Below are 56343 nucleotides of genomic sequence, written 5' to 3' on the forward strand. Positions count from 1 at the left end.
GTTCTCGAGGGCGGCCAGGGTGACCACGGCGGTGCCGTGCTGGTCGTCGTGGAACACGGGGATGTCGAGCAGCTCCTTGAGGGCCTCCTCGACCTCGAAGCACACCGGGGCGGCGATGTCCTCGAGGTTGATGCCACCGAATGCCGGGGCGATGGCCTCGCACACCCGGATGATCTCCTTGGGGTCCTTACTGTCCACGCAGATGGCGTAGGAGTCCACGTCAGCGAACTCCTTGAAGAGCAGTGACTTGCCCTCCATCACCGGCATCCCGGCGGCAGCCCCGATGTCGCCGAGGCCGAGCACCGCGGTGCCATTGGTGATGACGCCGACGAGGTTGGCGCGCGAGGTGTATTCGGCGGCCAGCGACGGGTCTTTCTCGATCGCCAGGCAGGGATAGGCCACGCCGGGCGAGTAGGCCAGCGACAGGTCGCGCTGGTTCATCAGCGGCTTGAGCGGGGTGACCGCGATCTTTCCCCGGACCGGTGCGCGGTGGTATTCCAGCGCGGCTTCACGCAAAGCCAGTTCGGCGGGGGACAAGGGCTGGGTCATCGGGGCGCTCCTGGGGGTGTCCGCGGGACACCGGTGTTTCAAAAGGGAGCGCAGATTACTGCGGCCCGCCGCGGGGCGCATGCGTGTTTACCGCGCAGAAGGCGGGAAACGGGGGTTCATGCCGGCAAGAGTGTGGGTTATGCACAAGATGCATGACAGGCGGGCGGTACCGCCGTCAGTGCAGCCGAACCGCCGCGTCGAAGTACCAGGTGCGGCGGATCTCGATCACGTCGAACTCGCGGGCCAGCGCGGGCGGAAACGCCGGGTAGGGCCGCTGGGTTTCGACGAGGCGCCGGATGGCGTCGTCGATCTCCGCCACGCCGCTGGAGACGACGAAGGTCATCGACTCCACCGAGCCGTCGCTGCGCATGGCCACGGTCACCGTGGGCGGGGTATGGGGGCGCTTCGTGATTTCGCGGACCTTGTCGGGCAAGGTGTTGAACTGGATCTTCAGTGCCCAGGCCTGGGCGTAGGCGACGAGGTCGGCGTTGGGGTCGGTCTGGCCCCAGAGCCGGGCGCGGCGGGCGCTGCTCAGGGACAGGGGAAGCGCGCTGGATGGGCGTGGCGCGTTGGCGGCGGCGTCGCGGCGGGCGTTTTCCTCGTCAAGCTGGCGCCCGATGGCGCGCAGCACAGCCTCGCGCTTCGCTGCGGCCTCCTGCGCGGCCTGGACGCGGGCGGCTTCCTGCTGCGCGGCGGCCTTCCGGGCGGCGTCCGCGCGCTCGGCCTCCAGCCGGGCCGCCTCGGCGCGGGCGGCGGCTTGGCGGGCGGCTTCCTGCCGCTGGGCTTCCAGCTGGGCGGCGGCCTGACGCGCGGTTTCCTGGCGCACCGCCTCCAGTCGGGCCGCTTCGGCGCGGGCGGCGGCCTGGCGGGCGGCTTCCTGCCGCTGCTGTGCTTCCAGCTGGGCGGCGGCGGCTTGCCGTGCAGCCTCCTGCCGCTCGGCCTCCTGTCGGGCGGCCTCGGCGCGGGCGGTGGCCTGACGGGCCGCTTCCTGCCGCTGGGCTTCCAGGGTTGCGGCGGCCTGACGCGCCGCTTCCTGGCGTTCAGCTTCCAGCCGGGTGGCCTCGGCGCGGGCGGCTGCTTGACGGGCGGTTTCCTGGCGCTGGGTTTCCAGTTGGGCCGCGGCCTGTCGTGCAGCCGCCTGCCGTTCAGTCTCCAGCCGCACGGTTTCGGCGCGGACCGCTTCCTGCCGCTGGGCCTCCAGCGCGGCCTCGCGCGCGGCCAAGGCCGCCGGATCAGGGCTCGACGCGCTGGGTTCGACCGCGTTGGCCAGAGTCGGTGTCTCGGGCGCCACCGGCACGACCGGCGCGGGCACCTCGGACGGCGCGGCGGTGAGGACGGCCGGCGCCGGGCTTGGCGGTGGAGGCGGCGGCGCGCGATCGGGGACAGCGGGACGCGGGGGCGCCGCGTTCACCGGGGTGGCATCGGCCACGGCCTGGGGGGCGACTTCTGCCGGCGCCTTCGGGGGCGCGACAGGCGCAGGCTTGGGCGCCTCGGCCACCGCAGGCGCCTGCGGGCGTGGCGCGGGCGGCGCAGCTCGGGGTGTCGGCGCTGGCAAGCGCACCGGCGCGGACCGGATCGACGCCTGCTGCACCGGCACGGCGCTCGCCGGGTCTGCGGGCGCGACGAGCGGAGTCGCCGGCAACGGCGTCAGCACCACCTGCACATCGGGCACCGCGATCCGCCGTTCCTGCCAGGGCAGCACGAAGCCCGGCAGCCCCTGCCCATCGCCGCCGACCAGCTGGCTCAGCAGCAGCACATGGAGCAGCCCGGAGACCACCAGCGCGCCATTGAAGGACTTGCGCTCACGCGGCGTGCGCTGGATCTGCGGTGGGGGCCGACGCCTAGGCGAGCGCGGCGAACGCTCGGGCGCCTGGTCGAAGTCGTGCACGGTCCACTTGTCTTTCATTGCGCCCGATTCTCAGGGATGCGGGCGCAGGGGCGGGCTGAGAGATCGCTGAACAAACGGGGGCTTCTGCGAAGCCTTTTGATCAATCAGTCTGATCGCGTCGGCTCGCTGGGTGTGTCCAACGCAGCTTGCAAGGTGGACATCAGTGGCGCCAGCTCCACCTGGACCGTCCGCCAGACGACGTCATGGTCGATGTCGAAATACGCATGCACCATCCGGTTGCGCATGCTGACGATGGCAGGCCAAGGCACCCCCGGTACGGCGGCGCGCCCGGGCGGGGAGACGCGCGATGCAGCCTCTCCGATGATCTCGACCGCCCGGACGACCGCGAACCGCAGCATCTCGTCCGTATCCAGATCGGTGCGTTGCCGACCAGCCAGAAACCCACGGGCCGTGCGGGCCGCGTCAATCATGTGACGAAGGCGATTGCGGTCCTCAGGCGACATAGGCCACCTGTGCCTGTCGAAGGACTTCTTCGCGGAAGTAGGGACTCAGCTCCTGCGCGGTGCGCAGATCGACCTTGACGCCCAGCGCCTCGGTCAGCTCGATCTCGATCCCGCTCAGGCCGATCAGGCCGGGCACCCTCCCCGGCTCGAACTCGACCAACAGATCCAGATCGCTGTCGGGGCGGGCCGTGCCCTTCATCCGCGAGCCGAACACGGACAGCCGGTGGATGCCATGGCGCTGGCAGATCGGCGCCAGATCACCGCTCGAAAAATGGGTCAGCGCGGGAACGGTCATCGCAAGCTCCTGGACAGTTCAGACATCGTCGGCAAGTTTGCCTGACTCAGGACCGCAACACGCGTCCCGAAATCTGGATGGACTGAATTGACCCTACATCAGCAGGTCGTCATCCTCGCGAATGCGAGGACCCACGCCAGTCAAACACCGCCATCCTTGTGCATGGCTACCCGCGTTCATGGACATGACGGGACGGAGACGCCCCATTCAATCGCTCGAAACCAGGAGTCCCTCGTGATCAAGGTGCTGACCCTCGAACATTCAGAAGAAGACTTCCAACTGGTCCTGACCTTCTCGAACGGTGCGCGAGGACGTTTCGACTGGGCCGCCTATCTGTCCACGCGCCAAGGTCCGCTGCTTGACCCCCTGCGCCAAGCCGACTATTTCCGGCGCTGCTTCGTCGAAGCGGGCGCTGCCTGCTGGCCGAACGGGCTGGAACTGAGCGGTGCGCGGGTCTTCGAGTTGAGCTATCCGCTGAGCTTGGCAGCCTGATCCTTCTGGCATAGGCGGCCGGTCAGACTTCGCCCCCATCCGCCTTGGGCCGCAGTCGCACGGTCCAGTGCCCACCGGGCTCCTGCTGGAGCGTGAGCAGGTCATAGGTGCGCAGCATGTCGAGCAGGCCGGAATGGCCGTAGATCTTCGGTGAGAAGGACGGATCGGTGCGCTTCAGGTACTGGCCCAGACCGCCCGGATGCACCTTGCCATCAGAGGTATTCGCAGCCAGCAACTCGACGGCCTCGACAACGAACCTCGGCCTCCGTTTGGGCAAGGGCTTCGGCGGATCGGCCTTCAGTGCATCCAACTTGTTGTCCACCAGCACCCGTGCTGCGGCACCCTCACCGGCGCCGTTAGACGGGCTCACCACAACGGGCCGAACCCACTCGAAGAACTGGTCACTGGCATTGCGCAAGGCCGCCGGCGTCTTGTCCTCGCCAACGATCACCACTTGCGCGCCACGCTCGCGCAGCTTGCGGCACAGATACGCAAAGTCCGAATCGCTGGTGACCAGACAGAAGGTGTCCGCCCGATCGTCAAACATCGCCTCCAGCGCATCCAGCGCCAAGGCGATGTCCGAAGTGTTCTTGCCAGCGGCGTACTGAAATTGCAGGCAAGGTGTGAACGCCAGACGCACCAGCGCTTCCTGCCACTTGTTGGCCAATGTGCTGTGATTGCCATATCCACGGCGCAACACGACACGACCGAACTGGGCGACCACGCGCAACGCGTGCTCCAGCACCTCCGGGGCGGTGTTGTCACAATCGACCAATACCGCGACACGGCTCTCTTGAGGCCCAGCGAGCGACATCCTTTCTTCCCTCCCAGAAAACGCGCTTTCATGCGCGTATTTTTCAAATAGAGGCGAATTGTCAGGCAAGCTCACGCAGCCGCAGTATCAATAAAAAGGCCGCCCGAAGGCGGCCTGGATAGATCGAGTCCGGGACGTGATCAGCCCGCCGCCCGCTTCGCCAGAATCTCGAACGCCGGCAACGTCTTCCCCTCCAGCACTTCGAGGAACGCCCCGCCGCCGGTGGAGATATAGCCCACGTCACCCTCGATCCCGTACTTGGCAATCGCCGCCAGCGTGTCGCCACCGCCCGCGATCGAGAACGCCGCGCTCTCGGCCACCGCGCGGGCGACCGTTTCCGTGCCATGCGAGAAGGCTTCGAACTCGAACACGCCGACCGGGCCGTTCCACACAATGGTGCCGGCGGCCTTGAGCTGCGCGGCCAGGATGGCGGCGGTCTGCGGGCCGATGTCGAGGATCAGGTCGTCGTCGGCGACGTCGGTGGCGGCCTTGACGGTCGCTTCCGCGGTCGGCGAGAAGGTCTTGGCGCAGACCACGTCCACGGGGATCGGCACCGCCGCGCCGCGGGCCTTCATCGCCTCGATCACGGCCACCGCTTCGGCGACCAGATCCGGCTCGGCCAGCGACTTGCCGATCTTCAGACCGGCCGCCAGCATGAAGGTGTTGGCGATGCCGCCACCGACGATCAGGCCGTCCACGTTGGCCGACAGCGCCTTGAGGATGGTCAGCTTGGTCGAGACCTTCGAGCCGGCGACGATCGCCACCAGCGGGCGCTTCGGGTTGGCCAGGGCCTTGCTGATCGCGTCGATCTCGGCCGCCAGCAGCGGGCCGGCGCAGGCGATCTTGGCGTACTGGGCGATGCCGTAGGTCGAGGCTTCGGCGCGGTGGGCGGTGCCGAAGGCGTCGTGCACGAACACGTCGCACAGCGCGGCCATCTTCTGCGCCAGCTCGGCGTTGTTCTTCTTCTCGCCCTTGTTCAGGCGGCAGTTTTCCAGCATCACGAGCTGGCCCGGCGCCACGTCCACGCCGTCCACCCAGTTGGCGACGACCGGGATCTCGCGGCCCATCAGCTCGCCCATGCGCTTGGCGACCGGCGCCAGCGAGTCGGCGGGCTTGAACTCGCCCTCGGTCGGGCGGCCCAGGTGGCTGGTGACCATCACGGCCGCACCCGCGTTCAGCGCCATCTCGATGCAGGGGATCGAGGCGCGGATGCGGGTGTCTTCGGTGATGTGGCCGGCGTCATCCTGCGGCACGTTCAGGTCGGCGCGGATGAACACGCGCTGGCCGGCGATCTTGCCGGCGGCGATCAGGTCTTGGAGGCGGAGGACATTCATGTGGATAACTCCTTGATGTGAAAGAAAAAAGAGAACGGGAAACGAAGGGAAATCAGAACGCGTCGGCGCTACCAGCCCAGGCCGATGCGCAGCGGCAGGAAGACGGCCATGCCGACGACGATGGTGCCGAGGATGCCGCGCTTCCAGAAGTAATAGGCCAGCCCGACCGCCGCGCCGATCAGCCGCGCATCCGCCAGCGTGGCGATCAGCGCGCCACGCGTCAGCAGCACCTCGGGCACGATGATGGCGACCAGCGCGGCCAGCGGCGCGTACTTCAGCGCCCGCTTGGCCCAGGCGGGAATCGGCACCTCCTCGCGCGGCAGCATCAGCAGGCTGCGCGTCAGCACGGTGACCACCGCCAGCCCGACGATGGTGAGCGCGGCTTCCCAGGTGTTCATGGCGCGGGCCTCCGCAGCACCGCGGCCAGCCGCCCGCCGCCACCGCCGGGCCGCTCCATCAGCAAGCCTGCCGCCACGGCTGCGGCCACCGCGACGACGATGTGCAGCTTGTACGGCAAGGCATACGCCGCCACCGCCGCGAGGGCCGCCACGGCAGCGCAGATCCAGGTCGCCCGGTCCACCAGCAGCGAGCAGGTCAGCCCGATCAGCGCCAGCGTGCCCGCGAAGCCGAGGCCCCATGCGGGCGGGATCACGTCCGCGAGCACGATGCCCACGATCGACGGGATCTGCCAGCCGATCCAGACCACCACGGCGCCGCTGACGAAGTATTCGACCTGGCCGGGGCGCGGCTCCGGCTCGGGCCAGGCCTTGATGAAGAGGGCGTAGTTGATGTCGGCGGCGAGGTAGCTCAGGGCCACGCGCTGGCCACGCGGCAGGTGGCCGAAGTACCAGCGCCACTGCGCGCTGTAGATGATGAAGCGCAGGTTGACGATGCAGGCGGTCAGCAGCACGACCCAGATGGGAGCACCAGCGGCGATCAGCGGCAGCGAGGCCAGTTGCGAGGAGCCGGCGAACACCGTCAGCGACATCAGCAGTGCGAGCCAGGGGTCGAGCCCGCTCTTGACCATCGCCACGCCGGTGACGAGGCCCCAGGCGGCCATGCCGGGCACCATCGGCAGCATGTCGCGCACGCCGCGCGCGGCCTCGGGATGCTGGCGCAGCGCCTGCCAGCGCTGGCGCAGGGTCACAGGGGCTGGTGGATCGCCTGGGGGGTGCATCCCCGCATTTTCACACTGGCGGCGACCGGATCGGCCGCGGGGTCGTCAGTGCGTCGGCTTGGCGGCGTGGCTGGCGCCGGCTTTCTGCGGTTTCTTGCCGTCGTCGATGATCTCTTCGTCCGGCGCATCGTCCTTGGCCGCCTTGGGTTTGGCGCCAGGAGCGGCCGGCCGCGGCTCGCTGGGCGCGACGCCTTCGAGCTTGTTCTCGCGCATGTACTCGTCCATCTCGCGCCAGCCGGTGTAGACCGCCGCCTTTTCCGCCTTGGGATTGAGGGTGTAGCAATCCTCGATGGCGCGCATGGCGTGGCGGCAGGCACTGCCCACGGCCTTGGCGTCGGCCTCGGTGCGGGCCAGGGTGGCGCTGGCGGATTCGATGCCGAGCTGGTCGCAACCCGCCAGCAAGCCGGCGGCGATCAGGGCGAAGGCGATGGCAGGGACGGGATGGCGCATGGCTGAACTCGGGGTGTGGTCCCCAGCGCTATCGTCGTCCCGCCGCGCGACTTGAGCCGCGCAGTCCCTCAGCCGAGCTGCTCGCCGGGGCCGATGGCACAGCCCCGCAGGAATTCACGCACCGGCTGGCGCCGTCCGCCGGGCCGCTGCAGGCTGGTCAGCGCGAGTGCGCCCGCGCCACAGGCCACGACGATGCCGGCGCCCTCCCCGTCCACCGCCAGCACGCTGCCCGGCGCGCCCTGCCCGTCCACGGCACGCGCCTGCCAGACCTTCACCACCTCGCCGCCGCGGCTGAAACTCGCGCCGGGAAAGGGATCGAAGGCCCGGATGCGCCGCGCCAGTACCTCGGCGGGCAGCGTCCAGTCGAGCGCCGCTTCGCGCTTGTCGATCTTGTGGGCGTAGGTGACGCCTTCGGCGGGCTGCGGCGTGGCGTGCAGGCTCCCGCGGGCGGCCAGAGCCAGCGCCTCGACGATCAGCCGGCCGCCCAGCGTGGCGAGCCGGTCGTGCAGCGCGGCGGTGGTGTCGTCCGGGCGGATCGGCTCGGGCGCGACCAGCAGCATGTCGCCGGTGTCCAAGCCGGCGTCCATCTGCATGATGGTGATGCCGGTCTCGGCATCGCCGGCCTCGATGGCGCGGTGGATCGGCGCCGCGCCGCGCCAGCGCGGCAGCAGCGAGCCGTGGATGTTCAGACAGCCCAGCCGCGGCAGGTCGAGCACCCACTGCGGCAGGATCAGCCCGTAGGCGGCGACCACCAGCACGTCGAGCTGGGCGGCCTGCAGCGCTTCACGGGCGGCGGCGGCCTCGTCCGGGGTACGGCCGTCGAGCTTCAGGCTGGTCGGCTGCGCGACCGGCAGGCCGTGCTGCAGCGCGCACTGCTTCACCGCCGAGGGCTGCAGCTTCATGCCGCGGCCGGCGGGGCGGTCGGGCTGCGTCAGCACCAGCGGCACGACGTGGCCGGCCGCCAGGATCGCCGCCAGCGCCTCGGCGGCGAACTCGGGCGTGCCCGCAAAACCGACGCGCAGCGCCGCGCCCGTCATGCCTCGTCCTCGTCTTCGCGCAGGCGCTTGACCATCTTGCTGCGGATGCGGTTGCGCTTCAGCGGCGAGAGGTATTCGACGAAGACCTTGCCCACGAGGTGGTCCATCTCGTGCTGCACGCAGATGGCCAGCAGCCCTTCGGCCTCGAATTCGTAGGTTTGGCCGTCCCGGTTCGTGGCCCGCACCGCCACGGTGGCGTAGCGCTCGACCTTGTCATAGATGGTCGGAACCGACAGACAGCCCTCGTCGCTGACCACACGTTCCTCACTGTGCGCGATGATGACGGGATTGATCAATACGAGCTGGTCGGACTTGTCCTCCGAGGCGTCGATCACAATGAGCCGCTCATGCACATCGACCTGCGTGGCGGCCAGACCGATGCCGCGGGACTTGTACATCGTCTCGAACATGTCGTCGATCAGCCGGCGCAGGCGGTCATCGACGGTCGCGACAGGCTTGGCGACCTTGTTCAGGCGGGGGTCGGGATAGCGAAGTATGGTCAGCAGGCTCATGGCGAGGGTCGGCACAGGGCGGTGCCACTGCGTGAAAGTTGTGATTCGGGAACAAGGTCATCGGCCGGCGGGCGCACCATCCGTGTCAGGCGCCACGGCCGATTTCATTGCAGCATCAAGGGTTTAGGGGCAGAATTTATGAGATTGATTGAAGAGTTTCGCGCGGGCCTGACCGGTCGGCGCACGGAGACGCGCTCCATGATCCTGTCCCACGGCAAGCTTGCTACCGTCCAGCGCGCAAGCGCCAGGGCGGCAAGCCTCCTGACCCTCGCCATGCTCGGCCTGTCCATCTCGTCGGCCCATGCATTCCCCGATTATCCAATCACCGGCGCCCAGCGTGGCACGGCGCAGAAAGTCGCCGAAATCGGTGTGCCCTTGTCGGAGCTGGCACCGAACGCGCCCGACAGCTACACCGTCAAGCGCGGCGACACCCTGTGGGACATCTCGAAGCTGTTCCTGCGCAGCCCGTGGCGCTGGCCCGAGCTGTGGGGCATGAACCTGCAGGACATCCGCAATCCCCACCTGATCTACCCCGGCCAGCTGCTGACGCTGGTCAAGAGCGGCGGGCGGGCACGGCTGGTGTTCGGCGGCGGCAGCGGCGGCACGGTCAAGCTCTCGCCGCGCGTGCGGGCGGGGGACGGGGACCTGGGGCCGATCGCCTCGATCCCGCTGCACCTGATCGAGCCGTTCCTGAACGACGCCGTGGTGCTCGACAGCGACACGCTGGCCCGTGCGCCGCGCATCGTCGCCGGCCGCGAAGGCCGCGTGCTGCTCAGCCGCGGCGACACCGCCTACGTGCGCGGCGAGATGCCCGCCATCCGCGACTGGCGCGTCTTCCGCGAGGCACGCCCGCTGCGCGACCCATCGGGCGGCGAGATCCTGGGCTACGAGGCCGCGTTCGTCGGCAATGCCGAATACGTGCGCGCCGGCGAAACCCGGACCGACGCCCAGGGCGCCACCGAGGTCGTGCCGGCCACCTTCACGCTGAGTTCCCTGCGCCAGGAGGCCAGCATCGGCGACCGCATCGCGCAGGCCCCCGTCCGTGATTACCGCAATTACGTGCCGCACGCGCCGGCCAAGCCGATCGCAGGCCAGATCATCTCGATCTACGGCGACGGCCTCTCCGCCGGCCAGAACCAGATCGTGGCCATCAACCGCGGCGAGCGCGACGGCGTGGAGCGCGGCCATGTGCTGGCCGTGCTGCGCACCGGCGAGCGGGTCGCGGACAAGTCCGACCCCCTGAAGGCCACCCTGAAACTGCCCGACGAGGCCCATGGCCAGCTCTTTGTCTTCCGGGTCTTCGACCGGGTGTCGTACGCGCTGATCCTCAGCGCCGAAACCGCCGTGCGTCCCGGCGACCGCTTCACGCCCCCGTGACGGTGGCGGACGACGAACTCGCCGCCTGGCTGCGCCTGCTCGAAACCCCGGGCATCGGCCGCCAGCGCGCACGCCGGCTGCTGCTGGCGTTTGGCGGGCCGCGGGAGATCTTCGAGGCCTCGCCGGCGGCGTGGCGCGAGGTGCTCGACGGCCACAAGGTCAGCGAGGCGCTGGCCCAGACACCCGAAGGCCACGACGCCCTGGTGGCGCGCACGGCACAGTGGCTGCAGCAACCCGGCTGCCACCTACTGTTGCTCGGGGATCCACAGTACCCCGCCGCCTGGATGGAACTGGCCGATCCGCCGCTGCTGCTGCACGCCCGGGGTCGGCTGGAGCTGCTGGGCATCGGCGCGCTGGCCGTCGTGGGCAGCCGCCATCCGACGCCGCAAGGGGCCGACAACGCCTACCAATTCGCCGCCGCACTGAGCCAGGCCGGCATGGTGATCGTGTCGGGGCTGGCGCAGGGCATCGACGGCGCGGCGCACGAGGGGGCGCTGAGCGGACCGTCCGGCACGATCGCCATCGTCGGCACCGGGCTGGACCGGGTCTATCCGCGCCAGCACCACGCGCTGGCCGGGCGCATCGCCACGGAAGGGCTGATCGTGTCCGAACACGTGCTCGGCACACCGCCACTGGCACCCCATTTTCCGCAGCGCAACCGCCTGATCGCCGGGCTGGGACGCGGCACGCTGGTCGTCGAGGCGGCGCTGCAGTCCGGCTCGCTCATCACCGCGCGGCTGGCGATGGAGTCGAACCGCGAGGTGTTCGCCATCCCCGGCTCGATCCACAGTCCGCAGGTCAAGGGCTGCCACCAGCTCATCAAGAGCGGCGCGAAGCTGGTCGAGACGACGCAGGACATCCTGGACGAACTGCACTGGGGTACCAGCGCACCCGTCATCGCAAGCAAGACCCCGGTGGCCTCCCCCATGGCCGCCGTTCAACGGCCTCTGGACACCACGCCGGAAGATCCGCTGCTGGAGGCGATGGGCTGGACACCGGTCACGCTGGATGCCCTGCAGGCCCGCACCGGCCTGCCCACGTCAGCGCTGAACCACCGCCTGCTGGAACTGGAGCTGGACGGCCATGTGGTGCGTCTCCCGGGCCCGCTGTTTCGGCGTCAGGCCTGCGCGTGACTCCATGCACGCCGGCCACCGGCAGCAGCCCGGTGGGCGCCAGCCATTCAGGATCCGCTCAGGTATAGTGGATTCATGTTCGACGTGCTCGTTTATCTTTACGAAAACTATTGGCGACCCGATGCCTGTCCGGAGCACGCCCAGCTTTCGCGCAAGCTCACCTCGGTGGGCTTCGAGAGCGACGAGATCGAGGACGCGCTGAGCTGGCTCGACGGGCTGACCACCGTGGCCGAATCCGAGGCCAAGGCCCAGAGCCCGCTGTCCCTGCGCGTCTACACCCCGGCCGAGCAGGACCACCTCGGCACCGCGTCGATCGCCTTCCTGAGTTTTCTCGAATCCGCGGGCGTGCTGCCGGCGCCGATGCGGGAAATCGCCGTCGACCGCGCCATGGCCACGACCGGCGAACTCGCGCTGGAAGACCTGAAGATCATCGTGCTGATGGTGTTCTGGAGCATCGGCGAAGAGCCCGATGCGCTGATCCTCGACGAACTGTTCGTCGACGCCGAGGACCGGCTGATCCACTGAGCCCTTGGGCCACTGATCCAGCCAAGGATCAGTGCAGCAGGCGCCCCGGATCGGCGTCGAGCTTGGCCAGCGCGTCGCGCGTGGCGCGCACGGTCAGCGATTCCTCTTCCACCGGCACCAGCAGTCCCGCTTGCAGGAAGGCCGCCAGGCGGTGTTTCTGGAACAGGATGCCGCGCCCCTGCGGGGACACGAACAGGTTGAACTGCTTGCGCGAGCCTTGCCAGGCGAGCTGGACGTTGGCAACCGTGTCGCGGTAGTCCAGACGGAACCAGCTGCCCACGCTCAGGTTGCCGCACCAGGCGACCATCGCCGGCGTGGGCATGGAGCCACCCTCGGCGACCACTTCCAGATCCTTGGTCTCGTGGCCGGAGAGATCCCGCACCATCGACTCGTCGATCTCGATGTGGTCCACGTCCGGCAGCATGTCCTCCAGCGTCTCCAGCTGCATCATCAGCTCGTTGAGGCGCTCGGTCGGGATGGCGGCGGTGCGGGCCGAGAACGCCGCCTGCAGGGCATTGTTCAGCGCCTGGATGTACTCGTCCTGCCGCGGCACCGGCACGCCGGCCGACACCATGCCCTCGCGCAGCTTCTTCAGCAGCGGCGAGAGCCGGCGGATCGCCTCGGAGCGTTCCTCGCGCGACACCTTGGCGCTCGCCAGCCAGATCAGGTCGGCGGCGGCCTTGCGCATCGCCTTGGTCGGCTCGCTGGCCTGCCCCGCCTTGACGGCGGTCGTCGCCAGCACGTCGGCCCAGACGTGGAACAGGAACTCGCGCACCCCGTCGTGGACCGGCACCTCGTTGAGCATCTTGCGCAGCTCGATCGTGTACTGGATCGCCAGCGTCTCGCGCTGCTCGATCTGCTGGGCCAGCGACACGCCCTTGCTCGCCGCCAGGTGCGCGGACTTGAAGTAGTCCTCCAGGAAGCGCTCGAACTCGGTCAGCACGGTCTGGAACACGCGCCGGCCGGTGTCGGGATAGGCCTCGACCACCTGCACGACCCGCTTGATCTCGCGCTCCATCGGCTCGCTCACACCCGCGCTGCCCGCTTCGAAGCCCATCACGCAGGCGCCCATGCGGTCGATCAGCTTGCGCGCCGGGTGATCGATGGTGGCAAAGAAGTCCGGCTCGGCGATGGCCACGCGCAGCACCGGCATCTGCAGCCGCGCGAACCACACCCGCACGGCGGCCGGGATGCGCTCTTCGGTCAGCAGGCTCTGGAACATCAGGGCGACCACCTCGATGGTGGCGCGTTCGACCGGCGTGGTGGCCGCCTGCTTGAGGGCGGCCTTGCGCGCCTGCAGTTCCTGCAGCAGCCCCGGCGTGCTGACCGCCGCCGACTGCGACAGCACCGGCACATGGCCATGGGCATCCGGCCTCGGATCGAAGCGGTGCTGCACGGCGGCCTGCACCTCGTTGATCGCCGCGCGCAGTCCCGGCGAGGCGGGCGGGTGCGGCTGGGCGATGGTCGAGCTGTAGAAGTCGGGCACCTGCCGCGACACCAGCCGGTTCAGGCGCCCGAGCACGGCTTCGGCCTGCTCGATGCTGCGCAGCAGTCCGGGCGAGCGCGTCATCATGCGGGTCTCTTCCTGCACGTCGCCGCGGCCGGTCGGGCCGGCGTCCCCGCCACCGGCGGCGTCAGAGGCGCCTCGTCCCGAGCGCCAGGCACCCGAGTTGTCCGCGGCGGATTTGCCCAGTCCGGCCATCACGGTGGGGGCGTACTGGTGCGCGTTCTCGGGCGTCATGCCCTGGTAGCCGCCGGCGCCGGAGGCTGCCCCGGTGCGGCCCTGCAGGCTCGGCGGCGACGGGAAGCGCTCGCCGGACGCTGCGGCCGGCGAGCCCGCGGCGGAAGGCGTACTACCACTGCCGCCACTGCCACTGCCACTGCCACTGCCACCACTTCCACCGGTGGGCGCGCGCGTGCCCGCCGCCGTGGCCGAACTGCCGCTCGCACCGGAGCCGCCACCGCCACCCGCGACCGGCGCAGCAGGCGGAGGTCCGGCGTCCCGGCTGCGGCGGATGAACTGGCGCAGGTTGACCTCCGGACACACCCCCTGGCCGATCAGCCAGCGGTTGGTCTCGTGGTAGGCCTCATGGACGAGCCCGGCAAACTCCTCGTGCAGCAGCGGCTGCACCAGACGCCAATGCTCGACGGACAGCCCGGCGGTGCGCCAGCTGTCCACGGCGGCGCGGGCCAGCGCGTGCGGACGGAGGATGTCCTGCGGGTCCATCTCGTCGCGGCGGTCCAGCGCCGACATGCGGTAGCGCAGGTCGGAGAACTCCCAGCTCGCCTTGTCCATCATGGCCAGGGCCATGCGCGACACCAGGATCTCCAGATCGATCGTCGAATCATCGACCAGCGCCAGATCGCCCGCCTTGGTGGCCGTCGGCTGGGAACCGTGCGCGGGACTCGGGCGACCGGCCAGCACGGTGGCCAGCTGCGCGATGAAGAGCTGCTGCCAGCTGCCGGCCTGACGCGGCAGATCGACCAGCAGATCACGCCGCTTGAGCATGAGGTCGGGCGGTCCGACCTGGGTGCACTGCTCGCGCAGCCGGTCGATGACCGCACGCATCGCACGGGTCAGGCTGCGGGACACCTGGTCGCAGTAGAGGCGGCGAGCCTGCGCAGCAAGTACCGAAGACGGAGCAGCAGCGGAGGCCATGGGTGTCGAGCCGGAGTCCGTGCGAACGGATCAGAAGATGAAAGAACCGCCTACTCTACACGAGCCGAACGTGGACGGTCGTCAGACCACCGCGCCGGAATTCGGATCGTTCGGATCCTGGTCCTTGCGGGCGCTGCTGACCAGATCTTCCCGCTTGACGCCCAGCCACATCGCGATCGCCGCCGCCACGAACACCGACGAATAGATGCCGAACAGGATGCCGATCGTCAGCGCGAGCGCGAAGTAGTGCAGCGTCGGGCCACCGAACAGCAGCATCGACAGCACCATCATCTGCGTCGAGCCGTGCGTGATGATCGTGCGGCTCATGGTCGACGTGATCGCGTGGTCGATGACCTCGGGCGTCGTCATCTTGCGGAACTTGCGGAAGGCCTCGCGGATCCGGTCGAAGATCACCACCGACTCGTTCACCGAGTAGCCCAGTACCGCCAGCACCGCCGCCAGCACCGAGAGCGAGAACTCCCACTGGAAGAAGGCGAAGAAGCCCAGGATGATGATGACGTCGTGCAGGTTGGCGATGATCGCGGCGACCGCGAACTTCCATTCGAAGCGGATCGCCAGATAGATCATGATGCCGGCGACCACGAAGGCCAGCGCCTTCAGGCCGTCCTCGGCGAGTTCCTTGCCGACCTGCGGGCCGACAAATTCGCTGCGCGAGAGCTTGAGCGGCTCGGTCGCGGTGGCGCCGGAGCCGGCCTCGCAGGCCTGGCGGCTGATCGTCTCGCCCTTGGGGGTCGTCGTCTGCACCGGCTTGAGCAGGCCGCCTTCGGCCGCGCAGAGCTGCGCGTAGACGCGGCCCACCACCTCGGACTGCTTCACGTCACCGCGCAGCGGCAGGCGGATCAGCACGTCGCGCGAGGTGCCGAATTTCTGCACCTGCACTTCGCCGAAGTTCATGGCTTCGACGGTCGCGCGCACCTTGGCGATGTCGGCGCTCTGGGCGTATTCGGTCTCGATGACCGTGCCGCCCGTGAACTCGATCGACAGGTGCAGCCCGCGGGTGAACAGGAAGAACACCGCCAGCGCGAAGGTCAGGAAGGAAATGGCATTGAAGACCAGCGCATGCCGCATGAACGGGATGTCGCGCCGGATACGGAAGAATTCCATGGCGGGCTCCTGTCAGGCCTTGGGGGTGGTGACGGTGGTCGAGGTCGGCGCGGACCCCGGCTGGGCGGCCGGTTTCCAGATCTGCCCGATCGAGACCCCCTGCAGCTTCTTCTTGCTGCCGTACCAGAAGTTCACCAGCCCGCGCGAGAAGAACACGGCCGAGAACATCGAGGTCATGATGCCCAGGCAGTGCACCACCGCGAAGCCGCGCACCGGGCCGGAGCCGAAGGCCAGCAGCGCCATGCCCGCGATCAGCGTGGTCACGTTCGAGTCCAGGATCGTCGCGAACGCACGCTCGTAGCCGAGGTTGATCGCCATCTGCGGCGAAGCGCCGTTGCGCAGTTCATCGCGCACACGCTCGTTGATCAGCACGTTGGCGTCGATCGCCATGCCCAGCACCAGCGCGATGGCGGCGATGCCCGGCAGCGTCAGGGTGGCCTGCATCATCGACAGGATCGCCACCAGCAGCAGCAGGTTCACGGCCAGCGACAGCGTCGAGAACACGCCGAAGAGCATGTAGTAGGCGCACATGAAGATGGCGATGGCGACGAAGCCGTACAGCACGCTGTCGAAGCCCTTGGCAATGTTCTCGGCGCCCAGGCTGGGGCCGATCAGGCGCTCCTCGATGATCTCCATCGGCGCGGCCAGCGAGCCGGCGCGCAGCAGCAGCGCGGTGTCGGCCGACTCCATCGGCGTCATCGAACCCGAGATCTGCACGCGGCCACCGCCGATTTCCGAGCGGATCACCGGCGCGGTCACGACCTCGCCCTTGCCCTTCTCGAACAGCAGGATGGCCATGCGCTTGCCGATGCTCTCGCGCGTGACGTCGCGGAAGATGCGCGAGCCGCGGGCGTCGAGCGTCAGGTGGACGGCAGGCTGCTGGGTGTCGTCGAAGCCGGCCTGCGCGTCGGTCAGGTTCTCGCCCGTCAGCACCACCTGGCGCTTGACGATGATGGGCACGCCGCCACGCTCCAGGAACTTCTCGGTGCCGAAGGGCACGGGGCCGCCACCGGTCAGCGCGGCCTGCGCCTCGGCGCTGTCGTCGACCATGCGCACTTCGAGCGTCGCCGTGCGGCCGATGATGTCCTTGGCCTTGGCCACGTCCTGCACGCCGGGCAGCTGCACGACCACGCGGTCGGTGCCCTGCTGCTGGATCACCGGCTCGGACACGCCGAGTTCGTTGATCCGGTTGTGCAGGGTGTTGATGTTCTGCGTCAGCGCCTGCTGGCCGACGTTGCGCACCGCCTCGGGCTTGATGCGGCCGGTCAGCTTGAGTTCGGCCGGGTCGGCGCCTTCGGTCCAGACCACGTCGGCCTGGGCGTCGGTCAGCGCCAGGCGCGCCTTGTCGAGCGTCTCGCGGTCGCGCAGGCGGACCTCGATGCTGTCACCGGCGCGGTTGATGCCGCTGTGGCGGATCGACTTGTCGCGCAGCAGCGTGCGCACGTCGCCGGTCAGCGACTCGGTTTTCTTGGTCAGCGCCGCGGCCATGTCGACCTGCATCAGGAAGTGCACGCCGCCGCGCAGGTCCAGACCCAGGTACATCGGCAGCGCGTGCAGGCTGGTCAGCCACTGCGGCGAGCGCGACACCAGGTTCAGCGCGACGATGTACGACGGGTCGGCCGGATCGGGATTGAGCGCCTTGACGATCGCATCACGCGCCTTGAGCTGCGCGTCGGTGTCGGTCAGACGGGCCCGCACCGACAGGCCTTCGAGCTGGACGAAGTCCGGCTGGAGTCCGGCGGTCTTGACGGCCTGTTCCACACGCGCAACCATGCCCGCGTCGATCTTGACCGTGGCCCGGGCGCTGGAGACCTGCACGGCCGGCGCCTCGCCGAAGAAGTTGGGCAGGGTATACAGCAGGCCCACCACCACGGCGATGCCGAGGATCAGGTACTTCCACCAGGGATAGCGATTCATCGTGCTGACCGGCCTTGGACAGGCGCGCTCTCTATAGGGTGATGCGAGTTACTTGATCGTGCCCTTGGGCAGGACCTGGACCACCGCGCTGCGCTGGAGCTGCACGACGACGTTGCCGGCGATCTCGACCGACACGTACTGCTCGTCCACCTTGGTGATGCGGCCCAGCAGACCACCGCCGGTGACGACTTCGTCGCCCTTGCCGAGCGCGTCGATCATGGCCTTGTGCTCCTTCTGCTTCTTCATCTGGGGGCGGATCATGATGAAGTACAGCACCACGAACATCAGCACCAGCGGCAGCATCTGCGTCAGGGACGACATGCCACCGGCTGCGGCGCCTGCGGTCTGTGCGTAGGCATTGGAAATGAACACGTTCGAACTCCTCGACGGGGAAGGACAGGGTTGTCAGATGAGACAAAGCGTTGGATTGTAGGGCCCTCGGCCTGCGGCCCGTCGTCGGGAAGCCCCGGGGGGATCAAGCCCGCACGCGCCACTCCGATAAGGTGGCATGGTTTCCATCCCCCAGCCCTCCGCGAGCGGACCGACGGCGTACCGCGCCACGCCGCCCGTCCTGGATGCCGTGCACGGCCGTGCGTGCCCGCCGACGCGGGTGCTGCTGCAGGTCAGCCGCCCCTGGCGGGCGATGCTGGCGGGCGCCCTGCTGGACCGCGGACTGCAGCCCGTCCTGCCGGGGGAACATGGCCAGGCTCCGGCCGATGTCGTGGTCCGGGAGTTCGGCCCGCCGCGCAGCGCGAACAGCCAGCGCCCCCCCGATCCGAGCGCCGACGCGGGCACCGGCCCCCCCATGGTCGCCTGGCTGTCGCCCCGGCCCGGCGACGACACCACGCTGCTGCGCCACCAGGCGCTCGATGCCGGCGCCGTGTCGCTGGTCCGCGCCAGCGCCCATCCGGACGAGCTGGTCCGCGTCGTCGGCCACCTGGGCCGGCTGCGCGCCGGTCCGGCCGCCACCGAGGACATCGCCTCGACGCTGCACGCCCCGCTGAGCCGCGTGCTGCAGCAGGCCAGCGCCAGCGCGCAGGTCGGCGCCCTGGTGTTGCTGGGGTTGGAGCGTTTCGACGAGGTCGTGCTGACCCTCGGCGCCGGCCTGCGTGCGCCGCTCCAGCAGGCGATCGAACACCGGCTGCAGGTGGCGCTGGTGGCCATCGAGGCCCGCCACGCCGGTCGTCTGCGGGCCCAGCTGACCCGCTGCGACGACGGGCTGGCCGTGATCATCGTGCCGCTGGCGCGGTCCGCCGACGCCGAGGCCCTGGCCTGCGAACTCCTGCAGCGGCTCGACGACCCGGTCGATCTGGGCGACCACCGCATCGTCGTCGGCGGCTACGCGGGGCTGGCCGTGTTTCCGCACGATGGCCACCAGACCGAGGTGCTGATCCGGCACGCCACACTCGCCCGGCATGAAGCACGGCGCCAGGGCCGCAACGGCTGTGTCGTCTACGGCTCGGCGCTGGGCCGCGGCGCGATGCGCCGGCTGCAGCTCGAAGGGGCGCTGCGCCGGGCGCTGGCGCAATCGGGCTTCGAGCTGCATTTCCAGCCGCAGGCCGATCTGCACACCGGCGCACTCACTGGCGCCGAGGCGCTGCTGCGCTGGCGCGACCGCGACCTTGGCCGGATCGAGCCGGTCGAGTTCATCGCGCTGGCCGAGGACACCGGGCTCATCACGCGGCTCGGCACCTGGGTGCTGCAGAACACCTGCCACCAGATCCGGCGCTGGCGTGACCAGGGGCTGGACGTGCCGCGCATCGCGGTCAACGTCTCGCGGCTGGAGATCGCCCAGCCCGACTTCGTCTCCGGCGTGCTCAGGACGCTGGTCGAGCACGGCCTGCCCGGCGGCACGCTCACGCTGGAGCTGACCGAGCCGGCCCTGATGCACGACGTCGAGCGGCTCGGCCAGCGCCTGCAGGCGCTGCGGGCGGCGGGGGTGCGCATCGCGGTGGACGACTTCGGCAGCGGCTACTCCTCGCTGGCTCGGCTGAGCCGGCTGCCGCTGGACGAGCTGAAGATCGACCGGGTCTTCCTCGCCACGCTGCAGGGCAATGGTGCCAAGGTGGCCGCTGCCGTCATCGGTCTGGGGCACACGCTCGGGCTGCGGGTCGTGGCGGAAGGGGTCGAGCGCGAGGACCAGCTCGACTTCCTGCGTCGCCACGGCTGCGACGAGTTCCAGGGCCACCTGCTGTCGCACCCGCTCGATGCCGCCACGATGGGGCGGCTGCTGGGCCATGCGCGCATCCAGCACCGGCTGGTCATGGACACCGGGTCCACGCCCTCGGCACGGATGACCCCCTTCCCCGAAATCCCCGACATCCGCAGCCTGCCCAGCCTGCCCCCGGTCCTGGCCTGACCGGGACACCCACGCTCAGACCGGCGGCTTGCCCGCCTGCGCCGCACGCGCCGCGAACGCCGCCCGCTGCGCCGCGATCCGGTCCCGCGGGTTCTCCTTGACCACCCGCTCGTCCAGCTTCATCTCGCCGATGAAGCGGCTCGGGAAGGCGCGCCGGATCTCGCGTCCGCGCTTCTGCCGCAGCAGCGTGCTGACCAGCAGCGTGCGCCGGGCGCGGGTGATGCCGACGTACATCAACCGGCGCTCTTCCTCCAGGCGCTCGGCGGTCATGTCTTCCTCGTCGCGCTTGAAGGGCAAGGTGCCTTCGTTGACGCCGACCAGCACGACGTGCGGCCACTCCAGCCCCTTGCTGGCGTGCAGCGTGGACAGGGTGACCATGTTCTGGTCCTGGTCGCCACGCTCGGCCAGGCTCAGGATCACGCTGATCGACTGCGCCACCTCCAGCACGCTCTTTTTCTGCGTCTCCACGGTCATGCCGCCATCGTTGTCGATCTCGCCGCCGCAGCGCTTGGCCACCCAGTCGATGAAGTCGATCACGTTGGACCAGCGAGCGGCTGCGACCTTGGGGTTCTCCTCGTTGTCCAGCAGGTGCTGCTCGTAGCCGATGTCGGTGAGCCACTCCATCAGCATCGGCCGGGCCGCCTCGGCGCCGACGGTGTGGCGGGCGCGGTATTCGAGGTCGTTCACGTAGCGGCCGAACTCGTGGAGTGACCCGATCGCCTTGCCGCTCAGCGCCGTGCCGAGCGACTCCTGGAACAGCGCCTCGAACAGGCTCACGCGCCATTTGCCGGAAAAGTCGCTCAAGGCCGCCAGCGTCGTGTGGCCGATGCCGCGCTTCGGGGTCGTCACGGCGCGCAGGAAGGCGGGATCGTCGTCCTGGTTCACCAGCAGCCGGAGCCAGCCGCAGAGGTCCTTGATCTCGGCACGGTCGAAAAAGCTCTGCCCGCCCGAGACCTTGTAGGGAATCTGGGCCTTGCGCAGCGCCTCTTCGAGCTTGCGGCTCTGGTGGTTGGCGCGGTAGAGGATGGCGAAGTCCTTCCACTCGGTGATGCCGGTGTATTCGCCCGTGGTGTTGGCGCGGATGGCCATGATCCGGGTCACGGCGCGCTCGGCCTCGTGTTCTTCCTGGTCGGATTCGACCACCTTGACCGGCTCGCCCTCGCCCAGGTCGCTCCACAGCTTTTTCTGGAAGATCTTGGGATTCAGCGCGATGACGTTGTTCGCGGCGGTCAGGATGGCGCTGGTGGAGCGGTAGTTCTGCTCCAGCGGGATCACCTTGAGGTTCGGATAGTCCAGCGGCAGGCGCTTGAGGTTCTCGATCGTCGCGCCGCGCCAGCCGTAGATGCTCTGGTCGTCGTCGCCCACGGCGGTGAAGATGCCGTCCTGGCCGACCAGCGCCTTGAGCAGGTCGTACTGGGTCGCGTTGGTGTCCTGGTATTCGTCGACGAGGACATGGCGCAGCTTGCGCTGCCACTTCAGGCGGGTCTCCTCGTCGGTCTGCAGCAGCTTGAGCGGCAGGCTGATCAGGTCGTCGAAATCCACCGCCGAATACGCCAGCAGCCGCTCCTCGTAGAGCTTCATCACCCGGGCAGCGATGCGTTCGTCGTCGTCCTTGGCGGCGGCCTCGGCCTGCTCGGGCGTGAGGCCGTTGTTCTTCCACAGGCTGATGGTCCACTGCCAGCTGCGGGCGAGCTTGGCGTCGGTGGTGCTGCCTGCATCGCGCAGCACGCCCAGCACGTCGTCCGCGTCCAGGATCGAGAACTTCGGTTTCAGCCCGAGCCGCTCGCCGTCCTCGCGCAGCAGGCGCACGCCGAGACTGTGGAACGTGGCGATCAGCAGATCCTTCGACGCCCGCGCCCCCACCAGCGCCCGCGCCCGCTCGCGCATTTCCTGCGCCGCCTTGTTGGTGAAGGTGATGGCGCCGATCTGCGACGGCGCGATGCCCTCCTGCAGCAGCCGCGCGATCTTGTGCGTGATCACCCGCGTCTTGCCGGAGCCGGCGCCCGCCAGCACGAGGCAAGGGCTGTGCAGGTGGTAGACGGCCTGGAGCTGGGCGGGGTTGAGGGTGGAAGGGGCTTCGGCCATGGGGGTCGCGCGGGGAGCGCGGAATGGAGCAAGCGGGGGCGGATGATAGCGAGGCGCTCATTCCCCCCGAAGACGCGCCAGCTAGCGCCACTCTTTCAGCGCAGACGAGCGGAATCGCAGCTCATAGGTCACCGAGGGATCCAGGAACCGGATCCTCTCGCACACGCGATTTGACGAGGTCAGCTAGATCAACATCGCCGAGCGCTGCCATCAGCGCCTCGTAGGCGGCAGCGGGAACACAGTAGAACACCGGCTCGTTGCGGTTGAGGATGGCGATGGCCCGACCGTCGCCGCTGGCCACCACCTTCATGGGATTGGCCTTCAGCTCGGAGATGCTCGCAGCCATGTCGGAGAGGATCGGATAGGGCATCGTGGTTCCAGAGTTCAGCGTACGCCGTGGCCTTGTGCCACCCAAGACCGGATTGTGGACCTGGCAACTGGTCTCGTAAAGCCGGCGCGCACAGGCAGAATCCCGGCGATGCACGATCCAGCCACCCCTGCACCGCCAGCGGCACCGCCCGCCCAGCCCCGCAACCCGCTCCACGGCCTGACCCTGGAGCACATCGTCACCACGCTGGCCGACCACTACGGCTGGGACGGGCTGAACGAGCGCGTGCCGGCGCGCTGCTTCGCCAGCAACCCGAGTGTCGGGTCGAGCCTGAAGTTCCTGCGGCAGACGCCGTGGGCGCGGGAGAAGGTGGAGGGGCTGTACCTCTACCTGCAGCGGGAGCTTCGCCGGACCGGCGGGCGGTGATCAGCGCCGCGGGGTGGTGATCGCCACGCAGACGGCGCCCGCCACCACGCCCCAGAACGCCGAGCCGATCCCCGCCATCGACAGCCCGCTGAGCGTGACGAGGAAGGTCACCAGCGCCGGCTCTCTCCAGCGCAGGTCGGCCATCGCCACGCCGAGTCCGCCGCCGATCGTGCCCAGCAGCGCAAAGCCGGCCACCGCCAGCACCAGCGCCTTCGGGAACGCGCCGATCAGCCCGGCCACGGCGCCCGCGGCCAGCCCGACACCCAGATAGAAGACCCCCGCCATCACCGCCGAGGGCCAGCGCCGCGCCGGGTCTTCGTGCGCCTCGCGACTCATGCAGATGGACGCCGTGATCGCCGCGAGGTTGAGCGCGTAGCCGCCGAAGGGAGCCAGCAGCAGTGTGGCCAGACCGGTCGTGGCGATGACCGGGGAAACGGGCGTGTCGTAGCCGGCTGCACGCTGGGCAGCGACACCGGGCAGGTTCTGCGACGCCATCGTCACGACGAACAGCGGCAACGCCACGCCGAACAGGCCGCGCAAGGTGAACTCTGGCGTGGTCCAGACGGGTGCGCCGAGCCGCCAGTCCACCGTGTCCAGGTGCAGCCGCCCCAGCGCCCAGGCCACGCCCAGCCCCACCGCCAGCACGCCCGGCACCGCGTAGCGCGGCCAGAAGCGGCGGCCGAACAGGTAGGCCAGGAACATCGCGCCGACCAGCCCCGGATCGCCCGGCATCGCACCGAACGCATCCAGCGCGAAGCGCGCCAGCACGCCACCCAGCAGCCCGGCCGCCAACGGCTGCGGAATGCGGTCCATCACGCGGGCGAACAGGCCGGTCACGCCCGACAGCGTGATCAGCAGCGCGCTGACGATGAACCCGCCAATTGCCTCGGGCATCGTCACGCCCGCCGCCGCGCTCACCAGCATCGCCGCCCCCGGCGTCGCCCAGGCGGTGAGCACCGGGCGGCGGTACCAGACACTCAGGCCGATGCTGGTCAGGCCAGTGCCGACACAGATCGACCAGATCCACGAGGTGACCTGCGCCGGTGTCGCGCCCAGCGCCTGCGCGGCCTGGAAGACGACCACGAGCGAGCTGGTCACGCCGACCAGCATCGCCACGAAGCCGGCGACGACCGCGGACAGCGACAGGTCGCGCCGGAAGCTCCGCACGGAGACGTCCCCGTTCAGAACGTGTAGCCCGTCTTGACCTCGACGTTCTCCAGCGCCTCCAGCAGCCGCGACAGCGGCCGCAGCACCGAGTAGCGCGAGGCGACGTGGTGGGCGTTGCGCCAGACGAGCGGGAGGTCCTTCAGGTAGCCGTCCTTGCCGTCGCGGTGGTAGAGCCGCGAGAAGATGCCCAGCACTTTCAGGTGGCGCTGCAGGCCCATCCATTCGTAGTCGCGCCAGAAGGTGCCGAAGTCGTCGGCGACCGGCAGCCCGGCCTTGCGGGCACGCTCCCAGTAGCGCACGGCCCAGTCGATCTGGATGGATTCGTCCCACTCGATGTAGGCATCGCGCAGCAGCGAGACCACGTCATACGTCACCGGCCCCCACACCGCGTCCTGGAAATCGAGCACGCCCGGCGTGGCCGGATCGGCGCCGACCATCAGGTTGCGGCTGTGGAAATCGCGGTGCACCAGCACGCAGGGCTGCGCCTCGCAGACGCGGGTGATGGTCTGCAGCGCCTCTTCGAGCACCTGCTGCTGCGTGCTGTCGAGGGTGAACTGGCGGTGGCGGCCGATGTACCACTCGGGGAAGAGGTCCAGCTCGCGGCGCAGCAGCGCGGCGTCGTAGGCGGGCACCTGGCCTTGGGCGGGGATCTGCTGAAGTTGCACCAGCGTGTCGAGCGCGCCGCGGTAATGCGCATCGGCCACCTTCAGGCCGGCGGCGGTGCCGAAGTCCTGCGCCTGCAGCTCGGCCAGCAGCGTGCGCTCGCCGAGGTCGGACAGCAGCAGGAAACCCTGCGCCTCGTCCCAGGCCAGCACCTCGGGCGCGTTCAGCCCGCCCTGGCGCAGCAGGCCGGCGACCTGCACGAAGGGGCGGCTGTCCTCGCGGTCGGGCGGCGCGTCCATGACGATGCGTGCCGCCTCGCCGCGGGCGCTGTCGATGCGGAAATAGCGGCGGAAGCTCGCGTCGGCGCTGGCCGGACGCAGGCTCTCGGCAAGCAGCCCGTGGGCCTCGGCCTGCGTGGCCAGCCAGGTGTCGAACGCGGCGCGGCGCTGGTCGTCGGGCCAGTGGATGGAGGTCGGAGCGTCAGCAGGGGTCACGGGGGCCATCTCGGAGCATGAAATAATCGATCGATTCTAGCGAGGCGCCCCAGGGCGACCGAACCGCCTTCCGTGCCGAACACCCTCGTCCTTGCCGACCTCTGCGTCCCCGCCGCCCGCCGCCGCCTGCGCCGGACCGCGCAGCGCGTGCTGGCGCTGATCGCGGCGCTGACGCCGCTGGCCGCTGCCGCGCAGTCCTGCCGCATGAGCGCCCCCGAATGGGCCACCCAGGGCCTGAGCCTGCCGCTGGTCGACGCCAGCGCCGTGGCCGATGACCGCATCCACCTCGAAGCCGACCGACTCAGCGGCCAGACCGGCGAGACGCTGATCGCCGATGGCCGTGCCCGGCTGCAGCGTGGCCTGCTGAGCCTGCAGGCCGAGCACATGGAATACCGCCAGCGCGAGGACCGGGTGCAGGCGACCGGCCAGGTGCTGCTGGCCCGCGGCGACGACCGCTACCAGGGCAGCGAGCTGTCGCTGAACACCGAGCACCAGGAGGGTTACTTCCTGGAGCCGCGCTTCTACCTCGGCCGCACCCAGGCCGGTGGGCGTGCCGAGCGGGTCGACTTCATCGGCAAGAACCGGCTGGTGGTGCGCGGCGCCGCCTACAGCAGCTGCGAGCTGGTCGACGGCAAAACCACGCCGTGGGTGCTGACCACCCGCCGCGTCCGGCTCGATTTCGACGCCAACGAAGGCCTGGCGGAAGGCGCCGTGCTGCGCTTCTACGGCGTGCCGATCCTGGCAGCACCGGTGCTGAGCTTTCCGGTGACGGACGCGCGCAAGTCGGGCTGGCTGCCGCCGCTGATCACCACGTCGAGCAACGCCGGTTTCGGCCTGTCGGTGCCCTACTACTGGAACATCGCGCCGGACCTGGACGCCACGCTGACGCCGACGGTGCTGTCCAAGCGCGGCGCGGGGCTGGAGTCCGAGTTCCGCTACCTGCGCCCGCACTGGCGCGGCGAACTCAACGGCTTCTGGCTGCCCCGCGACCTGACCGCCGGACGCGACCGCTGGGCCGCCCGCTGGGCCCAGCAGGGCGAGTTGCCCGAGGACGTGCGCTACGACTGGCACCTGCTGCGGGTCTCGGACGACAACTACTGGAAAGACGGCCTGCGCGGCGCCGAGTCGCTCACGCCGCGTCTGCTGTCGAGCGCGGCCCAGGCCCAGCAGCGCCGCCTGCTGCAGGTGGACGGTCTGGGCGAGGTCGAGCAGCACCTCTACGCGCGCCTGCAGCAGTGGCAGGTCCTGCAGAACACCGACCCGAACACGCAGATCGCCCCGCCCTACCAGCGCACGCCGCAGATGGGCGCGCTGTGGAGCAACCGTGGCGGGCCGCTGCAGTGGTCGCTGCAGACCGAGTTCAACCGCTTCACCAACGCCGACCCCACCCGCATCGCCGGCAGCCGGCTGCATGCGCTCGGCCAGGTGGCGTGGCCGCTGGGCGACGAAGGCTGGCGTCTGACCCCCCGCGCCAGCTTCAACGCCGCGGGCTACGAGGTCGACCGGCCCCTGAGCGATGGCCGCACCCGCGCCGCGCGGGTGATCCCGAACGTCAGCGTCGACAGCGCCTGGTCGCTCGACCGCGAGTCCCGCGCCTTCGGCCGCGACCTGATGCAGACGCTGGAGCCGCGACTGCTCTACGCCTACACACCGTGGCGCGACCAGTCGGCGCTGCCCAACTTCGACAGCGCGGCGCTGGACTTCAACGCCACGACGGTGTTCTCGGAGAACGTCTTCTCCGGCATCGACCGTGTCTCCGACGCCCACCAGATCACCGGCGGCCTGACCACGCGCTACCTCGACCGCCACAGCGGCGCCGAGCTGGCGCGGCTGGGTGTCGCACAGCGCTACCGGCTCAGCGAACAGCGCATCACCGCCGACGGCGTGCCGGCCACCAGCCGCTTCTCGGACCTGCTGGTGCAGGGGTCGCTCATGACCATCCCGCGCTGGACCCTGGACAGCTCGCTGCAGTACAACACCGACTCCGACCGGGTCGAGCGCACCATCACCAGCGTGCGCTACTCGCCCGGGCCGCTGCGCACGCTCTATGCCAGCCACCGCCGCAACCGCGGTGTCAGCGAACAGCTCGCACTCGGCTGGCAATGGCCGATCGACGGACTGCTCGCGCCGGTGACTAGCCTGGTGGGCAGCGACACCGCCCATGCCACGGGCCCGGCGCGGCCGGCGCGCAGCAGCGCCTCGTCCTGTGACGGCCGCCTCTACGGCGTGGGCGCGCTCGACTACAGCCTCAAGGACCGGCGCATCAGCGGCGCCATCGTTGGCTTCGAATACGATGCGGGCTGCTGGGTCGGCCGTGTGGTCGCCCGGCGCCAGTCCACCAGCCTGCAGGCGTCGTCGACGCAGCTGATGCTGCAGCTGGAACTGGTCGGCCTGTCCCGGCTCAACGCAGGCTCCAACCCGCTGGCGGTCTTGAAGGACAATATCCCCGGCTACCAGCTGCTGCGCGACCCCCGGGCCGCGGCCGCACCGGCCGTCCATCCACCCGCCACCGGCGGCGACACCGACACCCCATGACCGAGCTGCAGACACTGTCCCCCGACGCGCGTGCCGCGCGCACCGCCTCGATGACACCACGCCGCCGCCAGGCGCTGTCCGTCCTGCTGCTGGCGGCCAGCCTGCTGTGCACGCCCATCGGCAGCTTCGCCCAGGCGGCGCGGCGCAGCAGCGGCGACTACATCGTCGCGGTGGTGAACCAGGAACTCGTCACCAACAGCGAGGTGCTGCAACGCCTGCAGCGCGCCGAGCAGGAAGCCGCCCGCAGCAACACCCGGCTGCCGGACCGCGACACGCTGATGCGCGAGCTGCTCGACCAGCTGATCGACGAGCGCGCCCAGCTCAGTGCCGCCCGCGACGGCGGGGTGCGCGCGGAGGAAAGCGACATCGACCGGGCCGTCACCAACGTCGCGGCGCAGAACCAGATCACCGTGCCGCAGCTGCGCGAGCGCCTGCGCACCGAGGGCATGGACTTCGCCCGCTTCCGCAACAACCTGCGCGACCAGATCCTGCTGGAACGCATCCGCGAGCGCGAAACGCAGAGCCGCATCCGCATCAACGACGCCGACATCGAGGCCTGGCTCGCCCAGCAGCGCGAGAAGAACGGCGCCGCCACCGAATTCAACGTCGCGCAGATCCTGCTGTCGGTGCCGGAAAACGCCACGCCGGCCGTCGTCACGCAGCGCCGCCAGCAGGGTGTGGCCCTGCTGCAGCGCCTGCGCTCGGGCGAGGACTTTGCGGCGCTGGTGCGCGAGGCCTCGGATACGGGCAAGGAACGCGGCGGCGAGATGGGCTTGCGCCGGGCCGACAAGCTGCCGGATCTGTTCGTCGAGGCGGTCAGCCCGCTGCGGGCGGGTGAGGTGGCGCCGCAGGTGCTGCGCTCGGGCGCCGGCTTCCACGTGCTCAAGCTGATCGAGCGCCGCGAGGCCGCGCTGACCGTCGCGCAGCAGCACGCCCGCCACATCCTGCTGCGCCCGGGTCCGAAGCTGACCCAGGAGGCGATCCTCCGCCGCCTGGCAGGCTACAAGCGCCAGATCGAGGCCGGTACCGCGAAGTTCGAGGATCTGGCCCGCCAGAACTCGGAAGACGGCAGCGCCGCCAATGGCGGTGACCTCGGCTGGGCCTCGCCGGGCCAGTTCGTGCCGGAGTTCGAGCAGGCGATGTCGGCGCTGCGGCCGGGCTCGATCGCCGAACCGGTCGTCTCGCGCTTCGGCGTGCACCTGATCCAGCTGCTGGAGCGCCGCGACGTGCGCCTGGAGCCGCGCGAACAGCGTGAAATGGCCCGCGCAGCGCTGCGCGAACAGAAGTCCGAAGATGCCTACGCCGACTGGGCCCGCGAGGTGCGTGCCCGCGCCTATGTCGAGCTGCGCGACCCGCCCGGCCAGTGACCTTTCCACGAGTCCCTCTCTTTTGAAACACATTCCCCGCAAGCGCTTCGGCCAGCATTTCCTCACCGACGGCGCCGTGCTGTCGGCCATCGTGCGGGCCATCGATCCGCGGCCCGGCGAGGCGCTGGTCGAGATCGGCCCGGGCATGGGGGCGATGACCGATCCGATCGTCGAGTGCTGCGAGCACCTGACGGTGGTCGAACTCGACCGCGACCTGGCTGCCCGGCTGCGCAAGCGCCCCGAGCTGACGGTGATCGAATCCGACGTGCTGAAGGTCGATTTCCGCGAGGTCGCCCGCCTGGCGCAGGCCACCTACGGCGAGGCCCACAAGCTGCGCGTGGTCGGCAACCTGCCCTACAACATCTCCAGCCCGATCCTGTTCCACCTGCTCGACTTCGTCGACGTGGTGGAAGACCAGCACTTCATGCTGCAGAAGGAGGTCGTCGACCGCATGGCCGCGTCGCCGGGCAAGAAGGACTTCGGCCGGCTGTCGGTGATGCTGCAGTGGCGCTATGACATCGAGTCGCTGATCGACGTGCCGCCGGAGTGTTTCGACCCGCCGCCGCGGGTGAATTCGGCCGTCGTGCGCATGACGCCGCTGCGCCATCCGCCGGCGGTGGATGTGGCGCTGCTGAGCGAGCTGGTGGCGGTGGCGTTCTCGCAGCGCCGCAAGATGCTGCGCAACACCCTGGGCCACTGGCTGGCCGAGCGCTGCGGCGACGATGTGCCGGCCTTCGACCTGCAGCGCCGCGCCGAAGAGGTGCCGGTGGCCGACTACGTGGCGCTGGTGACGGCCGTCGGCCTGCGCGACGCGGCGAAGAAGACCGCACCATGAAACAAGCCCGCACAGGGCGGGCTTGTCGTGGTCGTCAGGGACGCTGTGTTGCGCAGTCGGTCGTCATGCGGCGGCCGCGAGGGCCGACGTGTCGAAGGCACTGCTCATCACCGGCATGTGCGGCGCGAAGGCCGGTGCAGCGTTCTTGCTCGGTTTCGGTGGCGGCTTCACAGGTTCCGCCGGGGCTCCATCAGCCCGCTCCCATTGCCCTTGGTCCTGGGAGCGGGCTACTGAAAAGAATAGAAACATCGGAAGGGTATCTTCCGTTCTCCCCAGTAGTCGGATGCATCGCGGAACACGTCGAGCAGCTGCTCGCGGGCCTCGCGGTCGAACTTGGCGTTGTCCGGCAACTGCTCCAGCACAAGGACAAACCCTGCCTGCGCACCGGACTTGTTGACCAGATCGGTCATGCAGTCGTAGAGCGCGTCGAGGTTCTTGCCGAAGTGGGCCGGGAACAGGAACGCCTTGGCAATCGACTCCAGCACTTCCGGCTTGGAAGACGCTTCGGCCAGATTGGCGTAGAGAAAGTGGTGGCCCAGGTCCTGGGCCGCCGACATGAGGTCGTCCACTCGGAAGGCCCGGATGGCCTGCACGATGTTCGGACGCACGGTCTGCATAAGCATGGTGGATGGTCCCTTAGGGCTCTCGATCCTCGTCGAAGTCACGGTGCGATGCGGTGAAAGCTCGCGTAGTGGTCTTGCGTGTAGAAACAAACATCCGGGGTCGTCGGCTCCCGTCCACCGCAGATGATGCGCCGCGCTCCCCGGTCGCGCGATCCTGCAGTCGGGACGGTATATTCTCTGTAGTATCCTCGGGTCTCCCGCGGCAGAAGCCGCTCCCGGTTGCCGAACACCGAGCCGTCCTTGCTCGGATATCGGAACGGGCCTCCGGACAGAATCCGGCGGTGCGTGTCGGCGGCTTCCGACGGCAGTTCGGACACCCTGAGGGTCCCGCTCTGCAGCCCGACCGTTTCGGATTCGCCCCTGGCCTGTACCAAGTCCGGCGTACCGAGCCAGGTGCCCAGTACGACAGCGCCCAGCGCAACAGCCTTGGTGGCGGCCAAGACGAGCCGCCTGCTCGTCACCCTGACCAGATCTACCACGGGTTTTCCTGAATTCTGAAGGGGGCGATGGTACCGAATCAGGGCGCCAAGCTCAAGCGTTTGCCTCAATTTTCAGCAGAAGAACAGGGCCATCCGCGCAAGTAAGCGGGTGCAAACTCCTTGCGGAAGCCCTGTCGTGTCTGGTTTGAGCGTCTTCAGCGCACCGCGTTCGCGTCCGCCACGGTCAGCGCCGTCATGTTGACGATGCGCCGCACCGTCGCCGACGGGGTCAGCACATGCACCGGTTTGGCCGCACCCAGCAGCACCGGGCCGATGGCGATGCCGCCGCCGGCGGTGGTCTTCAGCAGGTTGTAGCTGATGTTGGCCGCGTCGATGTTGGGCAGTACCAGCAGATTGGCCTCCCCCTGCAGCGTGCAGCGCGGCATCAGCTCGGACCGATACACCGGGTCGAGCGCGGTATCGCCGTGCATCTCGCCATCCACCTCCAGCCAGGGTGCGTGCTCGCGCAGCAGCGCCAGCGTGTCGCGCATCTTCACGGCGGACGGCTGGTTGCTCGAACCGAAGTTCGAGTGCGACAGCAGCGCCGCCTTGGGCTGCAGGCCGAAGCGGCGCATTTCCTCGGCCGCCAGGATCGTGATCTCGCAGAGCTGCTCGGCGGTCGGGTCGTAGTTGACGTGGGTGTCGACGAGGAAAACCTGTCGGCCCGGCAGCACCAGCCCGTTCATGCAGGCATAGGTGTTGACGCCCTTGCGGCGGCCGATGACCTGGTCGATGTACTGCAGGTGGTACGACGTGGAACTCCAGGTGCCGCAGATCATGCCGTCCACCTCGCCGGTGTGCAGCAGCATCGAGGCGATCAGCGTCATGCGCCGGCGCATCTCGATCTTGGCGAGCTGCTCGGTGACCCCCTGGCGGTCCGTCATCTCGTGGTAGATCTGCCAGAACTTGCGGTAGCGGGCGTCGTCGTCGATGTTGACGATCTCGTAGTCGCGGCCCTCTTCCAGGCGCAGGCCGAGCTTGTCGATGCGGCTGCGGATGACGCTGCCGCGGCCGACCAGCACCGGAAACGCCAGGTCCTCGTCCACCACCACCTGCACCGCGCGCAGCACGCGGCGGTCCTCGCCCTCGGCGTAGGCGACGCGGCGGGCCTTGGCGCGCTTGGCCACGGCATAGATCGGCTTCATCACCGTGCCGGCCGCGTAGACGAAGGCGCGCAGCTTCTCGCGGTAGGCGTCCATGTCGGCGATCGGGCGGGTCGCGACGCCGGAGTCCATGCCCGCCTGGGCCACGGCCGGCGCGATCTGGATCATCAGCCGCGGATCGAAGGGCTTCGGGATCAGGTATTCAGGCCCGAAGGACAGCGTGGCGCCACCGTAGGCCGCCGCCACCACGTCGTTCTGCTCCGCCTGCGCCAATTCGGCGATGGCGCGCACCGCGGCGATCTCCATCTCGTCGGTGATCGTGGTCGCGCCGCAGTCCAGCGCACCGCGGAAGATGTAGGGGAAGCACAGGACGTTGTTGACCTGGTTCGGGTAGTCGGTGCGGCCGGTGGCCATGATGGCGTCGTCGCGCACCGCCTTGACCGCTTCCGGCATGATTTCCGGGGTCGGATTGGCCAGCGCGAAGATGATCGGCCGTTCGGCCATCGTCGCCACCATGTCAGCCTTGAGCACCCCGCCCGCCGACAGCCCGAGGAAGATGTCCGCGCCGGCGATGGCCTCGCGCAGCGTGCGCTGCTCGGTCACCTGGGCGAACTCGGCCTTGTCCGGGTCCATCAGTTCGGTGCGGCCCTGCCAGACCAACCCCACGAGGTCCGTCACCCAGATGTTCTCGCGCGGCAGGCCCAGCTTGACCAGCAGGTTCAGGCAGGCCAGCGCCGCCGCCCCCGCGCCCGAGGACACCAGCTTGACCTGCCGGATGTCCTTGCCCAGCACCTTCAGCCCGTTGAGCAGCGCCGCGCCGACCACGATGGCCGTGCCGTGCTGGTCGTCGTGGAACACGGGGATCTTCATGCGCTCGCGCAGCTTGCGCTCGACGTAGAAGCAGTCCGGCGCCTTGATGTCCTCGAGGTTGATGCCGCCAAAGGTCGGCTCCAGCGACGCGATGATGTCCACCAGCTTGTCGAGGTCGTTCTCGGCGATCTCCAGGTCGAACACGTCGATGCCGGCGAACTTCTTGAACAGGACTGCCTTGCCCTCCATCACCGGCTTGGACGCCAGCGGGCCGATGTTGCCCAGGCCGAGCACCGCGGTGCCGTTGGTGACCACGGCGACGAGGTTGCCGCGCGAGGTGTAGCGGAAGGCGTTGGCCGGATCGTCCACGATCTCCTCGCAGGCCGCGGCCACCCCCGGCGAATACGCCAGCGCCAGATCGCGCTGGTTGACCAGCTGCTTGGTCGCGGCGATGGCGATCTTGCCCGGCGTCGGAAACTCGTGGTACTCGAGTGCCGCGCGGCGCAGTTCGGCTTGTTTCTGTTCGGATGTGGTCATGGAGCGGATTCGGCTGAGGGAACTGGAGCGGGGCTGGCGATTGTAGGAAGCCCCCCGTCACTGTGCGCGGTATTGCTTGCCCTGTCACAGCATGGGTCCATGCGCTTCCTGCATGGTTGGCCAGAATGCCGGCCCGCCCATTCGCGAAACTGCGTAGCCCCTGCCAGGGTCGGCGCTGGATACTGTGCCCATGCCTGCCGACAGTCCGCCGCCGCCCTCGTCCACTGCCCTGTCCGCGCTGCTGGTCAATGTGTCACGCCGCTGGCAGGGCGCGCCGCTGTGGGCCGCGCTGGTGGCGCTGGTGGTCACCGTGCAGGCGGCCCTGCTCTGGCTCACCTGGCAGCAGGAGCAGAGCCAGCGCCAGGAAAACACCGATGCCGCCGCGCTGGCCGCCGCGGCCGACGTGCGCCAGCGCCTGCTGGACGATGCGCAGACCCTGCAGCGGCTGCTGTGGGACCGGGGCCGGCCCGACCTCTGGCGCCCGCAGGCCAAGCAGCTGCTGCACGAGCGGCCCGAGTTCCTGCGCATCGAGCGCCGCGGCCCCCGGTTCTCGATCGACGAACTCGTGGCCTCCGCCGCCTACCCGGCGCAGTTCCAGAGCATCCCGCGCGAAGGCATGTCGGTCGATGCGGAAATCGCCTGCGCTACCGCGCGCCGCTTCGCCGCACCCGCCTACTCGCGCACCTACTTCCTGCCCAACCCGAACGGCCTGGGGCTGGAGGTGGTCGATCTGTGCATCCCGCTGGCCACGGAGACCGGGGGGACCAACGCGGTGGTGGCGACGCTGGCCCTGTCGGACCTGCTGCAGGCGGCGATCCCGACGGACGTTGTGCGCCGCCACGAGGTGCTGCTGGTCGAAGCCGACGGCACCCGGCTGGCCCGGGTCGGCGCGCGGCGGGGCGCAGGCGTGTTCATCGCGGACCGGCTGGTCGATGTCTCGGGCTTCACGGCGGTGGTGCGGCTGGACAGCCTGCAGGGCGTGCCGCGGCTGATCCCGAACCTGAGCGCGGCGCTGGTCGTGCTGCTGTCGGTGGCGCTCGGGGTCGTGATCCTGCTGCTGGTGCACGACGTGCGCCGGCGCTCGGCGGCCGAGCAGGCGCTGGCCGAAGCGCTCACCTTCCGCAAGGCCATGGAAGACTCGCTCGTCACCGGCCTGCGCGCGCGCACCACCGACGGCCGCATCACCTACGTCAACCCCGCCTTCTGCCAGATGGTCGGCTACGACGCGGACGAGCTGCTGCAGGCCGAGACCCCACCGTACTGGCCGCCCGAGATGGCCGCGCTCTACACCGAGCGCCAGCACGCGCGCAACGCCGGCAACACCCCGCCGCGCGAGGGCCACGAAACCGTGTTCATGCGCCGCGACGGCGAGCGCTTCCCGGTGCTGATCTTCGAGGCCCCGCTGATCGACGCCCGCGGCCGGCCCGGCGGCTGGATGAGCACCGTGCTCGATGTCAGCGCCCAGCGCCGCATGGAGGAACTCTCGCGCCAGCAGCAGGACAAGCTCCAGGCGGCGGCCCGGCTGGCGACCATGGGCGAGATGGCCACCCTGCTCAGCCACGAGCTGAACCAGCCGCTGGCGGCGATTGCCAGCTACGCCACCGGCAGCCTCAACCTGATGCCTGCGGCGCCGGACGACCCACCCGCTGACCTCGACACCCAGTTGATGATCCGCCAGGCCGTGGCCCGCATCGCCGAGCAGGCCGAGCGCGCCGGCCGCGTGATCCGCAGCGTGCACCAGTTCGTCCGCCGGCGCGACCGGCTGCGCGAGAACGTGCGGGCCGGCGAGCTGATCGACGCGGTGCTGCCGCTGGTCCGGCTGGCCGCGCGCGGCAGCCACACCCGCATCGAGATCGACGTGCCCGAGCCAGCGCCGCGCGTGTCCTGCGACCGGACGATGGTCGAGCAGGTGCTGCTGAACCTGGCCCGCAACGGCATCCAGGCGATGGAGGAAGACGCCGACCTGCCGCTGAACCAGCGCACGCTGCGGCTGGAGGTGCGGCAGGTCGACGCACGCTGGGTCGCCTTCCAGCTGACCGACCACGGCCCCGGCATTCCCGAGGCGGTGGCGCGCCAGCTCTTCACGCCCTTTTTCAGCACCAAGCCCGAAGGCATGGGCATCGGGCTGGCGATGTGCCGCACCGTCGTCGAGCAGCACGGTGGCGCGCTCGATTTCAGCCCCGGCCCGGACGGGCGCGGCACCACATTCCGGTTTACGCTCCCGTCTTCGTCGCACCCCACCCCGAGCACTGCACCATGACTGCACGCGTCCAGACCCCGAGCGGCACGGTCTTCGTCGTCGACGACGAGGAAGTGCTGCGCGATGCCCTGTCCTGGCTGCTGCGCTCGCGCCGGCTGCTGCCGCGGGCCTATGCGTCGGCCGACACCTTCTGGGCCGCGATCGAGAAAAACGATGTCCGCCCCGACTCGCCCGCCTGCCTGCTGCTGGACATGCGCATGCCGGGCATGAACGGCATGGCGCTGTTCGAGCGGCTGATCGAGCGCGGCTGGCTCGACGTGCTGCCGGTCATCTTCCTGACCGGCCACGCCGACGTGGCCACGGCGGTGATGGCGGTCAAGCGCGGCGCCTTCGACTTCGTCGAGAAACCGTTCTCGGACAATGCGCTGGTCGACCGCGTGGTCGAGGCGCTCGGCCGCAGCGAACAGGCGCTGGCCCGGCTGCACGAACGCGACGGCCTGCGCCGGCACCTGGACGACCTGACCGAGCGCGAGCTGGAGGTGATGCGCCTGGTGACCGCCGGGCGCGCCAACAAGCAGATCGCCGACACGCTGGACATCAGCGTGCGCACCGTGGAAGTCCACCGCGCGCGGGTATTCGACAAGATGGATGTGAAATCGGCGGTCGAGCTGGCCAATGTGCTGCGCGGCGCCGGCCTGGATTGAAACCGGACGACTGAAAGCAGCAAACGACCCCATGTCCCTCGGAGAATTCGACCTCATCGCCCGCCACTTCACGCGCCCCGCCCGGCGCAACCCGCTCGGCGTCGGCGACGACTGCGCGCTGATCGCCCCCGCCCCCGGGATGCAGCTCGCGGTGTCGAGCGACATGCTGGTCGAGGGCCGGCACTTCCTGTCCACCGTCGCGCCCGAGCGGCTCGGCCACAAGGCGCTGGCGGTGAACCTGTCCGATCTGGCGGCCTGCGGCGCGCAGCCGCTGGCCTACACGCTGGCACTGGCGCTGCCCCGGGCCGACGACACCTTCCTCGCCGGCCTGGCCCGCGGCCTGCACACGCTGGCCGACCGCCACGACCTCGACCTCGTCGGCGGCGACACGACCGCCGGGCCGCTGAACCTGTGCATCACCATCTTCGGCGAGGTGCCCGCTGGCGCCGCGCTGCTGCGCAGCGGCGCGCGGCCGGGCGACGAACTCTGGGTCAGCCACCCGCTCGGCGAGGACACGCCCGGCTGGCTCGGCGATGCCCGGCTGGCGCTGGAGGTGTTCCGCGGCACGCCGGGTCTGCACGTGCCAGGCGAGACCTTCGACCACCTGCGGCTGGCGATGGAATGCCCCGAACCGCGGGTCGCGCTCGGGCTGGCGCTGCGCGGCGTGGCGACCAGCGCGATCGACGTGTCGGACGGCCTGCTCGGCGATCTGCAGCACGTGCTGCGCCGCTCGGGCACGGACGGCCGCGCGCTCGGCGTGGTCCTCGACGCCGACGCCCTGCCCCGCAGCCCGCTGATGCGCGCGCAGACCGCCGCGCTGCAGCACGAATGCCTGCTTGCCGGGGGCGACGACTACGAGCTGCTGTTCACCGCCGCACCCGCCGACCACAGCGCCGTCCTGGCCGCCGGAGAGCGCAGCGCCACGGGTGTGCGCTGCATCGGCCGCATCACCGCCGACAGCGACACCACGGTCCACGACCGCCACGGCCACCGCGTGGCCACGCCCTGGGCCTCGTTCGACCATTTCCGCAGCTGATGCCCAAGGTCCCCATGAACGCCCCTGCCGACCTTGCCGACGCCCCGTCCGACGACGTGACCGATGTCGAACCCCGCCCGGCCCCGAAGCGGCGCGTGGGACCGCGGTTTCTGCTGAGCCACCCGGCGCACTTCCTGGCCCTCGGCGCCGGCAGCGGCCTGAGCCCGATCGCCCCGGGCACCGCGGGCACGCTGTGGGCCTGGGTGGCGTTCGCGGTGCTGAACGTCTGGCTCGACAGCGCCGGCTGGGGCTGGACGCTGCTGGGCGGCTTCTTCGTCGGCTGGTGGGCCTGCACCGTCGCGGCCACCCACGCCGGCATCGCCGACCCGGGCTTCATCGTCTGGGACGAGGTGCTGGCCTTCTGGCTCATCCTGTGGGTGCTGACGCCGGCCAGCCTGGGCCTGCAGATCACCGCGTTCGCGCTGTTCCGCTACTTCGACGCCGCCAAGCCCGGCCCCGTGCGCTGGGCCGACCAGCACTTCAAGGGCGGCGGCTGGCGCGGCGGCTTCGGCATCCTGTTCGACGACCTCGTTGCCGCGGGCTGCACGCTGTTCACCATCGCCGTCGGCGTGGCGCTGACGCGCCTTGTCCAGGGAGTCCTGTGATGTCCGAACCCCACGCTGACCACGCGGACCACGCCGTCCACAGCCTCGCCGACCTGCTGCGCCCGCTCGGCTGGCACCTCGCCACGGCCGAAAGCTGCACCGGCGGCATGATCGCCGCCGCCTGCACCGATCTGGCCGGCTCCAGCGACTGGTTCGACCGCGGTTTCGTCACCTACAGCAACGAAGCCAAGTCCGAGATGCTCGGCGTGGACTCGGCGCTGATCACGCAGGACGGCGCGGTCAGCGAGTCCGTGGCCCGCGCGATGGCCGCGGGCGCGCAGCGCGAGGCGGGGGTCGAAGCCGCGGTGGCCGTCACCGGCATTGCCGGACCGGGCGGCGGCAGCGAGGCCAAGCCGGTCGGCACCGTCTGGTTCGCCTGGGCGCTGCCGGGGTGGGTCTGGGCTGAATGCCGGCACTTCGAGGGCGACCGCGCCGCCGTGCGCACCCAGACGCGCGACCACGCGCTGGCGGTGCTGGTGTCGGCGCTGCAGGCCATGCCGTGAGCGCCGCCGCGAACCACACCACCATCGCGCTGGCCTGCCGCTTCGACGCGCAGGAATGGGCCGAGTGGCTGCCCGCGCTGGCGGCCGCGCTGCCCGGCGACACGCTGGTGCGCGCCGACGAACCGGACCACGACCCCGCCGCGGTCGAGATCGCCATCGTCGCCAACCCGCCGGCCGGCGCGCTGCAGCGCTACCCGAGGCTGCGGCTGGTGCAGTCGCTGTGGGCGGGGGTCGACAAGCTGCTGGCCGACCCGACGGTCCCGCCTGATCTGCCGATCGTGCGCATGGTCGATCCGGCCATGAACGCCGCGATGGCGGAGACGGCGCTGTGGGCCGTGCTGACGCTGCACCGTGGCTTCCACACCTATACCCGCCAGCAGCGCGAGGGCGTCTGGCGGCAGCATCCCCAGCGCCGGGCCGACGAGGTGCACATCGGTGTGCTGGGGCAAGGGCAGATGGGCAGCGCGGTGAGCCAGCGGCTGCGGGCGATGGGCTACCGGGTCACGGGCTGGCGGCGCGGCGAGCCGCTTGGCCCCGTGCTGGCGGACAGCGAGATCCTGCTCAACCTGCTGCCGCTGACGCCGGACACCCATGGCCTGATCGACGCGGCCCTGCTGCGCCAGCTACCACGCGGCGCAGCGCTGGTGAACCTGGCCCGCGGCGCGCACGTGGTGGACGCCGACCTGCTGGCCGCGCTCGACGACGGGCAGCTCGGCCACGCCGTGCTGGACGTGTTCCACCAGGAGCCACTGCCGGCCGGTCACCGCTACTGGACCCATCCCGCGGTCACCGTGCTGCCGCATGTCGCGGCGCAGACCGACGCGCGCTCGGCCGCGCGGGTCGTGGCGCAGCACCTGGCCGCCTGGCGCCGCGGCGAGCCGCTGGCGCACCAGGTCGACCGCCGTACCGGCTACTGACGCACGCACGGCCCGGCGTGGATCAGAGCATCTGCGCGAAGTCGGTGTCGACGTGCAGGGCCTCGTTCGACGGTGCCTGCCAGCGGTGCACCCAGCCGAGGAACTCCTCGGAGGGCATCGGCCGACCGATGCCATAGCCCTGGCCCTCGTCGCAGCCAAGCCGCGCCAGCAGCGCCCAGGCCTTGTCGGTCTCCACGCCCTCGGCCACCACGGTCAGCCCGAGGTTGTGCGCCAGCCCGATGGTGGACTGCACGATGCGGGCATCGTCCAGATCACGTTCCATGTTGGTGACGAAGCTGCGGTCGATCTTCAGCTCGTCCACCGGCAGCCGCTTCAGGTAAGCCAGCGAGGAGTAGCCGGTGCCGAAGTCGTCGATCGACAGGTGCACCCCCAGTTCGTGCAGCTTCTGCAGCGTCTGCAGCGCGCGCGCCGGGTCGTCCATGATCGCGCTCTCGGTGATCTCCAGGCAGAGCCGGGCGGCCGAGACCCGGTGCCGGTCCAGCAGGCGGCGCACGCGGTCCGTCAGATCAGGGTCGAGCAGGTCGCGGGTCGACAGGTTGATGCTGAGCTTCAGCACCAGCCCGGCCTCCTGCCACTGCTGCAGCGCCTGCACGCCGGTTTCCAGCATCCAGACCGTGATCTGGCGGATGAAGCCGGTCTGCTCGGCAAACGGGATGAACTGCATCGGCGGCACCAGCCCGCGCTGCGGATGCGCCCAGCGCACCAGCGCCTCGCCGCCGAGCACCCGCCCCGACTTCAGATCGACCTTGGGCTGCACGTACAGGCGCAGTTCCTGCCGCTCGATCGCCTGGCGCAGCTCGCTCAGCAGCGACAGCGAGGCGCTGCTGCGGGTGTCCATCGAGGCGTCGTAGACCAGCATGCCGAGCTGGCGGCGCTTGGCGGCGTACATCGCCACCTCGACCAGACCGAGCAGGGTCTCCGGCTCGTGTGCATGGGCCGGCGCGAAGGCGATGCCCAGGCTGGCGCTGAGGTCGATGGTGTGCTCGTCGAGCCGCATCGGCAGGTCGAGCACAGCGAGCAGCGCACGGGCGATCTCCTGGGCTTTCGGGGTGTCGGCCGCCGACAGCAGCAGCCCGAACTCGTCCCCGCTCAGGCGCGCCAGCACCGTGTCCGGCCGGTTGGAACACCCCGCCAGCCGCTGCGCCACCTCGCACAGCAGCCGGTCGCCGAGCTGGTGGCCGAGCACGTCGTTGACATGCTTGAAGCGGTCCAGGTCCAGCATCAGCACCGCCAGCGGCGCCACCGCACCCGCCGCATCCGGCTGCAGACGCGCCCGCAGCAGATCGACAAACTGCGCGCGGTTGGGCAGCCCCGTCAGCGTGTCCCAGTAGGCCAGCCGACTGATGGCGTGCTCACGGTGCTGCACCGCCTGGCGGGTCGACTCGAAGGCCCGCGCCAGCTGCACCAGCTCGTCGCCGACCACCCGCTCGTCGGGCACGCGCACCGGCGAGTCGTAGTCGGCGCGGCTCAGCCGCTCGGCGGCGCGCCGCAGCCCGCGGATCGGCCGGCTCAGGCGCCGCGCCGTCACCGCACTGCCGACCGCGAACACCACCACCCCGACCAGCGTGAGCAGCAGCAGCATGCGCTGCAGCCGCTCGAAGGGCGCGAGCGCCTCGTCGACCGCGTGCGCCAGCACCAGCCGCAGCGGTGGCATGGAGTGGCCATCGGACAGCCCCGTGTCGAGCACGAACTCGCAGCTGCGCCAGCGGCTGTCCGCCTCGCGCAGTTCCTGGCCGCAGGGGCTGGCCTCCGGATTCGGGGCGGTCAGCGTGTCACCGGCCTGCACGAAGGTCGACAGCAGCACACGCGCCGGTGGTCCGTTGAACAGCACCGCGCCGCGCAGATCGGTGATGGCGCTGAGCTGCTGCAGCACCGAGCGGTCCAGCACGAAGCCCATCAGCACCCAGCCGACCGTGCGTGGTGCCTTCACCGGCACCGCGACGAGTTGGTAGGCACGGCCGTCGATCAGCGTCAGGCGGGCGTTCTGTGCGCTCACGCCGCCGCCCGGCCCGGTCATCGCCGCCATGCGTGCCACCGGCAGCAGCGCAGCGACCCGGTCCACGCTCAGCCCGGTCGAGGCCACCGGGCGCCAGGCCGGATCGGTGTAGATCACCAGCGAGGCGCCGATGCGCCGGCCGTGGTTTTCCAGCGCATCGCTCAGCGTGGCGACGTCGCGGCTGCTCACCGCCGAACGAAACCCGAAATCGGACGCCAGCAGCGCCGCCGCTTCGGACAGGCGCTCGGCACGCTGCTCCAGCAGCCGGGTGAACACCCGCTGGCCGGTCTGCAGATCGCGGTCGATCGACCGTGTGGCGCTCTGGCCGATCGCGCGGTTCACCAGCACCAGGCTGATGCCCTGCACCACCAGCAGCAGCAGCAGGAAGGGCCAGACGATGCGCCGCTCCAGCCCGCTCAGGCGCCAGCCGGCCAGGCGCGCCGCGAACCTGCTCACGGCGCGGCCACCACGGGCAAGGCCACCACCACGGACGGCGTCCCGGCAGCACCGACCTTCAGCGGCTGCACCTGCAGGTCCGTGCCTTCGCGCATGCGCGGATGCCAGGTGCGCAGGCGGTGTTCCCCTGCGGGCACCTCCAGCACCACCCGGCCGGCGGCGTCCGTGCGCCCGAACAGCGGCGTGTCGACCACCACCACCGCGCCGATCATCTGGTCATGGATGTTGCAGCCGAGCACGACCACGCCGGCCCGGTCGAATACCACGGGGGTCGACGGACGCCCGTTGTAGAGCTTCAGCTCGAAGGTCCTGGCCGGCGAGAACGAGTAGACGTGGTGGCGCACGGTGTCGAGGTTGGGGAAGTCGACCGCCGTGCCCGTCTGCACCACCAGCAGGCCCGGCTCGAAGCTGCGCTGGCGCTGGCTGATCTCGGCGCGGGTGCCGGGAGCGGCCACCCTGGCCACGCCGCCGACCTCGATCGCCACCACCGCCCCGGTCAGCGGCTTGCCGGCCGGATCCAGCGCCTGCACGGTCACGGCGGCCGCCAGCACCCAGCCAGGAAGCGCCAGCCCCACGGCCAGACCCACCGCCGGTCCGAGCAGCCGCCGCGCCATCACGGTGCCTTTCGGGTGGTGCCGGCCTGCACGATGTCGCGCCGGTCCGCTGTCAGCCGCCGCAGCAACTCATTCTTGTCGGCCGGCGCGACGCCCGCCGCATCCAGCTCCTCCCGCAGAAACGCCACCATCAGGTCGAATTCGTGCGCCTGGATGCCCAGCTCTGCATGCGAATTGGCCATGGTCTCGCCTTCGTAGGGGCAGCCACCGTCGGCCTCCTTGCACAGGTAGTCGGCGAGGCTGTCCTTGAGTGGCCCGAGCTTGGTCTTCTCGAAACTGCGGCGGGTGCGTGGATCGGTGGCGGTGCGGTCGATCAGGCGCGCGGACAGCTGCGCCACGCCGGGTCGGTCGCCGAGTCGGTGGTACAGCGAGTCCCCGCCCGGCGTCGGCAGGGCACAGCCGGCCAGTCCGAGCAGGCCGGAGAGCACCCAGACGAACAGCCAGGCCAGCCTGGGCTGCACAGGCACAGACCCATACGCGTTTCGGAACATGTTCATCCTCGGACCGGACATGGGCCAAGGATCCTCCGGCAGTCGCGTGGCCAAAGCGCAAAGAACCGCCCGGAACGCGGTCCTGATGCAGCCGCTGCGCACCGGCAGCGGGTGCCACGCTGCCAGCATGAACAAGCATCCACTCTGGCTCTTCCTCGTGCTGCTGGCCCTGGCCGGCACCGGCACGGTGCAAGCCGGCGACCGCCTGACCGCCACCTCTGGCGTCGGCACGGTCGAAGGCAGCGCCGGCGGTGGCCTCGTGCCCTGGGCGCTGATCGGCGGCTACGGCAGCCGCGACCAGATCGGCGCCTCGGCCCACCTGACCCGCGTGCGCACCGACGGCGGCTACACGCTGACCACCACCGCCGCCGCCATCGGCGTGCACGACACCTGGGAAGCCTCGGTGGCGCAGATGCGCTTCGGCCTGAGCGACACGGTGCCAGGGCAGTCGGTGCGGCTGAACGTGCTCGGCCTGAAGTGGCGCGTGCTCGGCGATGCGGTCTACGACCAGGACCGCTGGTGGCCACAGCTCAGCGTGGGGGCGCAGTACAAGTACAACGAGGACATGGCGGTGCCCACCGCGCTCGGCGCCCGCCGCGCCAGCGACACCGACCTCCTGGTCAGCGCCACCAAGGTCTGGCTCGGCGGACTGGCCGGCTACAACACGCTCGCCAACCTGACGCTGCGTCGCACGCGCGCCAACCAGTTCGGCCTGCTCGGCTTCGGCGGCGACCTGCGCGACGAGGCGCAGTGGATGCCCGAGGTCTCGGGTGCGGTGCTGCTGCGCGATGACCTCGCGGTCGGGGCGGAGTGGCGCCTCAAGCCCGACAACCTGGGCGTGTTCCGCGAAGAGAGTGCGCACGATGTGTTCATCGCCTGGTGGCCGGTGCGCCACCTGAGCCTGACTGCTGCGGTGGTGAACCTGGGCAACGTCGCCAACAAGGCCAGCCAGCGCGGCTGGTACGTGTCGGCACAGACGCAGTACTGATCGCCCGCGCCGGCCGGCGCCTCAGGCGGTCAGCGCCAGCGGCGGCCCTTTGCGCTGCCCGGGCTGCCCGCGCTGCACGGCCTGCACCGTCAGCAGCACCAGCCGCCGCAGCGCCGCCCACGGCTCGGCCGGCCACTGGCGGTCCGGCAAGCCCTTGACGATGCCGTCCACCGTGTGCGCGGCGGCGACGAGTTCGGTCAGCGTCGCGGCATCCAGCTGCGGCACGACGCGCTCGAACAGCTTTTCCTTCACGCCCCAGACCCGCGCATCGCGCAGCGCCAGCGGCAGCGGCTTGCCCTGCAGCGTGGCGGCGTGGACGCGCTGCAGCCCGCGCAGATCGTCCGCCAGCGTCCAGTGCACCAGCACAGCCGCCTCGCCCTCGGCCTCCAGCCCGTCGAGCATGCGCAGCGCCCGCGCCACCTGCCCGGCCAGCACCGCCTCGCCGAGCTTGAACACGTCGTAGCGCGCCACGTTCAGCACGGCGGATTCGATCTGCGTCTGCGTCAGCACCGTCGGCGCGCCACGCGGATCAGCCGGGGCGTACAGCAGCGCGAGCTTGCTGATCTCCTGGTGCGCGGCGAGCAGGTTGCCCTCGATGCGGTCGGCGAAGAAGGCCAGCGCGTGCTGCCCCGCCTCGCCGTCCTCGATGCGCAGCCCTTGTGCGGCCAGCCGCTGCGCGATCCACTGCGGCAGCGCGCGGCGCTCGACCGGGTCGATGCGGATGCTCGCGCCCGCGCCGTCCAGCGCGGTGAACCACGCGCTGGTCTGCTGCGTGCGGTCGAGCTTCGGCAGCAGGATGAGCGTCAGGTTGTCGTCGGACAGCGTCTCGACATAACGCTGCAAGGCCTCGGAGCCATCCTTGCCCGGCTTGCCCGAGGGAATGCGGATCTCGATCACGCGCCGGTCGGCGAACAGGCTCAGCGCGCTGGCCTCGCCCAGCAGGCCGGACCAGTCGAAATGCGCCCCGGCAACGGTGTGGACGCTGCGCTCGCTGTAGCCGGCGGCACGGGCGGCACTGCGGATCGCGTCCGCCGCTTCCTGCGCCAGCAGCGGCTCGTCGCCGTGGATCACGTAGAGCGGGCGCAGGCCCTTGGCGAGCGCCTGCGGAAGCTGGTCTGCGCGCAGTTGCATGGCGGCTCAGCCCGGCCCGAGCGCCGCCAGCCGCCGCAGCACCTGCGCCGCCAGATCGGTGTGCATCGAGCGGAACAGCATCGCGATCTCCTGCTCCTTGGCCAGCGCGCTGGCCTCGCTGTAGCTCACGTCGCGGGTCAGCGTCAGCTCGACCGAGGCGATCAGCGCGCGGCCGGCGGGCGTGCGGGCCTTGAAGCGCAGGCGGGCGCGCAGCGTCAGCTCGCTGACCTGCCCGGTGGCGGTCGAGGCCGCCGCCACCTGCTCGCGCGCATCCTCCAGCGCGTCGAACACCACGTCGGCGTCGGCGGCGGTCGCCGTCAGCACGACGCCGGGGCTGGCGCGCAGTTGCCGGCGCAGCTCGTCGCCCATCGGCGAGTAGGTGTCGAAGCCGGTGAGGTAGATGCGCTTGCGCTGCAGCTCCGGCGGGCGGCGCAGCTGGAAGCCGCAGCCCGCCAGGGCCGAGGCCATCGCCAGCGTGAACAGACGCCGCCGCATCGCCTCAGACCACCACGTTCACGAGGCGGCCAGGAACGACGATGATCTTCTTCGGCGGCTTGCCTTCGGCGAACTTGGCGACCTCGGCGCTGGCAGCGGCCACGGCTTCGATCGCGGCCTTGTCCGCACCGGCCGGCACGGTGATGGAACCGCGCGTCTTGCCGTTCACCTGCAGCACCAGCTCGATCTCGTCCTGCACCAGCGCGGCCTCGTCGACCTGCGGCCACGGCGCGTCGAGCAGATCGCCCAGCGCAGCGGCGTAGCCCAGATCGGCCCAGAGCTTCCACGTCGTGTGCGGACACGCCGGGTACAGCCCGCGCAGCAGCACCGAGTAGCCCTCGCGCAGCACGGCGGCCGAGGCCTTGCTGCCATCGTGCTTGTAGGCTTCCAGCGCGTTCAGCAGCTTCATGCCGCCGGACACCACGGTGTTGTATTGCATGCGCTCATAGTCGTGGCTGATCTGGCGCAGCACCAGATGCACCTCGCGGCGCAGCGCCTTGGCAGCGGCGGGCAGCTCACCCGACACCTGGCCAGCCGCACCCACCAAGACCGCCTCGTTCTTGGCGGCGAAGCCCCAGACGCGCTTCAGGAAGCGGTGCGCGCCCTCGACGCCCGCGTCGTTCCACTCCAGCGTCTGCTCCGGCGGGGACGCGAACATCACGAACAGGCGCGCGGTGTCGGCGCCGTACTGGTTGATCAGCTCCTGCGGATCGACGCCGTTGCTCTTGGACTTCGACATCGTCGTCATCTCGTACTCGAGCGGCAGGCCGTCCGCCTTCAGCGTGCCGCCGATGGTGACGCCGTGGTCGTTCGTCAGGACGTTGACCTCGTGTTCCCAGTAGTAGCTCTTGCCGCCGCCTTCCGGCTTGCGGAAGAAGGCGCCCTTGAGCACCATGCCCTGCGTCAGCAGCTTGGTGAACGGCTCGTTGATCTTGACGAGCTTCAGGTCGCGCATCACCTTGGTCCAGAAGCGGGCGTAGAGCAGATGCAGGATCGCGTGCTCGATGCCGCCGATGTACTGGTCCATCGGCATCCAGTAGTCGGTGCCGCCGGCGACCATCTGCTCGGAGTTCTGTGCGTCGCAGTAGCGCATGAAGTACCACGACGAGTCCACGAAGGTGTCCATCGTGTCCGTCTCGCGCTGCGCGGGCTTGCCGCAGCAGGGGCAGGCGACGTTCAGGAAATCGGTGCGCTTCTTGAGCGGGTTGCCCGAGCCGTCCGGCACGCAGTCGATCGGCAACACGACCGGCAGGTCGGCGGCCGGCACCGGCACCGCGCCGCAATCGTCGCAGTGGATGATCGGGATCGGCGTGCCCCAGTACCGCTGGCGGCTGATGCCCCAGTCGCGCAGGCGCCAAGTGGTCTTCTTCTCGCCGAGGCCCTTGGCACCGAGGAGTTCGGCCACCTTGGAGACGGCCTCGCTGTAGCTCAGGCCATCCAGTTCACCAGAATGCGCACACTCGCCGTTCTTAGTCGCGTACCACTCACTCCATGCTGTGGCCGAAAAACGCGGTGTGTCTTTCGCTGGTGCATCAGGTGCGTAAAACTGAGCAACCCACCTAGGTTTGACAACATCTTTGATCTCGATGCCGTACTTCTTGGCAAACGCGAAGTCGCGCTCGTCATGCGCTGGCACGCCCATCACGGCGCCGTCGCCGTAGCTCATCAGCACGTAGTTGCCGACCCAGACCTCGACCTGCGCGCCCGTCAGCGGGTGCGTGACGAACAGGCCCGTCGCCATGCCCTTCTTTTCCTGCGTGGCGAGTTCGGCTTCGGTGGTGCCGCCCTGCCCGCATTCGGCGATGAACGCAGCCAGCGCCGGATTCGTCGCGGCGGCGTGCGCGGCCAGCGGATGCTCCGGCGCCACGGCGCAGAAGGTCACGCCCATGATGGTGTCGGCGCGCGTCGTGAAGACGTACAGCTTGCCGTCCTGGATCAGCGCGCCATCAGCCCCTGCGATCTCGTGCGGGAAGGCGAAGCGCACGCCCTCGCTCTTGCCGATCCAGTTTTCCTGCATCAGCCGCACACGCTCGGGCCAGCCGCTGAGGTAGTTCGGGTCTTCCGGGTTGGCGACCGCGCCCAGCAGCTCGTCGGCGTACTGCACGATGTTCAGGTAGTAGCCGGGGATCTCGCGCTTCTCGACCAGCGCGCCGGAGCGCCAGCCGCGACCGTCGATCACCTGCTCGTTGGCCAGCACGGTCATGTCCACCGGATCCCAGTTCACGACCTGCGTGCGGCGCTCGGCGATGCCGGCTTCCAGCATCTTCAGGAACAGCCACTGGTTCCACTTGTAGTAGTCCGGGTCGCAGGTGGCGACCTCGCGCGACCAGTCGATCGCCAAGCCCATCGCCTGCATCTGCGTCTTCATGTAGGCGATGTTCTCGCGCGTCCACTTCTCGGGCGGCACGGCGTTCTTCAGCGCGGCGTTTTCCGCCGGCAGACCGAAGGCATCCCAGCCCATCGGCATCAGCACGTTGTAGCCCTTCATCCGCAACTGCCGGGTCAGCATGTCGTTGATGGTGTAGTTGCGCACATGGCCCATGTGCAGCTTGCCGCTCGGGTACGGCAGCATCGAGCAGGCGTAGAACTTGGGCTTGGTCTGGTCTTCGTGAACGCGGTAGGCGTCGGCGGCGCGCCAGGCGGTCTGGGCGGCGGATTCGACGGCGGTGGGGTCGTAGCGGTCTGGGAGGCTCATGGCGGCGCGGAATTCGTGGCGAACGTGCGGAGGCACGCTCAATCTGTGGATTATCGCGTGGCGCCCCGCGGGTCGCGCTGGTGCATCAACGAACGCATTTCCCGCTGTAAACAAACGTTGATGCGAGACACAATGCACACACGGGATGGATCGCCGCCAGTCGATGTCTTGCGGCAGACCAGCAGGGAGCTTCAGGGACATGTTTCGCGCACGCATTCCACGCTTTCCACGCTTACTCGTGACCCTCGCGGTGCTGCTCATCGCATCGTCACCACACGCGGCACAGGCGCAGGGCGCGCTGGTCGGCATCCTGGAAGGCAAGGCCACGCTCGTCCGGCAGACCACGCGCTTCGAGATCGCCGAGGGGGTGGCGCTGAAGAACGAGGACATCCTCGAAACCGCACCGTCCAGCTTCCTGCAGATCGAGACGCCCGAGGGCCATCGCATCGGCCTGGGCGCCAGCAGCCGGCTATTGCTCGCACCCACCCTGTCGCGCCGCGCCGCCGCCGCTCCGCGGGTCTACCTGCTGCAGGGCTGGGCCAAGTTCACGCCGGCCGTCGCCACCGCACCGCGCCCCGCCGGGTTCACGGGCCTGACACCGTCGTTCGAGGTCGAGGTCGGCAGCGGCGCGGTGATCCTCTCGTCCGACCCGAAGGAGTTCGCCGCCTTCGTCGAAAGCGGTGCCCTGAAGCTGACGGCACGCAGCAGCACCACCAGTGGCACCAGCCGCCCCCCGCTCGCCTTGTCCGCGGGTGAATTCGTGGTGGAACGCAGCGGCGAGAAGGCGGTCGTCAGCGGCCGGCCGGCGCCGGGATTCCTGGACCAGATGCCGCGCCCCTTCCGCGACCCGCTGCCCGCGCGGGCGGAGCGGTTCCGCGGCCAGCAGATCGCGATGAAGGCGCTGGGCGAGTTGGGCTACGAGGACATCGCGCCCTGGCTCGGCGCAGAGCCGGGCCTGCGCACGCCGTTGCTGCCGCGCTGGCGGCCGCGCCTGCAGGACAAGGCCTTCCGCAATGCGGTGATCGCCCGGATGGCGGTGCATCCGGAGTGGGACCCGCTGGTCTTCCCCGAAAAGGCGGCGCAGAAGAAGGCCGAAGCCCTGGCCCGCGCCCGGGCGCACCGCCCCGCAGCACCCCCCATTCCCGCCCCTGATTGAACCGCCCGGCCAGCGCGTGCAACCCATGACCATGGCCCTCTGGAGAACCCCATGCGACTGCTGTTCAAGTTCAACCTGATCTTCGCCCTCGTGTTCGCGGCGGGCCTGCTCGGCTGCGGCTACCTGACACGCTCGCTGCTGCAGCGCAACGCCCAGGACGAGGTCCTCGAAAACGCGCGGCTGCTGATGGAAAGCTCCATCGCCGTGCGCAACTACACCAGCAGCCAGATCAAGCCGCTGCTGGAGACGCAGATGAAGTACAGCTTCCTGCCGCAGTCGGTGCCGGCCTACTCGGCCACCGAGGTGCTGCACACGCTGGCCAAGAAATACCCCGAGTACGGCTACAAGGAAGCCACGCTGAACCCGACCAACCCACGCGACCGCGCCGTGGAGTGGGAGGCGGACATCGTCAACCGCTTCCGCGGCACCCCGGAGCAGACGGAGCTGTCCGGCGAGCGCGACACGCCGCTGGGCCGCATGCTCTACATCGCCCGGCCGATCAAGATCTCGAACCCCGCCTGCCTGGCCTGCCACAGCACGGTCGAGGCGGCTCCCCGGCCCATGCTCGACAAGTACGGCCCGGCCAACGGCTTCAGCTGGAACCTCAACGAGATCGTCGGCGCGCAGGTGGTGTCGGTGCCGATGGCGCTGCCGCTGGCGCGCGCCGAGGAGACCTTCAAGGTCTTCATGCTGTCGCTGGGCGGGCTGTTCCTGGCGATCGCGGTGCTGCTGAACCTGATGCTCTGGCTGACGGTGATCCGGCCCGTGACGCGCCTGTCCAGCCTCGCCGACCGCGTCAGCCTGGGCGAGATGGAGGCCCCCGAGTTCGCGCTCGGCACGGGCGACGAGATCGGCATCCTGGCCGCCTCGTTCAGCCGGATGCGGCGCAGCCTGGAGCAGGCCATGAAGATGCTGGACGCGGTCTGACCCGCCCGCCACCGGACCGCCAACGATGACGACGACGCCCCCCTTGCCAGAACGACTGGGCCGCTACCCCGTGCAGCGGGTCATCGGCTCCGGTGCCATGGGGGTGGTCTACCTCGGCTTCGACCCGCAGATCAACCGCCCGGTGGCGATCAAGACCATCCGCCGGCAGTTGCTCGGACACGAGGGGCGGGACCTCGACGCCCCCGAGCGCTTCCGCATCGAGGCCCAGGCCGCCGGCCGGCTCAACCACCCCGGCATCGTCACGGTCTACGACGTCGGCGAGGACGTGGCCGCCGAGTGCGCCTACATCGCCATGGAGTACGTCGCCGGGCACAGCCTGCGCGAGTACCTGACGCAGGAGTGGCGCTTCGGCGCCGGGGAGTCGGTGTCCATCGTCTGCCAGTTGCTCGACGCTCTGGGCGCGGCGCACGCCAAGGGCGTGCTGCACCGCGACATCAAGCCGGCCAACCTGCTGATCTCCGACACTGGCCACCTCAAGGTGACCGACTTCGGCATCGCCCGCATCGACGCCGGCCCCGGCACCCTCACCGGCACGCTGGCGCCGAGCGAGCCCCTGACCCGTGCCCAGTCCGTCCTGGGCACCCCCGGCTACATGGCCCCCGAGCAGTACACGGGCGGCCCGCTCGACCACCGCGTGGACGTGTTCGCCGCCGGCATCCTGCTCTACCGCCTGCTGTCGGGTCGCATGCCCTACGTCGGCACCGACCAGGCCGTGACCTACCAGGTGATCTACGGCGACCCGGACCCCCTGTGCCACACGCCGGAGGAAGCCGCCCTCGCCCGCTTCGAGCCGATCGTGCAGCAGGCGCTGGCGCGGCACCCGGACCAGCGCTTCGCCTCTGCGGCCGACTTCCGGCAGCGGCTGCTGTCAATCGCCCCCACCGGCTGGCGCCCCGCACCGCTGCCCGCCGAGCGCATGTTGCCGCTCACCGAACCACCGCCGGTGCGGCCGCGCTCCGGCGCGACCGGATCGGTTTCCGTGCCCACCGGCTGGAACGAGGCGACGCTGGTCGGCATCGAGCGCGAGCTGGCAAGGATCATCGGGCCGATCGCGGTGACGCTGGTGCGGCGCACCGCGGCGCAGACGAGCACGCTGGAGGTGCTGCGCCAGCGGGTCGCGCCGCACATTCCCGATCCGCAGCAGCGGGCGCAGTTCCTCTCCAGCGGCGGGACGCGGCTCACCACGGCGCACCCGGCCACCCGCACCCTGCTCGGTGCCCGCGAGGCTGCGCGCGACACCCCGCCACCCCGCACGGCCACCGGAGGGCGCCTGACCCCGACCGATGTGGAAGCGGCCGCCGTCGCGATGGCCGCGTCGTTCGGACCACTGGCCAAGCTGCTGGCGCGCCGCTGCGCCGCCCAGGCGACAACCCGCGAGCAGTTCGTCGAGCTGGTGCTGCAGCAGGCCGGCCCGCACATCAACGCCGAGACCCTGCAGGCGCGGCTGTGGAACGCATGGACCTGATCGCGCTGGACTGCCGGCCCGCGAACCTCAGCGCAACAGCGCCAGCAGATGGTCGAACACGGACCCGGCCGCGGCCGTGACCGCCATCGCGATCGCGCCCCAGAAGGTCACGCGTCCGGCGCCCGTCCACACGCTGGCGCCGCCGACCTGCGCGGCCAGCCCACCCAGCACGGCGAGCAGGACCAGCGCCGTGCCCGACACCCAGGCGATCACGTTCGGCCCTGCGGCCAGCGCCGTGACGGCCAGCGGCAGCGCGGCACCCACCGCGAAACTGGCGGCAGACGCCAGCGCCGCCTGCACCGGCTGCGCGGCCATTTCGGTGGACAGGCCCAGCTCGTCGCGGGCGTGGGCGCCCAGCGCATCGTGGGCCATCAGTTGCCCCGCCACCTCGGCGGCGAGCGCGGGCGTCAGGCCACGGGCGACATACAGCCCCGCCAGCTCGCGCTGTTCGGCGACCGGATCGGCCTCCAGCTCCAGCCGTTCGCGGGCCAGATCGGCCTGCTCGGTGTCGGCCTGCGAGTGCACCGAGACGTACTCCCCCGCGGCCATCGACATCGCGCCCGCCACCAGCCCGGCGATGCCGGTGACCAGCAGATCGGCGGAGCCGGTGCCGGCTGCGGCGACGCCGACGACGAGGCTGGCGGTCGAGATGACGCCGTCATTGGCGCCGAGCACCGAAGCACGCAGCCAGCCGATGCGGTCGGTGCGGTGGCGTTCGCGGTGGTGCTCGTGGCGGCGGCGCATCGGGGGCAGCGCGGGCGAATCGACAGACGGGGCAGGTACAGGATTCATCGGGCGATTGTGGGGGTGATCGTGCCCCGCGCCCGTTCGGCTAGGCGCGCAGCGCCTCCACTTCGGCCGACGCCTCCTGCGCCGACGCAACCATCGGCCCGGCGGGTAGCCCCTCCTCGGTCGGCTGCGGCGTCCGCGCCCGGCGCCGCTCGCGCCAGAGGGCCGCGCGGAACAGCACGTCGCCCACCAGGGTCGAGGGATACACGGTCACGTGATCGACCGGCGTCCGGTGCGGCCGCCAGGCCTGGGACCAGAGCGGATCGGTGACAAAGCTGAGCCGGTCCACGTCGGGGTCGGCACAGACCTGCTCGATCGTGCGCAGCATGATCAGGTTTCCGGGTGCCAGCGGCGCATGCGCCTGGCTGAAACCGATCTTCAGCAGATTGAGCTGCCGGTCACTGAGGAGGCCGAACTGGGCCGCCACCGGCTGGCCGTCGAGCGTCAGCAGGTGGATCCGGCAGGCGCCGCGCGCACCGAACTCGCGCACCAGCCGCCGGTAGAAGGCCACCAGCCGGTCGTCCTGGGCGATGGCGGTCCCCGAGTCCCGCTTCCATCCGGAGGATTCGACCTCCAGGAAGGCATCGAAGGCATCGTCGAGTTCGTCCGGGGCGCTGACCACGCGGTAGGCCAGTTCGCCCTGCGCGTTGGCACGCCGCGCGAGCCGGCCCAGGTTGGTGCGGAAGGACTTCGACACGGTTTGCAGAGCCTGGTCGATCCCGCCGCTGCAGTCCAGCCAGGCCGAGTGGGTGCGCAGCGTCTGCTGCGACCGTGGCGTCGGGTGGGCCTGCAGCAGCGTCGCCAGCGTCGAGCCGGCACAGACCGCCGGCAAGCGCAGCACCGCCCAGCGCACCGCCCGCTGCCGGGAGAGCCAGTCGAGCATCGCGGGCAGGAGGAGGGTGTTGCCGGGATCGGCCACCAGATCCGCCAGCACCATGTGCGGGCCATGCACCATTTCCAGCGCGGGCAGCAGGCCACGGGCCCGCCCCGGTCGCCGCACCAGCACCAGCACCGCCAGCAACTGGCCGTTCTTCCCGCTCGCCGTGACGAAGCGCAGGCTGCGCTCGTCGCCACCCAGCATGTCCAGATAGCCGGCGATCCAGCCCGGCTGCTGCAGATAGGTGGCGTGGGGCAGGCTGTCCGCCAGCGCCTGCCAGCGCACACGCAAGGCCTCGAACCCGGCGCGCCCCTGCAGCACCGAGAAGACCAGGCCCGCGTGTGCGCTGTCAGACATCGCTGTGGTGTACCAGGTCAATCCAGCGGAGGCTGCGGCGCCTGGACGACAGATGCGCCCGGTTGCGCAGAGGCCGCTGCCCGCACGCCAGGGCGGGAGAAACGCTGCGGTTTGCACTGATCGGCCGCGACATCAAAGACTTGGTACTGTTCATGTGTGACTTTTTACCGGCCACATGAAGCTGGCGTGAAGAACTGGTACCGATTAGTTTCTGTAGGGGAACATTTTATCTCCCCCCATACACCATTGCACAGCCCTTGTCCTTGGGGCATCCCCGATCCCGTAATTCCTGACTCATGCCAACTTGCGCGGCAATTTCGGATTTTTCGGCTTCTTTGGCGGCGGTTCGGGCAGCGCCTCGGCGGTGACCCGCAGCAGCCGCGCCAGCGCTTCCCGCTCGTCGATCAGGTCGGACACCTGGAAATGCGGCTTCGCGCCCGGGTACGGCGGCCCCATCGCGGCGTCCGGCCCGAGCAGCGCGCGGCCAGCGTCGGTCGGCTTGACGAAGAGCTGGTTGTCGCAGACCAGCGCGACGACCTTGGCGTCCAGGTAGAGCGCGTACTCGCCGAACATCTTGCGGTGGGCGAAGGCACCGAAGCCGTGGAGCTGGTCGGCGAGGTGGTCGATGAAGGTGCGGTCGGTGGACATGGGCGGATTCGAGCGCTGGCGGCGGCGGGCGTCAAGCGCATCCGCAAGTCATTCAGTTCCATGCAGGCGCATCCTGCACTGGCGCCATCTCAACCAGCGGTGTTTCGGGCGCGATGTCCTGCTCATGGGGCCAGGTCACGGCGCCGTAGAGGATGCCGACACGCCTGAAATAGCGCTCGTCCTTGAGTTCACGGAACACGCCGCGCTCCAGATACGGTTTCATGTCGAAGATGCCGCGCCGGCCGTCCTCGATTTCCACATACAGGCGGTACTCCGGCAGCGGCTTGACGGTCTTGACATCCCAATGCATTGCGCACCGAGGCATTCAAAGCTGCGCCAGCTTGCGCAACGCATCCGACAGCCGCTCGGCGCCATCGACGGGGTTGTTCTCGAACACCATCATGTAACGCCAGCCCCGACCAGCCTTGGCCTCCCACAGCTTGCCGAGCTTCAGCTTCAGCTCGGAGTCGGTGTTGTCGCGGTCATCACCCTTGGTTTCCAGCACGATGAACCGGCCGGCCTTGGTCTTCACGATGAAGTCCGGATAGTGGTTCAGGAAGCCATTGATCCTGAATCCCTTGCCCCGCGACAGGTTCCGGTGCCACCACTGCACGCTGTCCAGATTGGCGATGTCGTTGATCAGGCGGCGCTCGAAGTCGCCCATGGCCGCTTCCGTGACGTAGAGGCTTTTCGGTACGGCGGACGCATTCGCACTCGGCGTGATGGACGGGGGGAATGCAAAGCTGGGCTGAACAGCGACACGGTCCACATCCAGCATGTCGGTGAACGCCTTGACCGCATGGGCATTCGACAGCGTGGTGATCTTCTGCCGGATCTTGCGGACATAGGAAACATCACGTTCGATGCAGTCCCGGATCTGCTCGGGGTTCATGCCCTCCACCACGCGGCGGATGTACGCCTTCACCTCCGGGTCGCTGATGGGGTACAGATTGCCGATCAGTTCGGCGAGGCGCGACACCAGATTCATCACCTGGCTGTCTCGGGACAGGCCCAGCAGATAGGTCGTGAACTGCGCGCGTTCATGCGCGGCCAGCTTGAACGCCCGCGGCGCGTAGTCGCCGACCCCCAGTTGCTCCAGATCGATGCGGTAGACCTCGGTTTCGACATCCTCGAAAGATATCGTCGCATCGCACTGGGACAGCCGGAATTCCTTCAGCAGCTCCTCGCGTTCGAACAACTGGAAGGGCTGGTCTGAATCGAAGAATCCGCCGTTCTGGACCCGGATGAAGAACTGGGGCAGACGCACAGCCAGCGCCTCCTCCTGGAAGATGTCCTTGATCTTGTGGCGGTTCATCTTGTCTTCCAGTTCAGGCGGAATATCGTCGTTTCTGGTCTGCGCTTGTGCGTCGAATGCTTGGTTTTCGGCCTGCGCTTGGGCTGTGACGCTGGCAACGAAGGCTGCGCCCGCCGATGCCGGTTCTGGTGTGACAACCGGCTCGATGCCTGGGCTGGTTGCGCCGGTGGATTGCTCGGCCGTCACGGCATTCGCGTTGGCCTCCCACTCCGGTGAAACGCTGCTCACATCGAGTTCATCGGTCGCACCGTCCACACCGCCGGAGCCGGTTGTTGCAACCCAGTCGGCCAGGGGAAGCTGCTCCCCCGGTAGCGCCTCGGCCTCCGCAGGTAGCGGCGCTTCGATCTCGCGATAGTCCTTGTTCGTGAACCCTGCGCGGTTGAGTCCCTTCACCACGCTGTGCAGCGTGTCCATGAAGCGGTTGCTGGCCGTGAACA

At 69.7% G+C, this 56343-nt stretch carries 51 protein-coding genes and 1 pseudogene (1 of these 52 only partly in view); 19 read left to right on the plus strand and 33 right to left on the minus strand.

All coding sequences use genetic code 11. The features are described from left to right. The 4 genes and pseudogenes from AABN02_RS19245 to AABN02_RS19260 form a co-directional block, all read right to left on the minus strand. A pseudogene (locus AABN02_RS19245) lies at positions 1–549 on the minus strand (NADP-dependent malic enzyme); the annotation flags it as partial. 175 nt (positions 550–724) lie between these two features. Next, on the minus strand, positions 725–2455 hold the full coding sequence (locus AABN02_RS19250) for a TonB C-terminal domain-containing protein (protein WP_338416529.1): 1731 nt from the start codon (positions 2453–2455) through the stop codon (positions 725–727). Positions 2456–2541: 86 nt separating this feature from the next. Next, positions 2542–2868: a HepT-like ribonuclease domain-containing protein gene (locus tag AABN02_RS19255; protein ID WP_338416530.1), complete on the minus strand. Its 327-nt coding sequence runs from the start codon at positions 2866–2868 to the stop codon at positions 2542–2544. A gap of 22 nt (positions 2869–2890) precedes the next feature. Next, positions 2891–3196, minus strand: coding sequence for a nucleotidyltransferase family protein (locus AABN02_RS19260; RefSeq protein ID WP_338416531.1), 306 nt, complete (start codon positions 3194–3196; stop codon positions 2891–2893). 234 nt (positions 3197–3430) lie between these two features. Here AABN02_RS19260 and AABN02_RS19265 point away from each other — a divergent pair, with 234 nt between their 5' ends. Further along, positions 3431–3688 carry a hypothetical protein gene (locus AABN02_RS19265; protein WP_338416532.1) on the plus strand — a complete coding sequence of 86 codons (258 nt, stop codon included), beginning with the start codon at positions 3431–3433 and terminating at the stop codon, positions 3686–3688. Between the two features lie 22 nt (positions 3689–3710). Here AABN02_RS19265 and AABN02_RS19270 read toward each other — a convergent pair whose 3' ends face one another. From AABN02_RS19270 to def, 7 genes are all read right to left on the minus strand, one after another. Beyond that, positions 3711–4502 carry an NYN domain-containing protein gene (locus tag AABN02_RS19270; protein ID WP_338416608.1) on the minus strand — a complete coding sequence of 264 codons (792 nt, stop codon included), beginning with the start codon at positions 4500–4502 and terminating at the stop codon, positions 3711–3713. Positions 4503–4642: 140 nt separating this feature from the next. Next, positions 4643–5836, minus strand: coding sequence for a phosphoglycerate kinase (locus AABN02_RS19275; RefSeq protein ID WP_338416533.1), 1194 nt, complete (start codon positions 5834–5836; stop codon positions 4643–4645). 68 nt (positions 5837–5904) lie between these two features. Further along, positions 5905–6234, minus strand: coding sequence for an AzlD domain-containing protein (locus tag AABN02_RS19280; protein ID WP_338416534.1), 330 nt, complete (start codon positions 6232–6234; stop codon positions 5905–5907). After that, positions 6231–6917 carry an AzlC family ABC transporter permease gene (locus AABN02_RS19285; protein ID WP_338416609.1) on the minus strand — a complete coding sequence of 229 codons (687 nt, stop codon included), beginning with the start codon at positions 6915–6917 and terminating at the stop codon, positions 6231–6233. Before AABN02_RS19285 ends, AABN02_RS19280 begins: the two co-directional genes overlap by 4 nt. Positions 6918–7058: 141 nt before the next feature. Further along, entirely contained in the window at positions 7059–7463 is a 405-nt protein-coding gene (locus tag AABN02_RS19290; RefSeq protein WP_338416535.1) for a hypothetical protein, read from the minus strand. Between the two features lie 68 nt (positions 7464–7531). Then, positions 7532–8485, minus strand: a complete 954-nt coding sequence (gene fmt / locus AABN02_RS19295) for a methionyl-tRNA formyltransferase (protein WP_338416610.1) — start codon at positions 8483–8485, stop codon at positions 7532–7534. An 11-nt stretch (positions 8486–8496) separates the two neighbouring features. Then, positions 8497–9012, minus strand: a complete 516-nt coding sequence (gene def, locus AABN02_RS19300) for a peptide deformylase (protein ID WP_338416536.1) — start codon at positions 9010–9012, stop codon at positions 8497–8499. A 198-nt stretch (positions 9013–9210) separates the two neighbouring features. Here def and AABN02_RS19305 point away from each other — a divergent pair, with 198 nt between their 5' ends. The 3 genes from AABN02_RS19305 to AABN02_RS19315 all read left to right on the plus strand — a co-directional run bounded on the left by AABN02_RS19305 (position 9211) and on the right by AABN02_RS19315 (position 12047). Continuing rightward, positions 9211–10389 carry a LysM domain-containing protein gene (locus tag AABN02_RS19305; protein WP_338416537.1) on the plus strand — a complete coding sequence of 393 codons (1179 nt, stop codon included), beginning with the start codon at positions 9211–9213 and terminating at the stop codon, positions 10387–10389. A 2-nt stretch (positions 10390–10391) separates the two neighbouring features. After that, positions 10392–11522: a DNA-processing protein DprA gene (gene dprA, locus AABN02_RS19310; protein WP_338416611.1), complete on the plus strand. Its 1131-nt coding sequence runs from the start codon at positions 10392–10394 to the stop codon at positions 11520–11522. A 75-nt stretch (positions 11523–11597) separates the two neighbouring features. Further along, on the plus strand, positions 11598–12047 hold the full coding sequence (locus tag AABN02_RS19315; protein WP_338416538.1) for a DUF494 domain-containing protein: 450 nt from the start codon (positions 11598–11600) through the stop codon (positions 12045–12047). Positions 12048–12075: 28 nt separating this feature from the next. On the opposite strand, the gene AABN02_RS19320 is transcribed toward AABN02_RS19315, so the two are convergent. The 4 genes from AABN02_RS19320 to yajC form a co-directional block, all read right to left on the minus strand. Then, positions 12076–14706: a DUF1631 family protein gene (locus tag AABN02_RS19320; protein ID WP_338416539.1), complete on the minus strand. Its 2631-nt coding sequence runs from the start codon at positions 14704–14706 to the stop codon at positions 12076–12078. Positions 14707–14787: 81 nt separating this feature from the next. After that, positions 14788–15831: a protein translocase subunit SecF gene (secF, locus tag AABN02_RS19325; RefSeq protein ID WP_338416540.1), complete on the minus strand. Its 1044-nt coding sequence runs from the start codon at positions 15829–15831 to the stop codon at positions 14788–14790. A gap of 12 nt (positions 15832–15843) precedes the next feature. Continuing rightward, positions 15844–17748 (minus strand): protein translocase subunit SecD, encoded by a 1905-nt coding sequence (secD, locus tag AABN02_RS19330; protein ID WP_338416541.1) that lies wholly within the window; start codon positions 17746–17748, stop codon positions 15844–15846. 48 nt (positions 17749–17796) lie between these two features. Then, on the minus strand, positions 17797–18120 hold the full coding sequence (gene yajC, locus AABN02_RS19335; protein ID WP_179633726.1) for a preprotein translocase subunit YajC: 324 nt from the start codon (positions 18118–18120) through the stop codon (positions 17797–17799). Between the two features lie 136 nt (positions 18121–18256). Between yajC and AABN02_RS19340 the strand changes: the two genes are divergently transcribed. After that, positions 18257–20107: a GGDEF domain-containing phosphodiesterase gene (locus AABN02_RS19340; protein ID WP_338416542.1), complete on the plus strand. Its 1851-nt coding sequence runs from the start codon at positions 18257–18259 to the stop codon at positions 20105–20107. 15 nt (positions 20108–20122) lie between these two features. On the opposite strand, the gene AABN02_RS19345 is transcribed toward AABN02_RS19340, so the two are convergent. Together AABN02_RS19345 and AABN02_RS19350 are read right to left on the minus strand one after the other, a co-directional pair. After that, positions 20123–22192: a UvrD-helicase domain-containing protein gene (locus AABN02_RS19345; RefSeq protein WP_338416543.1), complete on the minus strand. Its 2070-nt coding sequence runs from the start codon at positions 22190–22192 to the stop codon at positions 20123–20125. Between the two features lie 121 nt (positions 22193–22313). Further along, the gene (locus AABN02_RS19350) at positions 22314–22562 is read right to left on the minus strand and encodes a hypothetical protein (RefSeq protein WP_338416544.1); all 249 of its coding nucleotides are present in this window, start codon (positions 22560–22562) and stop codon (positions 22314–22316) included. Positions 22563–22670: 108 nt separating this feature from the next. Between AABN02_RS19350 and AABN02_RS19355 the strand changes: the two genes are divergently transcribed. Next, entirely contained in the window at positions 22671–22946 is a 276-nt protein-coding gene (locus AABN02_RS19355) for a VF530 family protein (RefSeq protein WP_338416545.1), read from the plus strand. On the opposite strand, the gene AABN02_RS19360 is transcribed toward AABN02_RS19355, so the two are convergent. Both AABN02_RS19360 and AABN02_RS19365 read right to left on the minus strand, forming a co-directional pair. Continuing rightward, the gene (locus AABN02_RS19360) at positions 22947–24113 is read right to left on the minus strand and encodes a benzoate/H(+) symporter BenE family transporter (protein WP_338416546.1); all 1167 of its coding nucleotides are present in this window, start codon (positions 24111–24113) and stop codon (positions 22947–22949) included. Positions 24114–24127: 14 nt separating this feature from the next. Then, positions 24128–25219, minus strand: a complete 1092-nt coding sequence (locus AABN02_RS19365) for a phosphotransferase (protein ID WP_338416547.1) — start codon at positions 25217–25219, stop codon at positions 24128–24130. 63 nt (positions 25220–25282) lie between these two features. On the opposite strand from AABN02_RS19365, the gene lptD reads away from it, so the two are divergent. The 3 genes from lptD to rsmA are packed head-to-tail and all read left to right on the plus strand — an operon-like array spanning position 25283 to position 29947. Then, positions 25283–27745 carry an LPS assembly protein LptD gene (gene lptD, locus AABN02_RS19370; protein WP_338416548.1) on the plus strand — a complete coding sequence of 821 codons (2463 nt, stop codon included), beginning with the start codon at positions 25283–25285 and terminating at the stop codon, positions 27743–27745. Further along, positions 27742–29112 (plus strand): peptidylprolyl isomerase, encoded by a 1371-nt coding sequence (locus tag AABN02_RS19375; protein ID WP_338416549.1) that lies wholly within the window; start codon positions 27742–27744, stop codon positions 29110–29112. Before lptD ends, AABN02_RS19375 begins: the two co-directional genes overlap by 4 nt. Before the next feature lie 22 nt (positions 29113–29134). Then, the gene (gene rsmA, locus AABN02_RS19380; RefSeq protein WP_338416550.1) at positions 29135–29947 is read left to right on the plus strand and encodes a 16S rRNA (adenine(1518)-N(6)/adenine(1519)-N(6))-dimethyltransferase RsmA; all 813 of its coding nucleotides are present in this window, start codon (positions 29135–29137) and stop codon (positions 29945–29947) included. A gap of 227 nt (positions 29948–30174) precedes the next feature. On the opposite strand, the gene AABN02_RS19385 is transcribed toward rsmA, so the two are convergent. The 3 genes from AABN02_RS19385 to AABN02_RS19395 form a co-directional block, all read right to left on the minus strand. Then, a complete protein-coding gene (locus AABN02_RS19385; protein WP_338416551.1) occupies positions 30175–30570 on the minus strand; it encodes a barstar family protein in 396 nt (131 codons plus the stop codon). A gap of 38 nt (positions 30571–30608) precedes the next feature. Further along, positions 30609–30944, minus strand: coding sequence for a ribonuclease domain-containing protein (locus AABN02_RS19390; protein WP_338416612.1), 336 nt, complete (start codon positions 30942–30944; stop codon positions 30609–30611). A gap of 260 nt (positions 30945–31204) precedes the next feature. Next, positions 31205–33499 carry an NADP-dependent malic enzyme gene (locus tag AABN02_RS19395; RefSeq protein WP_338416552.1) on the minus strand — a complete coding sequence of 765 codons (2295 nt, stop codon included), beginning with the start codon at positions 33497–33499 and terminating at the stop codon, positions 31205–31207. A 190-nt stretch (positions 33500–33689) separates the two neighbouring features. Here AABN02_RS19395 and AABN02_RS19400 point away from each other — a divergent pair, with 190 nt between their 5' ends. From AABN02_RS19400 to AABN02_RS19425, 6 genes are read left to right on the plus strand one after another with little or no spacing between them, the layout of a single operon-like run. After that, positions 33690–35759 (plus strand): ATP-binding protein, encoded by a 2070-nt coding sequence (locus tag AABN02_RS19400; protein WP_338416553.1) that lies wholly within the window; start codon positions 33690–33692, stop codon positions 35757–35759. After that, a complete protein-coding gene (locus AABN02_RS19405; RefSeq protein WP_338416554.1) occupies positions 35756–36403 on the plus strand; it encodes a response regulator in 648 nt (215 codons plus the stop codon). Before AABN02_RS19400 ends, AABN02_RS19405 begins: the two co-directional genes overlap by 4 nt. A gap of 31 nt (positions 36404–36434) precedes the next feature. Then, positions 36435–37439, plus strand: coding sequence for a thiamine-phosphate kinase (gene thiL / locus AABN02_RS19410; protein WP_338416555.1), 1005 nt, complete (start codon positions 36435–36437; stop codon positions 37437–37439). 14 nt (positions 37440–37453) lie between these two features. After that, positions 37454–38044 (plus strand): phosphatidylglycerophosphatase A, encoded by a 591-nt coding sequence (locus AABN02_RS19415; RefSeq protein ID WP_338416556.1) that lies wholly within the window; start codon positions 37454–37456, stop codon positions 38042–38044. Then, a complete protein-coding gene (locus tag AABN02_RS19420) occupies positions 38044–38547 on the plus strand; it encodes a CinA family protein (protein WP_338416557.1) in 504 nt (167 codons plus the stop codon). Before AABN02_RS19415 ends, AABN02_RS19420 begins: the two co-directional genes overlap by 1 nt. Beyond that, positions 38544–39464: a glyoxylate/hydroxypyruvate reductase A gene (locus tag AABN02_RS19425; protein ID WP_338416558.1), complete on the plus strand. Its 921-nt coding sequence runs from the start codon at positions 38544–38546 to the stop codon at positions 39462–39464. Before AABN02_RS19420 ends, AABN02_RS19425 begins: the two co-directional genes overlap by 4 nt. Before the next feature lie 22 nt (positions 39465–39486). Here AABN02_RS19425 and AABN02_RS19430 read toward each other — a convergent pair whose 3' ends face one another. Genes AABN02_RS19430 through AABN02_RS19440 form a run of 3 tightly spaced genes read right to left on the minus strand, consistent with a single transcriptional unit; the run spans position 39487 to position 43048 of the window. Continuing rightward, positions 39487–41937, minus strand: a complete 2451-nt coding sequence (locus AABN02_RS19430; RefSeq protein ID WP_338416559.1) for an EAL domain-containing protein — start codon at positions 41935–41937, stop codon at positions 39487–39489. Then, positions 41934–42551 carry a methylamine utilization protein gene (locus AABN02_RS19435; RefSeq protein ID WP_338416560.1) on the minus strand — a complete coding sequence of 206 codons (618 nt, stop codon included), beginning with the start codon at positions 42549–42551 and terminating at the stop codon, positions 41934–41936. The genes AABN02_RS19430 and AABN02_RS19435 overlap by 4 nt, the downstream gene beginning before the upstream one ends. Then, positions 42551–43048: a group 1 truncated hemoglobin gene (locus tag AABN02_RS19440; protein ID WP_338416561.1), complete on the minus strand. Its 498-nt coding sequence runs from the start codon at positions 43046–43048 to the stop codon at positions 42551–42553. The genes AABN02_RS19435 and AABN02_RS19440 overlap by 1 nt, the downstream gene beginning before the upstream one ends. 121 nt (positions 43049–43169) lie before the next feature. Between AABN02_RS19440 and AABN02_RS19445 the strand changes: the two genes are divergently transcribed. Continuing rightward, positions 43170–44030, plus strand: a complete 861-nt coding sequence (locus tag AABN02_RS19445) for a DUF3034 family protein (RefSeq protein ID WP_338416562.1) — start codon at positions 43170–43172, stop codon at positions 44028–44030. 21 nt (positions 44031–44051) lie between these two features. On the opposite strand, the gene holA is transcribed toward AABN02_RS19445, so the two are convergent. From holA to leuS, 3 genes are read right to left on the minus strand one after another with little or no spacing between them, the layout of a single operon-like run. Continuing rightward, positions 44052–45161, minus strand: coding sequence for a DNA polymerase III subunit delta (holA, locus tag AABN02_RS19450; protein ID WP_338416563.1), 1110 nt, complete (start codon positions 45159–45161; stop codon positions 44052–44054). A 6-nt stretch (positions 45162–45167) separates the two neighbouring features. After that, the gene (lptE, locus tag AABN02_RS19455; RefSeq protein ID WP_338416564.1) at positions 45168–45656 is read right to left on the minus strand and encodes an LPS assembly lipoprotein LptE; all 489 of its coding nucleotides are present in this window, start codon (positions 45654–45656) and stop codon (positions 45168–45170) included. Positions 45657–45660: 4 nt separating this feature from the next. Next, entirely contained in the window at positions 45661–48351 is a 2691-nt protein-coding gene (gene leuS / locus AABN02_RS19460) for a leucine--tRNA ligase (RefSeq protein ID WP_338416565.1), read from the minus strand. 238 nt (positions 48352–48589) lie between these two features. On the opposite strand from leuS, the gene AABN02_RS19465 reads away from it, so the two are divergent. Genes AABN02_RS19465 through AABN02_RS19475 form a run of 3 tightly spaced genes read left to right on the plus strand, consistent with a single transcriptional unit; the run spans position 48590 to position 51920 of the window. Continuing rightward, on the plus strand, positions 48590–49507 hold the full coding sequence (locus AABN02_RS19465; RefSeq protein ID WP_338416566.1) for a hypothetical protein: 918 nt from the start codon (positions 48590–48592) through the stop codon (positions 49505–49507). A 51-nt stretch (positions 49508–49558) separates the two neighbouring features. Continuing rightward, positions 49559–50434, plus strand: a complete 876-nt coding sequence (locus AABN02_RS19470) for a DUF3365 domain-containing protein (RefSeq protein ID WP_338416567.1) — start codon at positions 49559–49561, stop codon at positions 50432–50434. A 25-nt stretch (positions 50435–50459) separates the two neighbouring features. Beyond that, on the plus strand, positions 50460–51920 hold the full coding sequence (locus AABN02_RS19475) for a serine/threonine-protein kinase (RefSeq protein ID WP_338416568.1): 1461 nt from the start codon (positions 50460–50462) through the stop codon (positions 51918–51920). Positions 51921–51947: 27 nt separating this feature from the next. On the opposite strand, the gene AABN02_RS19480 is transcribed toward AABN02_RS19475, so the two are convergent. From AABN02_RS19480 to AABN02_RS19500, 5 genes are all read right to left on the minus strand, one after another. After that, a complete protein-coding gene (locus tag AABN02_RS19480) occupies positions 51948–52664 on the minus strand; it encodes a VIT family protein (protein WP_338416613.1) in 717 nt (238 codons plus the stop codon). Positions 52665–52752: 88 nt separating this feature from the next. Next, positions 52753–53943 carry a GNAT family N-acetyltransferase gene (locus tag AABN02_RS19485; RefSeq protein ID WP_338416569.1) on the minus strand — a complete coding sequence of 397 codons (1191 nt, stop codon included), beginning with the start codon at positions 53941–53943 and terminating at the stop codon, positions 52753–52755. Positions 53944–54237: 294 nt separating this feature from the next. Further along, positions 54238–54591 carry a TfoX/Sxy family protein gene (locus tag AABN02_RS19490; protein ID WP_338416570.1) on the minus strand — a complete coding sequence of 118 codons (354 nt, stop codon included), beginning with the start codon at positions 54589–54591 and terminating at the stop codon, positions 54238–54240. A gap of 52 nt (positions 54592–54643) precedes the next feature. After that, on the minus strand, positions 54644–54901 hold the full coding sequence (locus tag AABN02_RS19495) for a DUF2442 domain-containing protein (protein ID WP_338416571.1): 258 nt from the start codon (positions 54899–54901) through the stop codon (positions 54644–54646). A gap of 15 nt (positions 54902–54916) precedes the next feature. Next, a protein-coding gene (locus AABN02_RS19500; protein ID WP_338416614.1) for a DEAD/DEAH box helicase family protein crosses the window boundary here: on the minus strand, positions 54917–56343 show its 3' portion. Its footprint extends 1294 nt past the window's final position; the window shows 1427 of its 2721 coding nt (coding positions 1295–2721); the start codon falls outside the window, past its right edge; the stop codon is at positions 54917–54919.

Origin of the sequence: uncultured Sphaerotilus sp. (assembly GCF_963924895.1) — a bacterium.
GTDB lineage: Bacteria > Pseudomonadota > Gammaproteobacteria > Burkholderiales > Burkholderiaceae_C > Sphaerotilus.

What these genes read in the sequence shown, in the direction of transcription:
- AABN02_RS19250 (WP_338416529.1), bottom strand. Translation starts at nt 2,455, where the DNA reads ATGAAAGACAAGTGGACCGTGCACGACTTCGACCAGGCGCCCGAGCGT.
- AABN02_RS19255 (WP_338416530.1), bottom strand. Translation starts at nt 2,868, where the DNA reads ATGATTGACGCGGCCCGCACGGCCCGTGGGTTTCTGGCTGGTCGGCAA.
- AABN02_RS19260 (WP_338416531.1), bottom strand. Translation starts at nt 3,196, where the DNA reads ATGACCGTTCCCGCGCTGACCCATTTTTCGAGCGGTGATCTGGCGCCG.
- AABN02_RS19270 (WP_338416608.1), bottom strand. Translation starts at nt 4,502, where the DNA reads ATGTCGCTCGCTGGGCCTCAAGAGAGCCGTGTCGCGGTATTGGTCGAT.
- AABN02_RS19275 (WP_338416533.1), bottom strand. Translation starts at nt 5,836, where the DNA reads ATGAATGTCCTCCGCCTCCAAGACCTGATCGCCGCCGGCAAGATCGCC.
- AABN02_RS19280 (WP_338416534.1), bottom strand. Translation starts at nt 6,234, where the DNA reads ATGAACACCTGGGAAGCCGCGCTCACCATCGTCGGGCTGGCGGTGGTC.
- AABN02_RS19285 (WP_338416609.1), bottom strand. Translation starts at nt 6,917, where the DNA reads ATGCTGCCGATGGTGCCCGGCATGGCCGCCTGGGGCCTCGTCACCGGC.
- AABN02_RS19290 (WP_338416535.1), bottom strand. Translation starts at nt 7,463, where the DNA reads ATGCGCCATCCCGTCCCTGCCATCGCCTTCGCCCTGATCGCCGCCGGC.
- def (WP_338416536.1), bottom strand. Translation starts at nt 9,012, where the DNA reads ATGAGCCTGCTGACCATACTTCGCTATCCCGACCCCCGCCTGAACAAG.
- AABN02_RS19305 (WP_338416537.1), top strand. Translation starts at nt 9,211, where the DNA reads ATGATCCTGTCCCACGGCAAGCTTGCTACCGTCCAGCGCGCAAGCGCC.
- AABN02_RS19315 (WP_338416538.1), top strand. Translation starts at nt 11,598, where the DNA reads ATGTTCGACGTGCTCGTTTATCTTTACGAAAACTATTGGCGACCCGAT.
- AABN02_RS19320 (WP_338416539.1), bottom strand. Translation starts at nt 14,706, where the DNA reads ATGGCCTCCGCTGCTGCTCCGTCTTCGGTACTTGCTGCGCAGGCTCGC.
- secF (WP_338416540.1), bottom strand. Translation starts at nt 15,831, where the DNA reads ATGGAATTCTTCCGTATCCGGCGCGACATCCCGTTCATGCGGCATGCG.
- secD (WP_338416541.1), bottom strand. Translation starts at nt 17,748, where the DNA reads ATGAATCGCTATCCCTGGTGGAAGTACCTGATCCTCGGCATCGCCGTG.
- AABN02_RS19340 (WP_338416542.1), top strand. Translation starts at nt 18,257, where the DNA reads ATGGTTTCCATCCCCCAGCCCTCCGCGAGCGGACCGACGGCGTACCGC.
- AABN02_RS19345 (WP_338416543.1), bottom strand. Translation starts at nt 22,192, where the DNA reads ATGGCCGAAGCCCCTTCCACCCTCAACCCCGCCCAGCTCCAGGCCGTC.
- AABN02_RS19350 (WP_338416544.1), bottom strand. Translation starts at nt 22,562, where the DNA reads ATGCCCTATCCGATCCTCTCCGACATGGCTGCGAGCATCTCCGAGCTG.
- AABN02_RS19355 (WP_338416545.1), top strand. Translation starts at nt 22,671, where the DNA reads ATGCACGATCCAGCCACCCCTGCACCGCCAGCGGCACCGCCCGCCCAG.
- AABN02_RS19365 (WP_338416547.1), bottom strand. Translation starts at nt 25,219, where the DNA reads ATGGCCCCCGTGACCCCTGCTGACGCTCCGACCTCCATCCACTGGCCC.
- AABN02_RS19375 (WP_338416549.1), top strand. Translation starts at nt 27,742, where the DNA reads ATGACCGAGCTGCAGACACTGTCCCCCGACGCGCGTGCCGCGCGCACC.
- AABN02_RS19385 (WP_338416551.1), bottom strand. Translation starts at nt 30,570, where the DNA reads ATGCTTATGCAGACCGTGCGTCCGAACATCGTGCAGGCCATCCGGGCC.
- AABN02_RS19395 (WP_338416552.1), bottom strand. Translation starts at nt 33,499, where the DNA reads ATGACCACATCCGAACAGAAACAAGCCGAACTGCGCCGCGCGGCACTC.
- AABN02_RS19400 (WP_338416553.1), top strand. Translation starts at nt 33,690, where the DNA reads ATGCCTGCCGACAGTCCGCCGCCGCCCTCGTCCACTGCCCTGTCCGCG.
- AABN02_RS19405 (WP_338416554.1), top strand. Translation starts at nt 35,756, where the DNA reads ATGACTGCACGCGTCCAGACCCCGAGCGGCACGGTCTTCGTCGTCGAC.
- thiL (WP_338416555.1), top strand. Translation starts at nt 36,435, where the DNA reads ATGTCCCTCGGAGAATTCGACCTCATCGCCCGCCACTTCACGCGCCCC.
- AABN02_RS19415 (WP_338416556.1), top strand. Translation starts at nt 37,454, where the DNA reads ATGAACGCCCCTGCCGACCTTGCCGACGCCCCGTCCGACGACGTGACC.
- AABN02_RS19420 (WP_338416557.1), top strand. Translation starts at nt 38,044, where the DNA reads ATGTCCGAACCCCACGCTGACCACGCGGACCACGCCGTCCACAGCCTC.
- AABN02_RS19435 (WP_338416560.1), bottom strand. Translation starts at nt 42,551, where the DNA reads ATGGCGCGGCGGCTGCTCGGACCGGCGGTGGGTCTGGCCGTGGGGCTG.
- AABN02_RS19440 (WP_338416561.1), bottom strand. Translation starts at nt 43,048, where the DNA reads ATGAACATGTTCCGAAACGCGTATGGGTCTGTGCCTGTGCAGCCCAGG.
- AABN02_RS19445 (WP_338416562.1), top strand. Translation starts at nt 43,170, where the DNA reads ATGAACAAGCATCCACTCTGGCTCTTCCTCGTGCTGCTGGCCCTGGCC.
- holA (WP_338416563.1), bottom strand. Translation starts at nt 45,161, where the DNA reads ATGCAACTGCGCGCAGACCAGCTTCCGCAGGCGCTCGCCAAGGGCCTG.
- lptE (WP_338416564.1), bottom strand. Translation starts at nt 45,656, where the DNA reads ATGCGGCGGCGTCTGTTCACGCTGGCGATGGCCTCGGCCCTGGCGGGC.
- leuS (WP_338416565.1), bottom strand. Translation starts at nt 48,351, where the DNA reads ATGAGCCTCCCAGACCGCTACGACCCCACCGCCGTCGAATCCGCCGCC.
- AABN02_RS19470 (WP_338416567.1), top strand. Translation starts at nt 49,559, where the DNA reads ATGCGACTGCTGTTCAAGTTCAACCTGATCTTCGCCCTCGTGTTCGCG.
- AABN02_RS19475 (WP_338416568.1), top strand. Translation starts at nt 50,460, where the DNA reads ATGACGACGACGCCCCCCTTGCCAGAACGACTGGGCCGCTACCCCGTG.
- AABN02_RS19480 (WP_338416613.1), bottom strand. Translation starts at nt 52,664, where the DNA reads ATGCGCCGCCGCCACGAGCACCACCGCGAACGCCACCGCACCGACCGC.
- AABN02_RS19485 (WP_338416569.1), bottom strand. Translation starts at nt 53,943, where the DNA reads ATGTCTGACAGCGCACACGCGGGCCTGGTCTTCTCGGTGCTGCAGGGG.
- AABN02_RS19490 (WP_338416570.1), bottom strand. Translation starts at nt 54,591, where the DNA reads ATGTCCACCGACCGCACCTTCATCGACCACCTCGCCGACCAGCTCCAC.
- AABN02_RS19495 (WP_338416571.1), bottom strand. Translation starts at nt 54,901, where the DNA reads ATGCATTGGGATGTCAAGACCGTCAAGCCGCTGCCGGAGTACCGCCTG.